We start from the raw sequence: 56,528 nt of genomic DNA on the forward strand, positions 1-56,528 counted from the left end.
GAGGCGTTCCTCAGGCGCCGTGCCCGTGGGCCTCTGCGTCGACCTCCCTGGCCTCGGCATCCTCGGCCAGCACCGGCGGGCCGGCGGCCGCGGGGCCGCGGCGGCGGTACCGGAGGACGCCGATCGCGACCACGATGGCGGCGAGTGCCACCGACAGGATGAGCTCGTCGCGGGTGTCGTCGAGGAAGAGCATCCCCACGAGGAGCGCGACGATCGCCACGATCGAGGCCCAGGTCAGGTAGGGGAAGAGCCACATGCGGATCTCGAGCTTCGTGCCGGCGGCGTCGGCCCGGCGGCGCAGGATCAGCTGGGAGGCGGCGATGACGAGCCACACGAACAGTGCGATCGCGCCCGAGGTGTTGACCAGGAACAGGAAGACCGTGTCCGGCCACAGGTAGTTCAGGCCCACGGTGACGAAGCCGACCACCGTCGAGACGAGCACCGCGCGGACCGGGACGCCCCGGGTGGAGATGCGGGACCACGACGACGGCGCGTCGCCGCGGGTCGAGAGCGAGAAGATCATCCGGCTGGCCGTGTACAGGCCCGAGTTGAGGCACGAGAGGACCGAGGTGAGCACGACGATGTCCATGATGGTGCCCGCGCCGGGGACGCCGAACCGCTCGATCACGGCCACGTACGGGCTCTTGGCCACGGATGCGTCGTCCCAGGGCAGGAGGGTCACGACGATCGCCATCGAGCCGATGTAGAACACGAGGATGCGCCAGACCGTCGAGTTGACGGCCTTGCGGACCGCGGTCACCGGATCGGCGGACTCCCCCGCCGCGATCGTGGCGATCTCGGCGCCGAAGAAGGAGAACACGACGACGAGGATGCCCGCCAGGACCGCGCTGCCGCCGTTGGGCATGAGGCCCCCGTGACCGAGGAGATTGGTGGTGCCGGGCGCGGGGAGGCCGGGGATGAGGCCGAAGATCGCGGCGATGCCGGCGATGAGGAACAGGATGATCGCGGTGACCTTGACCGAGGCGAACCAGAACTCGAACTCACCGTAGGACTTCACGCTCCACACATTGGTGAGCGTGAGCGCGACCATGAGCACGAGCGCCCAGATCCACTGGTCGATGCCGGGGAGCCAGCGGTGCATGATGGCCGCCCCCGCGGTGGCCTCGATGCCGAGGACGATGATCCAGAACCACGCGTAGAGCCAGCCGATGCTGAAGCCGGCCCAGCGGCCGAGCGCCTTGTCCGCGTACGCCGAGAAGGAGCCGGTCTCGGGGTTCGCCGCGGCCATCTCGCCGAGCATGCGCATCACGAGGATGACGACGATGCCGGCGGCCGCATAGGCGAGGATGATCCCGGGGCCGGCCTGCTTGATCGCAGCGCCGGAGCCGACGAAGAGCCCGGCGCCGATGACACCGGCAATGGCGATCATCGACAGGTGTCGGGGCTTGAGGGTCTTGTGGAGTTCCGGTTGGGAAGCCATCAGGCTCACTTCCATCGTTAGGGTCAATGCCGGAATCAATGGTGGACCCATACCCGGAGGGTCTGCGCGGGCGATCGCACAGTCTTTGCTCCCGCGTGCAGGGTATCCGCCCAAAAGAGTTCACCTCTGGTCACCGAATGTTCTCCCAGGAGCTCCCCGAAACATCGTCGCAACGTAGGCGGCGCCACCATGACGGGTGATTCGGGACACGCCGGCGGCCGGAGGCACAGCGGACACACCCTGTCCTCTGGCGCGGGTAGCGTCGCGGGTATGGCTATCGCACGGTTCCCCAACGTTGTCATCGACTGCCCCGAGCCCGGCGCCCTTGCCCAGTTCTACGCGGGGCTCCTGGACTGGACGGTGGAGGAGTCATCCGCCGACTGGGCCCAGATACGGGCCGACTACGGCCAGTGCATCGCCTTCCAGGGCGTCCGGGACTACACGGCCCCGGAGTGGCCGGGCCAGGGGGTGCCGCAGCAGATGCACCTGGACGTCGTGGTCGACGACCTTGACGCCGCCGAGCAGGCCGTCCTCGCGCTGGGTGCCACCAAGCACTCGCACCAGCCGGGGACGTCATTCCGCGTCTTCCTCGACCCGGCCGGACACCCCTTCTGCCTCTGCCTCAGCTGAGCGTCCCGAGGGCGCGCACCGCTTCACGGCGCCGGCTCCCCACGGGCCGGGCCGGGGCGGGGCCCGCGGCGCCGTGCGCCTAGAAGCCGCCGCCCTCGCCGCCGGCGTCGGCGGCCATGTTGGCGAAGCGCGAGTAGTGGCCCTGGAAGGCGACCACGATGTCCTTGGTCGGGCCGTTGCGGTGCTTGGCGACGAGGATGTCCGCCTCGCCGGCGCGCGGCGACTCCTTGTTGTACACGTCCTCGCGGTGGAGCAGGATCACCATGTCCGCGTCCTGCTCGATCGAGCCCGACTCGCGCAGGTCCGAGACCATCGGGCGCTTGTCTGTGCGCTGCTCGGAGCCACGGTTGAGCTGGGACAGGGCGATGACGGGCACGCCGAGCTCTTTGGCCAGGAGCTTGAGGGCACGGGAGAACTCGGAGACCTCCTGCTGGCGGCTCTCGACCTTCTTGCCGCTGGACATGAGCTGGAGGTAGTCGAGGACCACGAGCTTGAGGTCGTGCTGCTGCTTGAGGCGGCGGCACTTGGCCCGGATTTCCATGAGGGACATGTTGGGCGAGTCGTCGATGAACAGCGGCGACTCGTTGAGGGGGCCGAGCACCGAGGCGATCTTGGCCCACTGGTCGTCGCGGAGCGTGCCGCGGCGGAGGTCCTGGAGCTGGATCGAGGCCTCGGCGCTCATGAGGCGCATGGCGATCTCGTTGCGGCCCATTTCGAGCGAGAAGAAGACGGTGGCCATCTTGTGCTTGATCGCGGCGGAGCGGGCGAAGTCGAGCGCGAAGGTCGACTTTCCCACGGCGGGCCGCGCCGCGATCACGATCATCTGGCCGGGGTGGAGCCCATGGGTGAGCTCGTCGAGCTCGTAGAACCCTGTCGGGACGCCGGTCATGCCGCCGCCGCGGTGGCCGGCCGCCTCGATCTCGTCCATGGCGCCCTCCATGACCTGGGAGAGCGGGACGTAGTCCTCGGCTGTGCGGCGCTCGGCCACGGCGTAGACCTCGGCCTGGGCCTGGTTGACGAGGTCCTCGACCTCACCGTCCTGGCCGTAGCCGAGCTGGACGATCTTCGTGCCGGCCCCGACAAGGCGGCGCAGCACGGCGCGTTCGGCGACGATCTCCGCGTAGTAGCCGGCGTTCGCGGCCGTGGGCACGGACTGGATGAGCTCGTGGAGGTACGCGGGGCCACCGACCCGGTTGATCTCGCCGCGCTTGGTCAGCTCATCCGAGACGGTCACGGCGTCCGCGGGCTCGCCGCGACCGTAGAGGTCGATGATGGCCTCGTAGATGGCCTCGTGCGCGGGGCGGTAGAAGTCGATGCCGCGCACCACCTCCACGACGTCCGCGATCGCGTCCTTCGAGAGCATCATCCCGCCGAGCACGGACTGCTCCGCCACGATGTCCTGCGGCGGAGTGCGCGCGGCGTCAGCGTCCCGGAAGGACGGTGCTGAATCGACGTGGGACGTGGACATGGGCAACACCTCGGGCCGCTGGCAATCGTTCCGGAGCCGGCCGTCGAGACCACGCCTCCGGAGGAACGTGCACACCGTATCGGGGCCCACCGACAGTCGTGAAGCTGGGTTTTCACCACCCCTGTGGACAACCTGTGGGAAAAGGACCCACAGGTGTTCACGAACCTGTGGATATCTGTGGACAACTTCTCATCGCTGCCAAAAAATGCCTTCTGACGTGGGAAAACTCTGTCGACAGCTTGTGGAACAAAGAAGTTTGTCCACAGGGACAATCCACAGCAGCACTCGGGGGGCCGGGTCGGCCGCATGCCCGCGCACACATGCATCAGGGCCTTATGTGGCCTGGGCCACATGCATCGGACCATTGGCGCGGGTCTATCCGTCCGGGGGCATGCTCGCGCGTCCTCGCAGCCGGATGACCGCAGGCACTACGCTGGAAGTGCACACTCCGCCACCCGAGAAGCCCGCATGCAAAACCTCCTGCCTCCGCTCCTGATCCTCCTCGTCGTCGCCGCCATCGTCGTCTTCGTGCTCCGTGCCGGCGCACGACGCAGCAGGGAATCCCTCGAGGGTGCCCTCTCCGGAGGGCCGGCCGCCGCGGCGGCGGCCTCCGCGCGACTGAACGAGGCGCAGCATCGGGCCGTCTACTCGCTCATCGCCCGCGGCCTCACGGTCCAGGCGATCGCTGCCTACCGCGAGGCCACGGGCTCCGGGCTCGTGGAGGCCCGCAACGCCGTCATCCTGCTCGACCGCTACCCCCAAGCCTTCCGCGCTGCCGCGCCCTCGCCGGAGGTCCATCCGGCACCTCAGGAGATCGCTGCACCTCGGGACCAGGCTGCGCCCGAGCAGGCGGCGCCGGAGGGGACCGCCGCGCCGGAGCAGCCCCCCGCCGTCGCGCGTCGCACCGCGGCCGAGGCGTCAGGGGAGCCGACGAGGAGCGCCCACGGCGCGCCGTCGGACGGGGGGACGCGCGCCCCAGATCCCGGCGAGAGCCGGCCCGAGCGGTTCCCCTACCGATACCGCGCCATCGTCAGCAACGGCCGGCAGACCCTCGAGGTTGCCTCCAACATGCTCAACGACGAGATCTACAACGAGATCAAGTCCCTGGCACGGATCGGGGACGCCGAGGACGCCGCGCAGATGCTGCACCGCCACTCGGACATCAGCATCGAGGACGCGCGCGCCTTCGTCGCGCTGCTGTGAGCTAGTCCGCGGCCTCCTGCGCGCCCTCGAGCGCGCGCAGCGCGTTCCCCCAGCACAGCGCGTCGAGGTCCTCCTGCGGCCAGCCCCGCTCGGCGAGGGCCGAGAGCACCGGGCCGTAGCCGGCCACGCCGTCCATGCCCCGGGGCAGGTCGGTGGTGCCGTCGAAGTCGCCGCCGAGGCCGAGGTGGCGGGGGCCCACGACGTCGCGGGCATGCTCGAGGTGGCGCACGACGTCGCCGACCGTCGCCTCGGGGGCGGGGTGGGACTCGAGCCACGCCGAGAACTCTGCGGCGGCCTGGGGGTCCTCCTCGGGGGCAACGTCGTGGAAGTCCACCGGCAGGCCGAGGGAGAGCCGCGTCTCCCGCACGGCGAGGGCATGCTCCCGGCAGGGTTCGGAGACGAATTTGGGCACGAAGGTGACCATGAGGACGCCGCCGTTGGCCGGGAGGCGTTCGAGGACGTGGTCGGACACGTTGCGGGGGTGGTCGCAGACGGCGCGGGTCGAAGAGTGGGAGAAGATCACGGGGGCGGCGGTCGCGTCCAGTGCGTCCTCCATGGTCCGCGGTGAGACGTGCGAGAGGTCCACGAGCATGCCGAGCCGGTTCATCTCGGCGACGACCTCGCGCCCGAACGCGGTCAGGCCGGTGTCGTGCCCGGCGGCCATCGCCTCGCCCGTGGCCGAGCAGGCCCAGGGGACGTCGTCGTTGTGCGTGAGGGTCATGTAGCCCACTCCCAGCTGCGCGAGTATCCGCAGCACGGCGAGTGAGCCCGCGATGCTGTGGCCGCCCTCCGCCCCCATGAGGGAGGCGATGCGGCCGCGTCGGGCGGCCTCCCGCACCTGATCGGCGGTGCGCGCCAGCTCGAACACGTCGGGGTGCGCGACGGCGATGCGGTGCACGCAGTCGATCTGCTCGAGGGTGGCGACGACCGATTCCGCCGGGCTCAGGGTCGAGGGGACGAAGACGGACCAGAACTGTGCGCCCACGCCGCCCTCGCGCAGCCGCGGGATGTCGGTGTGGAGCCGGGGCTGGCGCGTCCCGAGGGCGGCCGCGGCGACATCGTAGCCGAAGTCTTGGCGGAGCGCCCAGGGGAGGTCGTTGTGGCCGTCGAAGACCGGCGCGTGGCCGGGGGCTGGCTGCTGCATCCCGCCATCGTACGTCTGGGGGTCACCTCCTGGAGGGCACGTCGGGTGACCCCCAGGAGGTGACCCGGGGGAGATGACCCCTACGAGGTCCCCAGAAGGTGACGCTCAGGAGGTGCGGGGGACGGTGAGGTCGGCGAGGAGCTCCTCGAACGACCTGTCCTCCGGGCGCGTGGCCACCGCCGGGAGCGACCCGGAGCCCTCGGCGGACTTGGACGGCCGGGATGCGGCCACCTCGCGCACGAGCTCGGTGGCGGCGCGCTCGATGCGGGCTGTGAGGCCCGCCCCCTGGGCACCGTCCACGCCGCCCTGGCCCCAGTCGGTCGGGGCAGCGAACACGCCCGTGGGCACCGTCCGGGTGCGCAGGTAGCTGAAGAGCGGGCGCATCGCGAGGTCGAGCACCAGGCTGTGGCGGGCCGTGCCCCCGGTGGCCCCCAGGAGCACCGGCTTGCCCTCGAGGGAGCGCGGCTCGAGGACATCGATGAAGGACTTGAACAGGCCGCTGTAGCTGGCCGAGAAGACGGGGGTGACGGCGATGATGGCGTCGGCGCCCTCCACCGCGGCGATCGCCTCGGCGAGGCCCGGGGCCGCGTAGCCGGTCACGAAGTTGTTGGCGATGTCCACGGCGAGGTCGCGGAGCTCGAAGGTGGTGACCGCGGGCTCCATCCCGGCCGCCCGGCCCAGCCTCTCGGCCGCCGCGGACAGCTGGTCTGCGAGCAGACGGCTCGAGGAGGGGACGCCGAGGCCCGCGGAGATGACGACGATGGAGGTGGTGGCTGCCATGATCCTGCCTTGCTCTCGAAGTACATGCGTTTGCATCTACCCTCGGCAACCGGCTGGGCCCGTCCCGTATTCCCCGGGACCGCTTTCCCGGGCACCCCGCGCATGCGGAAGGCCCCCACCGCGCGAGCGGTGGGGGCCTTCTCAACCCGTCATGCCTGACGGCATGGGCCGGTGCTGCGACTACTTCGCGGCGACGACCTCGAGGTTGACCACGGCGGAGACCTCATCGTGCAGTCGCACGGAGACCTCGTACTTGCCGGTCGACTTGATGTGGCCGGGGATGACCACCTTGCGCTTGTCGATGGCGCCGAGGCCGGCAGCCTCGACAGCACCGGCCACGGCGTCAGGGCGGACGGTCCCGAACAGGCGACCTTCCTTGCCGGCCTTCACCTCGAGGCGCACCGGGGTGCCCGCGAGAGCGGCGGCCTGGGCCTGGGCGGCCTCGAGCGACTTGTGGGCACGGGCCTCGCGGGCAGCGCGGATCTGCTCGACCTGCTTCTCCCCACCCTTCGACCACGTGACCGCGAAGCCGCGCGGCAGCAGGTAGTTGCGCGCGTAGCCGTCCTTGACCTCGACGACGTCACCGGCGGAGCCGAGACCCGTCACCTCGTTCGTCAGAATGAGCTTTGCCATGAGATTGCTTCCCTTCTCAGCCGCGGCCAGCGCCGGAGTAGGGGAGCAGGGCGACCTCGCGGGCGTTCTTGATCGCCTGGGCGATCTTGCGCTGCTCCTGCACGGACACACCGGTCACCCGGCGGGCGCGGATCTTGCCGCGGTCCGAGATGAACTTGCGCAGCAGGGCGACATCCTTGTAGTCGATGACAGTGATGTCAGCGGCCTTCAAGGGGTTGGACTTTGGTTTCGGCTTACGGATTTCAGCCTTGGCCATCGTGGAGCTCCTTAGTCTCTGGAGCCCGTGGCATCAGCCACGGGATGGTTGTGATGTGTGATGTGGAAGGTGAGGGGATCAGAACGGGGGCTCGGAGTCGTTGCCCGTGCCCCAGCCGCCAGAGCTGCTGACGCCCGGGGTTGCCCACGGGTCATCCTGCTGCTGGCCACCGCCGCCGCCACCCCAGCTGCCGCCGGAGCCGCCACCCGGGTTCTGCGAACCCTGATTGCCGCCCCAGTTGCCCCCGGAGGAGCCGCCGCCGAAGTTCCCGCCCTGGCCGCCGCCGAAGTTGCCGCCCTGGCCGCCGGAGCGCTGGGTGCGGTTGACCTTCGCGGAGGCGTAGCGCAGGCTCGGGCCGATCTCGTCGACCTCGAGTTCGATGACGGTGCGCTTCTCGCCTTCCTTGGTTTCGTACGAACGGCTCTTCAGGCGGCCTGAGACGATCACGCGCATGCCCTTGGTGAGGGACTCGGCGACGTTCTCGGCAGCCTCGCGCCAGATCGACGCGCGGAGGAACAGGGTCTCCCCGTCCTTCCACTCGTTGGCCTGGCGGTCGAACGTGCGCGGGGTCGAGGCCACGGTGAAATTGGCCACGGCAGAGCCCGACGGCGTGAACCGCAGCTCGGGATCATTCGTCAGATTGCCGATCACCGTAATGGTGGTCTCGCCTGCCATGCTTCCTCCTGGTTCGTCCGACGCGTGCTGAAGATCGATGTACTTGAGGGAGTCACGCCAAGACTACTTGGCGGAAACCTTCTGGTCCTCGGGGCGGATGATCTTCGTGCGAAGGATCGTCTCGTTGAGGGAGAGCTGGCGGTCCAGCTCCTGGGCCGTGGCCGGCTCAGCGGTGAAGTTGACGACCGCGTAGATCGCCTCGTTCTTCTTCTTGATGTCGTACGCCAGACGGCGACGACCCCAGATGTCCACCTTGTCGATGGAGCCACCGCTGGTGGTGACCACAGAGAGGAACTTATCCAGCGACTGCTGGACCGTGCGCTCGTCGACCTCGGGGTCGATGAGGACCATCAGTTCGTAAGGACGCATGTGTGAACCCACCTCCTTCGGGCTAAGCGGTTGCGGTCTTTCCGCAACAGGAGGTTCATGTGCGCGCCCGTGCCCCGTCCCCCGCAGAGGGCGGGAGGTGGCGCACAGACTGCACAAGTCTACCCGATGCCGGCCCGTCCCCCGAGCCGGCCGGCACCCATCCCGCGATCCACGCTAGCGCCGCCCGCCCGGCGTCATCCGCGCGGCCGCCGCCATGTGGACGACACGCCGGAAGCGCGCCTGTGGAGGGACCGGCGGATTCCCGGACTCGGCTGCGAGGATCGGGCGTATGAAGCCAGATGCCGAGCTCACCCATCGGGCGCGAATTGCCCGCCGCCGCGTCTGGATCATGTTTGCCGCCGGAGCGGCCGTGGCCGTCCTCACCGGCATCTTCAGCTCGTGGTGGCACGCCCCGGCCGCCGGCTGGGGCGCGGCCGCCCTCATCTACGACGTCTGGGTGTGGGTGCGCATCGCCCCCATGAACACCGAGGAGACGCGCATCCACGCGCGCCAGGAGGACCCCCGCCGCAGCGCGCGCGACTTCCTGATCCTCAGTGCCAATGTCGCGGCGATCGTCGCCGTGGTGATCGTCATCGTCTCCGGCAACAACGCGAACGGCCCGGCGAAGGCCGCCCTGGCCTTCCTCGCCCTGACCGTCGTGGCGGCCTCGTGGCTGATGCTGCACACCATCTTCACCCTCCGCTACACGGAGCTGTACTACGCGACCCCCGAGGGCGGCATCGACTTCAACCAGGACGAGCCCCCGCAGTACACGGACATCGCCTACATGGCCTTCAGCCTCGGCATGACCTACCAGGTGTCCGACACGGCCATCAGGACCCGCGCCATCCGCACTGAGGCACTCAAGCACAGCCTCCTGGCCTACGTGTTCGCGACCCTGATCCTCGCGGCGACCATCAACCTCGTGATCGGCCTCGCGAGCTAGTCCCCGCGGGCCTCCCCGGCGGGACTCAGCCGGCGCGGACGAAGAACCGCTCCGCCGCACGGGCCAGCCGCCCCGGGTCCTGCACCCCGGCCAGCTCGCGGGCCGAGTGCATGGACAGCAGCGGGATGCCCACGTCCACCGTGCGGATGCCCAGACGGGTTGCGGTGAGCGGCCCGATCGTCGACCCGCACGGCACATCGTTGTTGGAGACGAACTCCTGGTAGGGCACCTCGGCCTCGCCGCACACCGCGGCCCAGAGCGCCGCGCCGGCGGCATCGGTGGCGTACCGCTGGTTCGCGTTGATCTTCAGCAGCGGCCCTCCATTCAGGAGGGGGTGGTTGGCCGGGTCGTGGCGCTCGGCATAGTTGGGGTGGACGGCGTGGCCGGCGTCGGCGGAGAGGTGCCACGACGCCGCGAACGCACGACGCCGCTCGGTCGCCGTCGCGCCGAGGGCGCCGCCGATGCGGGCCAGGACATCCTCGAGGAACGGGCCGGCCGCGCCCGAGCGGGACGATGACCCGACCTCCTCGTGGTCGAACGCGGCGAGGACGGCGATCGGGCCCTCCTCCCCCTGCTCCGGTCCCGAGGCCTCGGCGGCCTGCACGAGCGCCACGAGGCCCGCGTGCACGGAGGAGAGGTTGTCCAGTCGCGCCGAGGCGAAGAACTCGCCGTGGGCTCCGAAGACCGCCGGCTCCTGCGTGTCCGCGACCACGACGTCGAAGCCGCCCACCTGGTAGGGATCGACGCCGGCGGCCTCGGCGAGCACGCCGAGCAGGTCCTCGGCGGACGGGTCGCCGAGGCCCCAGACGGGGTTCATGTGCTGCTGCTTGCCGAGGGCGAGGCCCTCGTTGACTGCCCGGTCGAGGTGGATCGCGAGCTGGGGGAAGCGCAGGAGCGGGCCGGTCGCCGCGAGGTGCTGCTCGCCGTCGAGCGTCACGAGGCGGCCGGCGAGCCGCAGCTCCCGGTCGAGCCAGGAGTTGAGCAGCGGACCCCCGTACACCTCGACGCCGGCCTGCAGCCAGCCGAGCCGGCCCGTGGTGGGCCGGGGCTTGAGCTTGAAGGACGGCGAGTCGGTGTGCGCGCCGAGGATGCGGAACCCGGTGGTGGGGCCGGCGCCCTCGGGGACGATCCACGCGATGAGCGCACCGTCCCGGATGACGGCGTACTTCCCCGGCCCGGCCGGCCACTCGTCGGCCTCGGCAAGGACCGTGAAGCCCTCCGCGGCGAGCCGCCGCGCGCCCTCGGCGGCGGCATGGAAGCTCGACGGCGAGGCCATGACGAAGCGGCCGAGGTCCAGGGCGTGCGCAAGGGCGGCAGTAGGCATGGTGCGAGTCTAGCCAGCCGGGTTCCCGCGCCCGGCGGGAGCCGGCGGGCTCAGTCCTCCGCGGCGTAGCGGCGGACGAAGTTCGCCAGGATCTTCTGGGGCTCGCTTACCCGGGTGCCGCGGGCGCGCTCCTTGACCTGCTCGGCCTCGTGCGGCGGGAAGTAGCCCGAATGCCGGTACGCGTCGATGCGCCGCTCGAGGCCCGGCACGTCGAGCTCGGGGTGGAATTGGGTCGCGTAGAGGTTGCGGCGGAAGCGGAACATCTGCACCGGGCACGTGTCCGAGCCGGCGAGCAGGGCGGCGTGCGGCGGCAGCGTGCGGACGGCCTCCTTGTGCCCCACGAAGGCGTGGAAGGCCGGGTCGAGCCCAGCGCAGAGGGGATCGCGGAGGCCGACGGCGCTCAGCCTCACCTTGACGGGCCCGACGGGCTCGCCGAAGTGGCGGTCGATGACGGCGCCCATCTGGCTGCCGAGGAGCCCGACCCCGTAGCAGGCGCCGAGGAAGGGGAAGTCCGCCTCGACGATCCGGCGCAGCAGGACGCCGATCTCCTCCTCGACGCGGCGCTGGACCGGGCCCTTCTCCTCCCCCGGGTCCGAGGCGGTGAATGGGCTCCCGCCGAGGATCACCCCCGAGTAGTCGTCGAGCCTGATCTGCGGGAGTGGGCCGGCCTCGGCGCGGACGCGGTGCAGCTGCTCGGGCTCAAGGCCCGCGTAGGCGCAGAAGGCCCGGTACTCGTCGTCCGCCACCTCGTCGTGGTCACGGGATGCCAGCAGAAGAAAGGGCCTCATGACCATATTGTGGGCTCCCCGGGGCCCGCAGCGAAGCGGCGAACCGTGTCGCGGCGGTGAGGGCGAGGACGGTGAGGAGCGCCGCCGCGATGTGCGCGACCACGAGGAGGTGGAAATCCACGGGGGCTCCCTGGAGGGCGCCGGCAGGTGCGGCCGGGGACGAAGCTCCGTGGTGCGCGTGTCCCGTTGCGGGGAAGAGGGGTCCATCGGGCCCGGCAAGCGCCGTGAATGCAAGGTGGAGCGCCTGCTGGAGTGCCCCGCTGCCGATCGCGACCATCCACGGGGCCAGCGGGGCGCGGGCAGCCACGGAGGCGAGCAGGCTGACGAGCGCGACGAGCGCAACGAGTACCACCGCTGGAGGCGCGGCCGCGCCCGAGACGATGTGGGCCGCCAGCCCGAGACCCACCGCCGCCGGGCCGCCCACCAGTGCCGCTGCCGCCGACCTGCGACGTCCGCACAGCGATTCCGTGTCCATGTCCATGCACAGCATTCGGAGCGGGAAGGCCCGGCGGACGGCTTTCCGGCCCGGCCGCGAAGCGGGGCCAGCAGGAATTTACTGGATTGGATACGTAACTGAGAGTTTGCTGGCAATCCGGCCCGCACCCTTGTCGCTGCGCCCCCACGCTGCAAGTCTCGGTCCGTCGGTGTGACGAAACTTGTAAAGCAATGTGAACGCTGTCGTCTATCCGGCGTGACACCACGTTGTCCCCAACAGAAGGGCATGACATGAGGAAGCTCCTCACCGCAGCGGCAGCCGGTCTGCTGCTCGCGGGCGTCGCCGCGGCAGCTCCGGCGTCGGCAACCCCCGGGCCGAACCCGCACTCCGACCGCTCCATCCAGGTCTGCTCCACCCCGCGCGCGGGCGATGCCGCCTGCACTGCGCGCCAGGCCGCAGACCCGAACGGCAAGCCCGTCACGAGCAATGCTGCCCCGCCGGCCACGGCCCTCACCCCCGCCCAGCTCCAGAATGCGTACAAGCTCATGGGCACCTCCTCCGGTGGGCGGACGGTCGCGATCGTGGACGCCTACGGGTACCCGAACCTCGAGCGCGACCTCGGCGTCTACCGTTCCCAGTTCGGCCTTCCCGCCTGCACGTCCGCGAACGGCTGCCTGAGCGTGCGCAACCAGACCGGCGGCACGAGCCTGCCGCGGTTCGACCTCGGCTGGTCCCAGGAGCAGGCGCTCGATGTCGACGCCGTGTCCGCCGCGTGCCCCGACTGCAAGATCGCCGTCTTCCAGGCCAAGTCGGCCAGCTTCGCGGACCTCGGCGCGGCCGTGCAGACGGCGGCCAGGACCCCCGGCGTCGTTGCCATCTCCAACTCCTACGGCGGCTCGGACGCCTCCGACGCCACCTACGGGAAGTACTACAACTTCCCGGGGATCGCGGTCACCGCGAGCACCGGGGACAACGGCTACCAGGGCGGCTCCTACCCGGCCTCCTCGAGCTACGTGACCGCGGTCGGCGGGACGTCCCTGACGGCCGCCTCCACTGCGCGCGGCTGGACGGAGTCCGCGTGGAGCGGCGCCGGCTCCGGCTGCTCGACCTACAACGCCGCGCTCCCCGCGGCCGCACCGTTCAACACCGGATGCGCCAACCGCGCCATGGCCGACGTCTCGGCCGCGGCCGATCCGAACAACGGCGGCCTGGCCGTCTACTACCCGACCTCGAGCAGCGCCTCGACGTGGGGCCAGTTCGGCGGCACGAGCGAGGCCTCGCCGATCATCTCCTCGGTGTACGCCCTCAGCGGCAACACGGGCTCGGCGGCGACGGGCACCTACGCGAACTCGATCCCGTACGGCCACTCCTCGAGCCTGTTCGACGTGACGAGCGGATCGAACGGCACGTGCCCCACGTCGCAGTGGTGCACCGCGGGCGCCGGCTGGGACGGCCCCACGGGCCTCGGCACGCCGAACGGGGTGGGCGGCTTCTGACCGCCCTGCGTTGAGGGGTCACCTCCCTGCGCTGAGAGGTCATGTCCCCGCCGCGATCGGCAGGGACATGACCCCTCACGCTTGGGACATGACCCCTCAGCTGTCAGGGGCCGGACAGCGCAGCCGCTAGGCCGTCGCGGGGACGACGCCGGCCACGCGCCTCGCCGGGTGGTCGGCGGCCAGGCGGGGCCCGGCGCCGAGGACGGTCTCGCGGAACGTCGCGCCCGGGGCTGCCTCGGCCAGGAGCCCGCGGCGGCGCAGCTCGGGCGTGACGAGCCGGGCGAACTCGAGCAGGTCGGCGGGGCGGACGGCCGAGGTCAGGTTGAACCCGTCGACGCCGCCCTCGACGGCGAAGCGCTCGAGAGCGTCCGCGACGGTGGCCGGGGAGCCCACGATCACGGGCCCGCGGCCGCCGATCGAGATGAACTTCGCGACCTCACGAAGGGTCCACGTGCGCTCCGGATCCAGCAGCGTGAACTGGGCCAGCGCGGACTGGTTGGCCTCGCTCCTGATATAGGTCAGCGGAGCGTCGTGGTCGAGCCCGGAGAGGTCCACCCCGGTCCACCCGGCGAACAGCGCGAGCGCCGCGTCGGTGTCCACGTAGGACTCGTAGTCGGCCAGCTTCGCTGCGGCCTCCTCGTCCGTCTCGGCCACGATGACGGTCGCGAGGTTGAACGCCTTCACCGAGTCCGGTGCGCGGCCGGCCGCGACGAGCTCCGCCCGCAGTCCGTCGGTGAACTTCTTCGCCTGCGCGGGCGTCGAGCTCGAGAAGAACACCGCCTCGGCGTGCTTCGCGGCGAACGCCTTCCCGCGGGCCGAGGCCCCGGCCTGGAACAGCAGGGGGGTCCGCTGCGGGGAGGCCCCGACCAAGGCGGGGCCGGGCACCCGGTAGGCGTCGCCGCCGTGCGCGATCCCCCGCACCCCGGCGGGGTTCGTGAAGACGTTCGCCACGGGGTCGGCGACCAGCGCGCCGTCGTCCACCGAGCCCTCCCACAGCTTGTAGGCGACGTCCATGAACTCCTCGGCCCGGTCGTACCGCTCGTCGTGCGGCACCTGCGTGTCGAGGCCGAGGTTCCGCGCCGCCGACTCCTGGTACGAGGTGACGATGTTCCACGCGAGCCGGCCGCCGGTGAGGTGGTCGAGCGTGCCGAACCTGCGGGCCAGCAGGTACGGGTGGTCGTAGGTGACCGAGGCGGTGACGCCGAAGCCGAGCCGCTCGGTCGCCGCCGCCAGCGCGGACACGATCAGCAGCGGGTCGAGGGCCGGGTACTGCACCCCACCGCGCACGGCGGCGTCGGCGCTGCCGCCGTAGACGTCGTACTGCCCGAGCACGTCCGCGAAGAAGATCCCGTGGAAGCCGCCGTCCTCGAGGGCCTTGGCGAGCTGCGTCCAGTAGCCGAGCTCGGCGAAGCGGTGGGCCTGCGAGTCGGGGTGCCGCCACAGGCCCGGCGACTGGTGCACCGGCACGAGCATCTCGAACGCATTCAGGAGCAGGGGCTTGGTCATGGGGTTCCTTCCGGGTTCGGGTGCGGTGGGCCGGGGCGGCGGCCGGCGGGCGGGTCTGCGGACGACGGCGGCCGGCGCCTCAGGCGCCCGCCCCGCCCTCCGCCGTGGCCGGCTGGGCGGCGCGCCGGCCGACCGGGTCCTTGGCGGCGAGTGCGGCCACGGTGGTGAGGACGCCGAGGACGGCGAACCAGCCGCACACAAGCCACGGCGTCCCGCCGCCGGCCTGGAGCAGGGCCGCGGCGACGAGCGGGGTGACGGCCGCGGAGAGCACGGTGCCGACCTGGTAGCCGAAGGACACCCCCGAGTAGCGCAGCTCGGTGGGGAACTGCTCGGCGAACCACGCGGCCTGCGGGCCGTAGATCGCATCGTGCAGGATATTCATCCCCACGAGCAGCACGAGCGGCAGGAAGGTCAGGCTGCCGTGGTCGAGGAACCAGAAGAACGGCCAGATGAGCACCACCACGCCCGCGGACGCAGCGACGGCGATGCGCCGGCGCCCGACGCGGTCCGAGAGCCAGCCCCAGAAGGGCCCCGAGAGCAGGCCGATGGCGGAGACGATGAGGATCGCGGCCAGGCCCGAGGTGGTGTCGTGGCGGCGGTCCTTGAGGTAGCCGAGGATGTACACGGTCATGAGCGTGTAGATGGCGGGCTGGACGAGGCGCATGCCGATGGTCACGAGGATCCCGCGCGGGTGCTCGCGCAGCACGCGCGCCACGGGGCGGGCCACGATGCCCTCGGAGTCCTTGACGGCCGTGAACTCCTCCGCGTCGGTCACGCCCAGGCGGATCCAGAGGCCGATGAGGACGAGGACGCCGGAGAGGAGGAACGGCAGCCGCCAGCCGAATGACTGGAACTGCTCGGGCGTGAGGAAGGCCTGGGTGAGCGCGTACGCGCCGGTGGCCAGGAGCATGCCGGCCGCCGAGCCGACCTGCGTGAACGAGCCGAACAGGCCCTTCCGCCCGGCCGGGGCGTGCTCGACCGAGAGCAGCGCGGAGCCGCCCCACTCGGCGCCGGCAGAGAGGCCCTGGATGAGCCGGAGTACCACGAGTCCCGCCACGGCGAGGATGCCGATGGAGGCATAGTTCGGCAGGACGCCGATGAGGGTGGAGGCGATGCCCATGGTCAGCAGGGAGGCCACGAGTAGGGCCTTGCGGCCGATCCGGTCCCCGAGGTGGCCGGAGATGACGCCGCCGAGGGGCCGCGCGATGAACCCGACCGCGTAGGTGGCGAATGAGGCCAGGACGCCGACGAGCGGGCTCGCGTCGGGGAAGAACTGCTTGTTGAACACGAGGGCCGAGGCCGTGCCGTAGAGGTAGAAGTCGTACCACTCGATGGTGGTGCCGACGAACGCGGAGGCGAGGATGCGGCGCTTGGCGCGCAGGGCGCTGCCGAGTCCCGGCTCGGTTCTCAGGAGGGTGGCCATGGAGGTCCTCTTCGGGTCGCGGCGCGAGGCTCGCTCAGGCGCCATACTTACGACGCCGGGGTCCCCGCGCCGTCGAATCCTCACCTGGGGCACCCCACTACAGCCGGAGGGTTGCCGTCCGGCAAGCCAGGGCTTGTTGCCGGAACTCTTGATTCTTCGCCCAGTCTGCCGGTGGGCTGCCCGCGGGACGAAAACGCGCCCGTCACGGAGGTTCACACAGGCCCCACCCGCCGTCTGGAGTTCAGTAGTCGGGGTTGCTCGGGATGATGAGCCCGGTCTCGTACCCGTAGACCACGGCCTGGACCCGGTCGCGCAGGTGCAGCTTCGTGAGGATCCGGCGCACATGGCTCTTCACAGTCGCCTCGGAGAGGAAGAACCGGTGCGCGATCTCAGCGTTGCTCAGGCCCTCGCAGATCGCCCGCAGGACCTCGAGCTCGCGTGGCGTCAGATCCTTCAGCAGGGGGTCCGGCGCGGTCCCCCCGTTGCCGCGCGCGGGCGCGCCGGCGCTGCGGACGTAGGTCTCGAGGAGGCGCTGGGTCACGCGGGGGCTCACGACGGCGTCCCCGCTCGCCACAAGGCGCACGGCCTGGACGAGTTCAGCCGGGGCCACGTCCTTGAGGAGGAACGCCGAGGCCCCGGCCTGGAGGCCGGAGAAGGCGTACTCATCGAGGTCGAACGTGGTGAGGATGATGACCCGGGCGGCGCTGTGGGCGGCCGCGATGCGGCGGGTTGCCTCGATGCCGTCCATGACGGGCATGCGCACGTCCATGAGCACGACGTCGGGCCGCAGCGATTCGGTGAGCTTTACGGCCTCGGCGCCGTTGCCCGCCTCGCCGACTACCTCGAGGTCCTCCTCGGACTCGAGGACGAGCCGGAAGCCCATCCGCAGGAGGGGCTGGTCGTCGACGAGGAGGAGCCGCAGGGACCCCTCGCCGTGCTGGTGTTCCGTCTCGCTCATGCGTCCCCCTCCGCCCGGTGCTGCTCGTCCCCATGCTGCTCGTCCCAGTGCAGCTCGGTCTCCACGGTCCATCCTCCCCCGGCCCGCGGTCCGGCGCGGAGGGTGCCGCCGTACAGCGCCGCGCGCTCGCGCATCCCCGCGATGCCGCCGCCCGTCCCGAGGCGGGGCTGCGCGCCGTCGGCCGCCGCGCCGTCGTTCTCGACCCGGATCCGCACGGTGCTGCCCTCCCTCGCCAGCCCGACCTCGGCGCGGGAGACACCGCGCCCGTACCGGAGCGCATTGGTCAGGGATTCCTGGACGATCCGGTAGACGGCGAGCTGGAAGGCCGGGTCCTTGGGCGGCGCGGCCCCGGTGAGGGTGAGGACGGCGGTGAGGCCGGCGGTCCGGAAGCCCGCGACGAGCGACTGGAGGCTCTCGGTCCCGGGGGCCGGGGCGAGGCTCGGGCCCGCCGCGGGCTCACGGAGCACCCCGAGGACGCGGCGCATGTCCGCCAGCGCTGTGCGCCCCGTCCGGGACAGCTCGCCGAGCACCTCCTGGGCGCGGTCCGGGTCCTTGGCGGCGATCTTCGCGGCGCCGTCGCTGAGGGCGACCATGACCGTGAGCGAGTGCGCGACGACGTCGTGCATCTCGCGGGCGATCCGGTTGCGCTCCTGGACCGAGGCCAGCTCGGCCCTGCGCATGGCCCACGCTCGGATCTCGGCCTGGTGCTCCCGGGTGCCGCGGACCCACGCCCCGAGACCGGTCGCGAGGACGTCCATCAGCAGCACGGAGACCGCCGCCACCAGGCCCACATAGCGGGCGTTCTCCGACGCCGCGGGCCCGCGGGGGCTGTAGACGAAGGCGTAGTAGGCCGAGGCGGGGACCGAGGCGAGCACGGAGGCGCCGAAGGCGATGAGTGCCGGGGCAGAGGCGGCCACGGCGTAGAGGGCGAAGAAGATCGCCGCGCTCATGACCGAACTGTTCGGGGACTGGTAGAGCAGGGCGGCGTCGATCGCGACGGTCACCACCAGCACGGCCCACGGCGACCGCCGCCGGCCCAGCAGGGCAGCCTGCTGGAGGGCCAGCAGGGCGAACTGCCACCAGTTCCCGTGGAGCGCGTACTCGGCGAAGAGCGGGGCCGCGAGGAACACGGCCGCGGCGACGACGATCCAGTCCATCGCCACCGGACGGTCCGCCAGGTACGCGCGGACGCGGCCCCGCCGTGGCGGGACCGCGAGGGCGAGCGCCTGCGCGCCGGGAGAGTGCACGGTCCTCCTAGACGTCCCGCTGCCTGAGCGTGGTGAAGGCAGCGAAGAGGAGCACCACCACGTAGGCGACGATGACCAGCGTGCCCTGCCAGGGCTCGAGGTACGCCGTGTTGAGCGGGTTGCCCGAGCCGGCCTCCATCATCGCGTTCGCGGCGTTCGTGGGGAGGTACTTGCGCGCCTCCTTGAAGAAGTCGTTCGGGATGAGCTGGAAGATGATCGGCAGGACGAACAGGGCCGCGACAAGGGTCACGATGGCCCCGGCCGAGTTCCGCAGGAGGGCGCCGAGGGAGAGGCCCATGAGGGCCACCGCCGCGACGTACGCTGCGCTCAGGAGCATGATGCGCTGGATGTCCCAGCTCGCCATGTCCAGGTGCAGGCTGTAGTTGCCGAGGATCGGCTGGGCTGCGAGGCCGCCGAGGAAGGCGCCGACGTAGGTGAGGACGAACCCGATGAGGATCGCGTACACGGCTTTGGCGGCGAGCACCGGCCAGCGCTTGGGGACGGCGGCGAAGGTGGCCCGGGACATGCCGGAGGTGAACTCCGCGCTGATGATGAGCACGGCCAGCGATCCGAGGATGAGCTGGGAGAACGAGACGCCGGCGACCGGGAGCTGCGGGAGGAGCGCCGAGACGTCGATGGCCTCTCGCGGGTTGGTCACGGTGCCGTTGTGCTGGGCCTGGGACACCTGGCCGAACCCCCAGGCCTGGAGGGCCGAGAACCCGACCATGAGCACCACGGAGCACAGCAGGAGGATCCGGGTTGACAGCAGCGAGAGGAGCTTGATGCGCTCGGAGTTGAGCACCCGGGGGAAGGTCGGGCCGCTGAGGGCCGGTGCCGCCGAGCGGCGGGCGTGCTGGACTGCGGTGCTCATCGGTTCGCCTCCTGGGTCTGGGCGGGGGTGCCCGCGGCGGTCTGGGCGGGTGCGGCGGGCCTGTGCCCGGCGTCGGGACGGTCGGAGCGGTACTCCACGTCATCCTTGGTGAGCTCGAGGTAGGCCTCCTCCAGGCTCGCCTGCAGCGGCGTGAGCTCGTAGACGAGGACGCCGGCGCCGAGCGCGGTCTGGGCGATCTCGCGCGGCTCGAGCCCGGAGACCTCGAGGAGCTCGCGTTCCTGGGTCTGGATGCTCACGCCCTCGCGGGCGAGGAGCGAGGCCAGCTGCTCGGGGCTGTCGGTGCGGACGCGGGTGCGGGCGCGGCCCTCGCCGTTGAGGATGTCCTGGATCGGGGCGTCCGCGATGATCTTCCCGCGGCCGATCACGATGAGGTGGTCCGCGGTCTGGGACATCTCGCTCATGAGGTGGCTAGAGAGGAAGACGGTGCGTCCCTCCGAGGCCAGGTACTTGACGAGGTTGCGGACCCACAGGACGCCTTCGGGGTCGAGGCCGTTGACGGGTTCGTCGAGCACCACGACCTGAGGGTCGCCGAGCAGCGCGGCGGCGATGCCGAGCCGCTGCCCCATGCCGAGGGAGAAGCCCTTGACCTTCTTGCGGGCCACGGCGCCGAGGCCGGTCATCTCGATGACCTCGCTGACGCGCGAGGTGGGGATGCCGTGCGTGGCCGCGAGGGCCCGCAGGTGGGTGTAGGCGGTGCGGCCGGGGTGCACGGCGCGGGCCTCGAGGAGGGCGCCGATCTCCCGCAGCGGCGCGCGGTGCTTCTCATACGGCTCGCCATTGACGGTCACGGTGCCGCGCGTGGGCGCGTCGAGGCCCATGATCATGCGCATCGTGGTCGACTTGCCGGCACCGTTGGGGCCGAGGAAGCCGGTGACGCGGCCGGGCTGGACGGTGAAGGTGACACCGTCCACTGCCGTCTTGTCGCCGTAGACCTTGGCCAGGTCTTGCGCCTGGATCATGACATTCCCCTTCGTGTTCGCATGGTTCCACGCTAGGGGCCCGCCCGGGCCGCCGCGACGGCCGTGGGGATGAACTCCCGCCCCCTGGCAGGGCCGGCCTCGTCCTCAAGGATGACTCCCGCCGGCGGTTCCTGCGCCTGCCTCCCTCAGTTGGCGGCCCGCGGCGAATACACCGTGAGCGCGCCCCGCTCCACCCGCACGCTCGCGCGCTGGACGCCGGGGATCACCTCGCCGTCCACCGCGAGGACCAGGGGGCGCCCGACAGCCGCGAGCTCGACCTCCTCCGCATCCCACTCGTGCAGGGCAGGGCTCCGCTCGGCGGTCCCGGTGACCAGCGCGGTGAGGAGACGGAGCCGGGCGAAGCGGGGCCGGGCGCTGGCGGCGCGGAGGTCGAGGACGCCGTCGTCCAGGATGGGGCGCTCGAGGGGGGCGATGTCGCGGGGCCAGTAGCGGCCGCGGCCGATGTAGAGCGTCCACACCTTGCGGCGGACACCGTCGATCTCGAGCCGCGTGGGGGTCGAGGCGCCGAACGTGCGCAGGGCGGCGAGGGTCCCGGCGGCGCGCTTGGGCAGCCAGGGCAGTCGGCGGCGCAGGTGGTCGCGCCGCCGGACGAGGTTGGGGTAGACCCCCACGCTCGCCGTGTTGAGCATGACGGCGCGCACCTCCTCCGGAGCCTCGGCGCTCCCCCGCTCGGCCCGCACCCGGCCGAGGTCGCACACGAGCGCCGTCCCGGCGCCGACCGCGTCGGCCACGTCGGCTCCCTCGAGCGCGCCGAGGTCGCGGGCGAAGTGGTTGAAGGTCCCGCCCGGCAGGACCGCAAGAGGCAGGCCGAGGTCGGCGCACACGCCGGCCACGGCGCCGACCGTTCCGTCGCCGCCCCAGACACCGAGCGCGCGCACCCCGGGGGTGGAAGCGAGGGACCGGGCCACGTCCTCGGCGTCGTCGTCCTCGCCGACCTCCTTGACCATCGCGGCCGGGAGGAGCTCCCGCACCCTGGCCGCGGAGTCGGTCCCCGCCGGCCCGCTGGCCGGATTGAGGACGACGGCGAGCCCCTCCCCCCGCTCGAGGGCAGGGGCCGATGCGGGGGTCATCCGCGCGGGCGGCGCGGTCTCGAGGCGCGCCCACCAGGTGCGCGTCACGAATGCGGCGCCGACGCCGCAGGCGGAGCCGAGGACCACGTCGCTGGGCCAGTGGGCGCCCGTATGGACCCGCGAGTAGGCCACGCCTGCGGCCAGCGGCACGAGCACCGCTCCGAGAGGCGGGCTCAGCAGACCCACCCCGGTGGCGAACGCGAAGGCGGAGGCCGAGTGGCCGCTGGGCAGGGACGAGCTCGTGGGCTGGGGGCTGAGGAAGCGGTGCACCGGGAGCGCCTCGGGATGCGGGCGGGTGCGAGGGAGGAGGCGTTTGGCCACGAGGTTCACGCCCGCAGAGGCGAGCGCCACGGCCATCAGCCCGTGCGCGGCGGCGCGCCGCGGCCGCCCTTTCTTCAGGGCCAGCGCCGCAGCGACGCCGATCCACAGCTTCGAGTGCGTGGCGGCCCGGGTGAGCCAGGAGAAGGCCGGGTCCCATGGGCCGCGTGGGAGCCGGGCCACCCGGTCGACGAGGGCGGTGTCCATGCGCTGGACGGCATGGAAGGGAAGGCCGGGAGGCCGGAGGTCACGGAGCCGGCGGGGTCGCCTCATGCGGGCCAGCCTACTGCGCCGCCCCATGCCCGGCCCCCTCCTTCCGGGTGACGCCGGCCAGGGCGAGGGCCACGAGGATGGGCACCAGGATCGCGAGCAGTGCGTGCCGCAGCCCGAGGTGGTCCCCGAGGAAGCCGAGGAACGGAGGCCCCGCGAGGAAGGCGATGTAGCCGATCGTGGACACCACCGACACCCGCGCGGCCGCCCGGCGGGGATCGTCCGCGGCGGCGGACATGCCCATCGGGAACGCGAGCGCTGCGCCGAGTCCCCAGAACACGGCCCCGACCGCGGACAGAAGATATGTACTTGCCAAGGCATATGTGCTCAGGCCGATCAGGGCCGAGACCATGCTGATGCGCAGGGCGGCGACGCGGCCGATCCTGTCGATGATGCGGCCGCCGAACCAGCGGGCCACAGTCATCGCTCCGACGAAGACCGCGAAGAGCGCGGCCCCGGCGGCCTCGCTGGCGTCCAGGCCGTCCACCACGCCCTTCGAGATCCAGTCGTTCCCCGCTCCCTCGGTGAGCGTGGCGCCCAGGACCACCACCCCGATGAGGACGGTGCGGGGATGGCGCCAGGCGTCGAGCACGGTGCCCTTCGGCGCCCGTGCCTCGGCCGCGGGGATCGGGCCCGCGCCGCCGTCCCCCGCTGCCCCAGCCGCGGCACCCTCATGGGGCGACCCGCCGGCGTCGTGCGCGAGGAAGTACCGCGGCACCACGGCGATGATCGCCGCGACGACCACTACGATCGCGAACAGGTGCAGCGAGAGGTCGATCCGGGCGGCGCTCAGGGCTGCCCCGATGAGCGCGCCGAGGACGGCGCCGCCGCTGAACGCGGCGTGGAACTGGGGCATCACGGTGCGGCCGAGCCGGTGCTCGACGTCCGCGCCGCCGATGTTCTGGGCGACGTCCCAGAAGGCGATGCCGCTGCCGAAGAGGACCATGCCCGCGGTGACGACCCACACCGAGTGCGCGAGCAGGCCGATGCCGATGACGGCGCCGGCGGTGATGGCCAGGGAGCCGCCGGAGCGGACGGTGGCCTTGAGGCCGATCCGGTCGACGATCGTCCCGGTCAGCGGCAGCGAGACGAGAGAGCCGAGGGCGCCGACGAGCAGGACGGCGCCCATCTCGCCCGTGCTCAGTCCCAGCGCCTCGGTCACCGACGGGATACGCGCCGCCCAAGAGGCAAAGATGAACCCGTTGGTGCCGAAGATGACGAAGATGGCGATGGCGGCTGCCCGGACGGTGCCAGCCGAGTCGGTGCGGGTGCTCATGGGGCTCCCACCGGCGTCCCCCAATCCGTCGATCGCATGGCCCTACTCAATCACCCCGGGGCTGAGGGCCGCGCGCGCCGCGTCGGAGCGGCCGCGAATCCGCCGCTCTACGGGGTGGCCGAGGGCGAAGCTGTCCCGATGCCGGAGGCGGCACCAGCCGTGACCATGCTGCCGTCGGGTGCGACGAGGTACCAGACGCCCGCCACTCCCTGGCCACTGGCCTTACCGGCCGCGGTGTCCTTGGCGTAGTAGTAGATCGGCAGCCCGTTGAGGGTGACCTGCTTGCCGCCGTCCGCGGCCGGGATACTGCCGACCTGCGCCGTGATGCCCTCCACTGTCGGCTGCTGGGCGCTGGTCACCGCCGGCCACAGGGTCGCGCAGCCGCCGAGGCACACGCTCTTCGACTCGCCGCGCTTGTCCTCGGTGTAGAAGTACACCGGCAGGCCGTCCGCGTCGACGACCACCCGCCGGCCGTCCACCGTCGCCGTCTTCAGGCCGGTGGTCGCCTTCCCGGAAGCCTCAGGGCGTTCGGCTCCCGCGGCGTAGCCGCTCGGGGACGTCATCGGCGCGGTCGACTGCCCCGATGTGGGGCCCGCGCCCCCGCAGGCTGAACAGAGGGCGCCGCAGGTGACGACGGCCGAGGCGAAGATCAGGATCCGTGACCTGTGCTGCATGGCGTGGCCTTCCGACGAATGTGTGTGCTCAGTGGCCTCCTACCCCGTTCCCGTCCCTTGACCCGGCCTGTTTGGCTCAGGGCTGTCGCGGGCACAGGAATGCGTATGAGCGACGACACCGCGACCCTCGGCAGCCCTGACCCCGAGCCCCAGGGAGGGCTGGACCGCGACCCAGGCGACTGGGTGACCGGAGACGAGCCGATGACCGCCGCCCAGCGCAGCTACCTCGACACGCTCGCGAGGGAGGCCGGGGAGGAGCTCCCCGCCGACCTCACCAAGGCGGAGGCCTCGCGACACATCGACAGGCTGCAGAGCAAGAGCGGACGGCTCTCGGAGGATCCCGGCCAGCAGTAGCGGGCGGCCCTCCCGGAGCGCGATCCCCCGCCCGGTGGGGTTCAGGGGCACTCGAAGCCGCTGGTAGGCGTGCCCGGATCGTGGGCGCCCACGATCTCGAGCGCGACGTCCCTGAGCTTGCGGTTCCGGTGGTTGGACGCCTGGACCAGGATCTCCTTCGCCTCCCGCTGCGTGCAGTGGGACTGGCCCATGATGATGCCGAGGGCGAGGTTGATCGCCGTGCGCGAATCGAGCGCCGCCATGAGGTCGCCGGCCAGCTCGTTTCCCGCGGCGAGGCGCAGCGCGATCCTGAGCGCGCCGGAGGCATCGGCGGCCACGGCGGAGAGTTCCTCCCGGTCCGGTGCCGTGAAGGCGTTGCGCCTGACGCTGTAGCAGTTCAGCGCCGCGCTCGCCTCGCTCTGCAGCGGGATCGGCGCGGCCATGAGCGACCGCGGGCCGTAGTCCCTGATATGCGAGACGAAGCCGGCCCATCGCTGCTCGCACCACAGGTCTCCGGAGCTGACTGCCGAGCCGGTTCGAACCGCATCGAGGCAGGGCCCCTCGTCCGCCGCGTACTGGAGTTCATCCCATCGCGAGGCCTCGGGGTCGCTCGAGGCGATCGTGGTGCCTCGGCGGCGCCGCTGCAGGGTCACGCTGCAGTAGTCGGCCCCATGGGGCGCGAGGCGTTCCGCGGCGGCGTCCGTCAGCTGCCCCAAGAAGGCCTTCAGGTCCTCGCTCGCGAGCAGGGCTTCCTGCAGCTGGAGCGCGGTCACCGTCCGTGTCTCAATGTTCTCGCTCGTCACCTTGCCGCCTCCCTCGGCGCCCGTCAGGTGGAAACTCCCCTTCCGTTTCCTCAATCATCCGACTGGTTCTCCGCGAACGCAACGATTGCGAGTGCGCACGGATTGAGGGGTCCCGGTCAGTGGCGGGATACCTCGAGGGCGCGGGCGACGGCGGCCTCGGCGCCCTGCGTCCACGGCTCACCGTGGCCGGGCAGGAGGATCGAGGCCTTCGTCGAGGCGAGGGCGTCCAGGGAGGCCAGCGCGGCGCCGCTGTCCGCGGTCGCCGCCTGGGCCACGATCTGGGGGCCGCGGCCGCCCGTGTAGGGGTCGAGGGTCACGAGGGCGTCGCCGGTGATCACTGCGCCGCGCTCGGGGAACCACAGGGCGACCGAGCCGGCGGTGTGGCCGGGCACCGACAGGAGGGTGGGGGCGCCCGGCAGCGACCGCAGGGCGTCCTGATCGACGGTACGCACGTCGCGGATGCCGGGAACGGCGAACGCCCCGGCGGCCGCCATCCGCCCGAGGGCTGCGAGGGACTTGGGGTAGCGGACCGGATAGAGCAGTGCACTCCGCTCGTGCCGGTAGCGGTAGGGATGGGCAGCGATGTAGTGGTCGGCGGAATGCGCGTACACCGGGATGCCCAGCCTCGCCCTGAGACGGGTGGCGGAACCGATGTGGTCGAAGTGTCCGTGGGTCAGGACGAGCGCCCTGATGTCCTCCGGTCCTCTGCCGAGGGTCCGGACGGCCTGCGCGAGCAAGCGCTCGCTCGAGGGGAATCCGGCGTCCACCAGCATCAGGCTCCCGCCGTCCTCGACCACGTACAGGTTGGTGGCGGCGTGCTCGAGCCGGTGGATCCCGGGGGCCGCGTTCTTGGTGAACATTGCGACCGGTTACCCCGGCGTGCTGGGTCGAAACGGCGGCTCAGCCCGCCTTGACGAGGAAGTTCTTCAGCAGGGGCCCGGAGACTGTCGCGCCGAGGCCGCCCTCCTCGACGAACACCGCGACCGCGAGGTCGCCGTGGGTTCCGATGATCCAGGCGTGGGTCTTGGGCGGGCTGTCGGAGCCGAACTCCGCTGTGCCGGTCTTCGCCCCCACGGGGCCGCCGGGGACATCCGCGAGGAAGCCCGCGTGCCCGCTCGTGACGACCGCCCGCATCATGTCCTTCAGCACCGCCGCCTCGGCCGCCGTGAGCGGTGGGCCGGGCTGGGAGGCGGGGCTCGCCGTCGTGCCCGCGGACGACGGCGCGGGGCCGGCCGAGCCGCTCCCGGTAGCCAGGGCGGCACCCGTGGCAGTGGCGGACGCGCCCGCGGACGGCGACCCGCCCGGCGTCGTGCCCGTCTGGGGGTTCAGCACGAGCTGCGCCGAGACGGGCGAGCCCTTCGCGACCGACCCGGCCATGATCGCGGCCGCGAGCGGGGAGAACAGCACCCTGCCCTGGCCGATCATCGAGGCGGCGTGCTCGGTCGAGCCGGCGTCGCCCGGGACGGATCCGAGGAAGGCCGGCGCCCCGAGCTTGGGGGCGTCGACGGCCACCCCGAGAGAGGTCGCGGCGGACTCGAGCTGAGGCTGCGAGACCTTGTCGCGCTGGGAGATGAAGGCGGTGTTGCACGAGTGGGCGTAGGCGTCGCGCAGGGTGATCTCGCCGAGCGAGGAGGCAGGGTATCCGGTGGCGTTCTGGAAGGTCTTGCCATCCACGGTGAGCGTGGGGGTGCACTGCACCTTCAGGTCCGCGGTGGCGCCCTGGCGAATGAGCGCGAGGGAGTCGATGGTCTTGAAGATCGACCCGGGCGCGTACTGGCCGAACATCGCGGTGTTGTAGCCGTTGCTGCCGGGTCCGGAGGCGGCGGCGAGGACCGCGCCGTCGGAGGGGCGCAGCGCGACGATTGCCGAGGCCGGCCCGATGCCGGCGAGCTCGTCCTCCGCGAGCTGCTGGAGTCGGGGGTCGAGGGTGGTCTTCAGCGGGGTCCCCGGCACCGGCTGCTTCGTGAAGAGCGTGCGCCGCACCCCCGGCTCCGCCTTGAGCTTCTCCGCGGTGAGGTCGGCGGCCTGTGCGTAGACCGTGATGCCGTCCTGGCCGCGGAGCTGGGCGTCGTACTTGGCCTGTAGCCCACTGGCCCCGGTCGTCTCGCCGGGCTGGATCGCCCCGCCCGAATCCTTCACCTGCTCCGCCGTGGCCTGCCCGACCACGCCGAGGACTGGCCGGGCGAAGGTGCGGGTCGGTGCCAGCGGCATGCTGTCCTTGACGGTGATGGCGCCGGGGACGGCCGCGATCTGGCTGTCGGTGGGTGTGCGCCCGGGCTCGTCGCGGAGCGTGATGGCCTCCACGAAGGCCTTCTCGCCGGCGGCCTTGACCTGCTTCGCGAATTCGCCGGGGTCGATCTTGACCAGGGCCGCGAGCTTCGTGGCGGAATCGGCCTGGCGGTCGGCGGCGAGCTGGGACTTGTCGATGCCCACGCGGAGCACGGGCCGCTCGGTCACGAGCTTCGCGTCCCCGGCCCCGAGGATATCCGCGCGGGCCGGTGCGGCGGTGTCGACCGTGAGGACCTCGGCGTCGGCGAGCTGGGGGGCGAGGAGATCGGGCTTCCACTGGGTCAGCCAGCGGTCGCCGTCCCGGGCGAGCTGCGCCGTCGTCTGGTAGGTCCAGTCCTGCCCGGCGAGCTTCCAGTCGTAGGCGAGGACGACGTCGGCCTTGTCGCCGTCCACTTTCGGCTCGCCGGCGGTGACGGCCGGCTTCACGTCGCCGAGGCCCTTGAAGGCGGCGGCGAGCTGCTGCTGGGCAGCCGCCGGGTCCTTGCCCTTCAGGGGCACGCCGCCGACGTCGCGGGCGGCAAGTGCCGAGGCGAGCTTTCCGGCGGCCTGCTTGGCCGCCGTCTGGCGACCGTCGTCGCACGAGGTGAGCGCCGCGCCCATCAGGGCGGCGGCGAGGACGAGCGAGACCACACGGAAGTTCCCCACGCCGACAGCTTAAGCGGTGGCTCCGACAGGACTGGGACCGCCCGGGCCACGCCGTGGATCCGGCGGGGGCGGCGGGTCAGCGCCTGCCGTTGCGGGCCTCGTTCGCCCGCAGCGACCAGGCAGCCAGGAGGGCCAGGGAGAGCGGGTAGGCGAGGGTTCCGACGATGCCCCCGGCGCAGACGAGGACCAGGATCACCGCCAGTGCCGCGGCGGCCGCGACCCGTATCCGGACGCGTCGGGAAACCGGGGTCCTCTGGTGAGAGCTGACAGCCATCGCCCTCGCCTCCTGGTCATGCTGGAAGGCACGTTCTGGCGAGGGCTGCCGAGCCCAAGGTGAAGCCTGTTCCCCCGTGACCTGCTTGTCCACGATGCCCCAGCCCCCTGGATTCAGGGTCGTCCCGCGGCGCGGATCCGGGCCAGAGTCCAACGGCCCGGTCGCCCAGCACTGGGGAGGTCGGGGTGCCCGCCGGCCTATCCGCTCCAGACGTCGCCGGCTTCCAGGCGGCTGATCTGTGCCAGGGCCTGTTCCGTGTCGAGGCCGGCGCGGCGGAGCCCCTCCAGGGTCTGCTCCCGGCGGCGGACCGCTTGGGGGTCGAGGGCAGCCGTCCCGTGGGATGGCAGCTGCGGGCGGACCGGGTCGCGGGGCGGCCGGCTGGAGTCGGCCGGGTCGAAGGGGCCGGGCGAGCGGGTCCGCGCGGCCGCGGGGCGGTCATGGTGACGCGGGGGACGAGCAGGGGCGTTCTTCATCGGACTCCGTTCTGCATCCTGGGACAGCTTCTTCCCAGAGTCCGAGATGGCGGCTCTCATCTGGAGGGCCAAAAGTCCCACATCTTGGCCCTCCCGGACGCGCGCTCCCCGGTCGGGGATGCGGCCGGCGGCTGGACGAGCGTCAGCGGCCTCCCCCCGCGCCCTCCCGGACTGCTGCCCCGTCCGCAGCCGGATCCGATGCGGCCGCCGCGTCCACGGCGGTGAAGAGTTCGGCAGTGCGCACGCTCTTCAGCACGAGCGCGTAGGCCCCCGCGGCCGCGGCGCGGCGGTCGAGCTCCGGGGCCTTCCACGCGGCCAGGAGCACGCACCGGATCGCAGGGACGGCCTCCCGGACGCGGCGGCAGATGTCCACGCCCGCCCCAGTGAGCATCCCGGCGTCGAGCACGCAGACGTCCGGCCGCAGGTTCAGGATCTGCGCGACCGCGGCGTCGGGGTCCCCGCTTGTGCCGACGACGTCGAACCCCTCGTCCTGGAAGAGCTCGCGGAGGCTCTCACGGGCCAGGTCATGGCGGTCATAGATGAACAGCCGGGCCCGAGGGCGCGCGGCAGCAGAGGATGGGTGGGGGCACATGGGCTGGCTCCTTCCAGTTCGATCCAGAAGAGGACACAAGAGGGCATCGTGCCCTCGTTCGGTCCGGAAGGGATCGCCCAGTACCACCATTCTCTCTTTGCCGCGGCCTCTTGGATAGGGCAGGAATCCCCATGTACTTCAAGCAGATCCTCGGGACGGGCTGTTTCCGGCGCGCGCAGGGACGGCCCGCGTCAGAGCCTGAGCTCTAGCAGCACCGTGTCCCGCCAGGTTCCCGCGAGCGGCCCGTGCCCCATGAGGGCGATCCGTTCGCGGCGCCCGACCTCGCGGAAGCCGAACTTCCGGTGGAGCGCCAGGCTCGGGGCGTTCTCGGGGAAGACGGTGGCCTGGACAGTCCAGATCCCGCGGTTCCGCGATTCCTCGAGGAGGGCGCCCATGAGGAACGTCCCCACGCCGCGTCCTCCGACCGCGGGGTCCACGTAGAGCGAGTGCTCCACCACGCCGCGGTAGACCTCGCGGGCGGACACGCGGCCCGCCCCGGCCCAGCCGAGGACCGGAGAGCCGGAGCCCGACTCGCAGGCCACGAGGACGAACTCCTTCCTCGCCGCAAAGGCCTCCCAGGTGGGCGGCGGTGCCGATTCGAAGGTCGCATCGCCCGGCTCGATCCCCGCGGCGTAGATGTCCCGGATCCGCGGCCACTCGGCGGCGGTGGCATCGCGGGCTGTCAGGGCATGCCGGGCCTCGGCGGGATGGGCGTCCATGGGGCGATGGTACGCGCCCGGGACGCCGTCCCGGGGCCTACCGGGCCCGCTCGACGCGCCCCTCGTCCCACACCGGCTCGGCAGCCTCGCGGACGGTGCCGTCCGAGCCGAACACGAGGAACCGGTCAAAGGACTTCGCGAACCAGCGGTCGTGGGTCACGGCCAGGACGGTGCCCTCGAACGCGTCGATGGCCCGCTCGAGCGCCTCGCCCGAGTGGAGGTCGAGGTTGTCGGTGGGCTCGTCGAGGAGCAGCAGCGTTGCCCCGGAGAGCTGGAGGAGGAGGACCTGGAACCGGGCCTGCTGGCCGCCCGAGAGCGACTCGTACTTCTGCTCGGACTGGCCCGCGAGCCCGTAGCCGTCGAGGGCGCCTGCTGCGGCCTCCCGTGCCAGGCCGGAGCGGTGCTCATCGCCGCGGTGCAGGATCTCGAGCAGGGTCCGGCCGGCAAGGTCCGGCCGGGAGTGGGTCTGGGCGAAGTACCCGGGCCGGACCCGGGCGCCGAGCCTGACCGTCCCCTCGTGCGGGACGGGCGCGATGACCACCTCGGAGACCGGCAGGTGCTCGCGCTCCGGATCGGTGCCCCCGAGGGCGAGCAGGCGCAGGAAGTGGCTCTTGCCCGAGCCGTTCGAGCCGAGCACTGCTACCCGGTCCCCGAACCAGATCTCGGTGGAGAACGGCTTCATGAGCCCCGTCAGTTCGAGCTTCTCGGCCACGACCGCGCGCTTGCCGGTGCGCCCGCCGCGCAGCCTCATCCGCACGTTCTGCTCCACGGGCAGCGCCTCGGGCGGCCCGGCGGCGAGGAACTTCTCGAGCCGGGTCTGGGCTGCGTGGTAGCGGTTGGCCATGTCGGAGCGGAACGCGGCCTTGGTCTTGTACATGGTCACGAGCTCCTTGAGCTTCGCGTGCTCCTCGTCCCAGCGCTTGCGCAGTTCCTCGAACCGGGCGTTCCGCTCGGCCCGTGCCTCCACGTAGGAGGCGAACCCGCCGCCGTGGATCCAGGCGCTCGCCCCGTTGATCCCGGGCTCGAGCGTGACGATGCGCTGGGCCGCGTTGTTGAGCAGCTCCCGGTCGTGGCTGATGAAGAACACCGTCTTGCGCGAGGCGTTGAGCTTGGCCTCGAGCCAGCGCTTGCCGGGGACGTCGAGGTAGTTGTCCGGCTCGTCGAGGAGCAGGAGATCGTCGGGGCCGGCGAAGAGGGCCTCGAGGACGAGCCGCTTCTGCTCGCCGCCGGAGAGGGTGGCGGCCGTGCGGTGCTGCGCGCGCTCGTACGGGACGCCGAGCGCCGCCATCGTGACCTCGTCCCAGACGGTCTCCCACTCGTACCCGCCGGCGTCCCCCCACTCGGCGATCGCGTGGGCGTAGGCCATCTGGGTGGCCTCGCCGTCGTCCTCCATCATGGCCAGCTCGGCGGCGTCGAGCGCCCGGCCGGCGGCCGCGACGTCGGCGGGAGCAGCCCCCAGCAGGAGGTCACGCACCGAGGAGTCGTCGCGCACCTGGCCGATGAACTGCCGCATGACGCCCAGGGAGCCCGACCGCCCCACCACGCCCTCGTCGGGTGCGAGGTCGCCCGCGATGATCTTGAACAGGGTCGTCTTGCCGGTGCCGTTCGGGCCGATGAGCGCGGTCTTCGAGCCTTCCGGGACCTTGAAGGTCACGCCGTTCAGGAGCGGGGTGCCGTCCGAGAGGACATAGTCGATGCCGGAGAGGTCGAGGTGGGCCACCCATCAAGCGTAGTGGCTGGCCGCTGGCACCCCGGTGCCGGCCCCTGCGGGCATCTGGACACAACACAGGCCCGGAACGCCCCAAGAACGCCTGAGTTGTGTCCATATGCCCAGCCAGCGCCAGAGGTGCCCGGCCGTCACTCCCCCGCGAGGCGCCGCTTGGTCTTCGCCGTCGCCACCGCGGTCCACGGGTCCTCGGGCCAGGGGTGCTTGGGGTAGCGGCCGCGCATCTCGGCGCGCACCTGCGCGTACGGGCCCGACCAGAAGGAGGCGAGGTCGGCGGTCACGGCCAGCGGCCGTCCCGCCGGGGAGAGGAGATGGAAGAGCACGGGCACGCGCCCGTCCACGAGTCGGGGCGTCTCCGCCCAGCCGAAGCACTCCTGGAGCTTGACCGCCACGATCGGACTCGCACCCGGCGCCGCGGTGCCGTCCGCGCCTGGGAGGTCGTCGACGGGCGGGTACTCGATCCGCACGCGCGACCCGCTGGGCACCTCGAGCCGCTCGGGTGCGAGCTCGGGGAGCCGGGAGGCCTCGGGCCAGGGCAGGAGCCGACGCAGGGGCTCGGCGAGGTCGATCCCGCGGGCCGCGGCGCCCTGCGCGAGCGCATCGACCTCCGGGGCGAGCCAGTCGTCGAGGCGGGCGAGCAGGGCGGAATCGGCCACGTCCGGCCAGGGTGCGCCGAGCTCGCGGTTCAGTAGCGCAAGCCTGCGCCGCAGCGCCTCTGCGCCCTCGGACCAGCCGATGACGCCGAGCCCGTGCGCCGCGAGTGCGCGGATGACCGCGGCGTGGCCCTCCTCCGCGGCGGGACGCACCGGGGTCGAGGCGAGCTGGATGGCGCCCAGGCGCCGCTCGCGCCGCGCCACGACCCGGCCGTCCTCGAACGAGGCCTCGACGCGGTCCGTCAGCAGGTGGGCGGCGGCCGACTCGGCGAGCTCACGGCTGATTGGGGCTGCCGCACGCACGACGGCGCCCGTCCCCGCCGCGTCCCGGCCCGCCGCCCGCGCGGCCTCGGCCACGGCGAGCCATTCGTGTCCCGACAGGGAGCTGCCGGCGGGGAGCCCGGCCCGGGTGCCGGAGGCGAGCAGGTAGGCCTCCGGGCCGCCGGGGACGCGGCGCGCCACCGACCCCGGGAAGGCGAGGGCAACCACGGCCCCCACCTCCGTTGAGGGGTCATGTCCCTGCGTTGAGGGGTCATGTCCCAGCGTTGAGGGGTCATGTCCCTGCGCGGACCCGGCCCCGGCGTCCCGCGCGATCCGCTCGAACCGCCGGACTTCCTCGGCCCAGGCGCGCGCCTGCGGGTCGCGGCCGGAGCGGAGCGCCGAGAGCAGGCGTCCGAGGTCGGCGCCGGGCGGCCGCAGGTCGCGGGCCGCCATCGCGACCGCTTCGGCGGCGGCCCGCGCGCCCACCAGTCGTGTCCCCTCGAGCAGGGCGCGGGCCAGCCGCGGGTCGGCCGGGATCCGCGCGAGCCGGCGCCCCAGAGCGGTCGCATGTCCGGCATCGTCCACGGCGCCGATCGCCGCGAGGGTGGAGACGGCATCGGCCAGCGCCGCGCGCGGCGGCGCGTCCGGGAGGGCGAGCCCCCGGCCGCCGGGCGCTCCCCAGCACGCGAGGATGAGCGCTGCCTCCGTCAGGTCAGCCGCGGCGATCTCGGGGGTCGAGTGGGCCGGTGCCGCGGCATAGGCCCGCTCGTCGTAGCAGCGCACCACGCGGCCGGGCCCCTGGCGGGCGGCACGTCCGGCGCGCTGCTGCGCCGAGGCCCGGGAGCAGGAGACGGTCACGAGGCCGGACATCCCGCGCGAGGCGTCCCGGCGCGGTTCACGCGCCAGGCCGGAGTCGATGACGAGCCGCACCCCGGGGACCGTGAGGGAGGACTCCGCCAGCGCGGTCGAGACGACGATCCGCGGCCGGTCCCCGGGGCCGCGGCCGGACACTGCGCGGTCCTGCTCGGCGGCCGGGACCTGCCCGTGCAGCTCGAGGACCTCGGTGCCCCGCACCCGCGCGCGCAGCCGCTCGGCCACATGCCGGACCTCCCGGGCCCCGGGGACGAAGACGAGGGCGTCGACATCCCTGGCGGCCGCGAGCTCGGCGGCGAGCTCGCGTGCCGCGGTGTCGGCCACGTGGTCGAGGAAGGCGCGGGCCACGCCGCGCTCGTCGATCCTCGGGGCGTCCCACGGTGCCCAGGTGACCTCGAGCGGGTGCAGCGCGGACGGGCAGTCGACCACCGGCGCGGGCCCCTCCTCGTCGCCCAGCAGCCCGGCGAAGCGCGGGGCATCCACGGTGGCGGACATGGCCACGAGCCGGAGGTCGCCGCGGAGCTGGCGGACCTCGGCGAGCATGCCCACGAGCAGGTCAGTCTCGAGCCCGCGTTCGTGGACCTCGTCGAGGACCACGGCGTCCACTCCCTCCAGCCCCGGATCTGCGAGCAGACGGCGCACCAGCACCCCCGGTGTGACGAACTCGACGACGGTGCCCGCACCGGCGGTCCGCTCGCCCCGCACGGTGTAGCCGGTCCGGTGGGCCGCCCGGACGCCGTCCAGTGCGGCGAGCCGGTGGGCGGCGGCCCGCACGGCGACCCGACGCGGCTGGGTGACGACGACGCGCGGCGGGGCGCCGCCGTCGTGCGCCTCGGCGAGGGCGAGGTTCGCCACGAGCGGCGGGACGAGGGTGGTCTTGCCCGTTCCCGGCGGCGCCTGCACGACCGCGGCGTCTCCCGGGCCGGCGAGGGCAGCCCCGAGCTCCGCGAGCGAGCCGGCGAACGTGAGGCCGGCGCCGATGCGGGCCAGGTCGAACGGCTGTGCGGGCGGGCGGGTGGTCATCGGTCCATTGTGCCCGGGGGAAGAGCGCTACTCGGTGTCGCGGAGCAGTGCGCGGAGCAGGCGGATGAGGTCGGCGCGCTCGGCGGGGCTGACCGCATCGAGCATCGCCTCGTCGACGCGGCGGACGGCGGGGAGCCAGCTCTCAAGGAGCTCGGCGCCCTGATCCGTGAGGGCCACGTAGCGGCGCCGGCGATCCCGGGCATCGACCGTGCGCTCGAGGAGCCCGCGCTTCTCGAGCCGGCCGAGGAGCTCGGCGAGGGTGGCCTTGCCGGTGGCAGCGGCGACTCCGAGCCTCGCCTGCTCGATGCCGGGGTGCTCTGCGACGGCACGCATGACGGCGTACTGCGCCTTGGTCAGCTCAGGCACCGCCGCCTGCCAGGCGGTCGCGTGGTCCTGCATGAGGCGCCGCATGAGGTGGAACACCTCCCCGTTGAGCTCGTCCGCCATCCGCCCCTGCCCGAGTCCGATATCACGACGCACGCGGCCGTCCCGCGGTCACAGGCAAGTATAGACTGGAATTGTTTGTATACGAATGTTCTTATGCGGATGTCCATCCCACGACTGAGAAGAGGAAGCCGCCCGGTGAAGGAGCACGCCCGCCAGTTCTTCCGCATGCCCCCGGGAGACGGCCACCGCCTCCCGGCCCTGCGCGTCGCCCTCGGCATCGCGGTACCGCTCGTGGCCCTCGTGCTCGCGGGCCGGCTCGACCTCACGGTCTACGCCATGTTCGGCGCACTGACGGGGGTCTACGGGCGGGTGGAGCCCCACTGGCTGCGGCTCAGGCACCAGGCCGAGGCGGGGGCGATGATGACCCTGTGCGTGCTCCTGGGCGTCGCGGCCAACCGAGCCGGGGCGGGGGTGTGGCTCGTCGCGTTCCTCACGGTGGTCCTCGCCGGCGTCCTCTCGGTCGTCTCCGACGTGCTGCGCCTGCGCCCGATGGGCCCGTTCTTCCCCCTGTTCGCCTTCACGGGCAGCGCGGCCGTGCCCTTCTCCCGCGCGCCCTGGGAGGCCGGGGCCGCCGCCGCCAGCGTCGCCGTGGTCCTCGTCCTCGGGGTCGCCGGGCGCGCCTGGGCCCGCCGCCGCACGCCCGAGCGCGGCCTCGTGGAGCCGCCCCGCCCTGGCCTGCGCCGCACGGTGCGCCACGCCGGCCGCTACCTCGCGGCGACCGGCCTCTCCGGACTCATCGCCACGTCGGCGGAGCTCGGCCACAGCTATTGGGCGATGGTGGCGGCCTGCGCGCCGATCGCCGCGGCGGATGCCAGCAGCGCGCTCGTCCGCGCCGTCCACCGCGCGGTGGGGACCCTCGGCGGCGTCGTCCTCACGGGGGCGCTGCTCTCGGTGCACTGGTCCCCGCTCCAGCTCGCCGTGGGCCTCGCGGCCCTCCAGTTCGTCGGAGAGGTCTACGTGGTGCGGCACTACAGCGTCGCCCTCGTGTTCATGACGCCGGTCGCGCTGCTGATGGGGCAGTTCGTCAGCGCGGTGCCCGGGGAGGTCCTCACCCGTGACCGTGCCGTGGAGACCCTCATCGGGGCGGCGGTCGCCTTCGGGGTCATCCTGGCCACGACCGTCGAGCAGCGCCGGGCCGAGCGCCTACGCCCGAATGATGCGGCGACGCCGGGCCTCGGCGATCGCCGCCGTCCGGCTCTCCACGCCGAGCTTCGCGTAGATGTGCACGAGGTGCGTCTTCACCGTGGCCTCGGAGATGAAGAGCGACTTCGCAAGCTGCCGGTTGCTCGCGCCGCCCGCCAGCAGGGCGAGCAGCTCGAGCTCACGGTCCGAGAGCGCGCCCTCTAGCCGGCTGCGCTCAATCCGCGCCTCGAGGCCGGGAGCCAGCACCCGCGCTCCGGCGGCGGCGTCGAGCATGGCCCGGCGGATCTGTTCCGGCGGGGCGTCCTTGAGCATGTAGCCGGAGGCGCCGGCATCGAGGGCGGCCCGGATGTCCGCGTCGGTGTCATAGGTCGTGAGGACGAGCACGAGCGGCGGATCCACGAGCTCGCGGAGCCGGGCCGTGGCCGTGACCCCGTCCATGCCGGCCATCTGCAGGTCCATGAGCACCACGTCGACCGTCTCCCCGAGCGCCCGGGCCCGGGTGAGCTCGGTGAGCGCCGCGGCGCCGTCGGAGGCCTCGGCCGCGACCTCCACCCCCTCGAAGCCGGCGAGCATCGCACGGAGTCCTCCGCGGACCACCGGATGGTCGTCGACGAGCAGGACGCGGATCACGGCTCCCCCGCGTGCGCGCCCTCGGGCAGCCGGACGGCCACCACGGTGCCCTCGCCGGGCGCGGACTCGAGGGCGAGCGCCCCGCCGGCCTCCTCGACCCGGTGCCGAAGGCCGCGCAGCCCGTACCCGGTCCCGTCCGGCCGCGGCCCGTGGGGCAGCGCGGCGGGGTCGAACCCCACCCCGTCGTCGAAGACGTCGACCGTGACCTCCCCGTCGAGGTAGGCAAGGCTCACGACGGCGGCACTCGCCCGCGCGTGCGCCCAGACGTTCGCGAGGCTCGCCTGGGCTGCGCGCAGGAGGACCTCCTCCGCGCCGGTGCCGAGCGGGCGCGGCTCGCCGTCGGCCTCGAACCGGCACGTGAACCCGGCACCGCGGGCCGCGGCCTCGGCAGCCGTCTTCTCGCACAGCCTGCGGAGCGCGTCGGCGAGCGGGGGGGCGGACAGCACCTCCCCTCCCGCAGGCTCTGCGCCGCCCCCCTCCACCCGCTCGGGGCCGAGCGCCGGCGAGCCGAGCCCGCGCACGAAGGCGCGCGCCTCGGCGAGGGACTCGGCGGCCGTGGCCTGCACGATGCCGAGCCTCTCGCGCGCGGCGGCGGAGTCGCCGTCGTCCAGCGCGGCGGCAGCCGAGCGCCCCATGAGCACCACCGAGGAGAACCCCTGCGCGAGGGTGTCATGGATCTCCCGGGCGAGCCGCTCGCGCTCGGCAAGGACGCCCGCGCGGTGCTGGCTCTCGGCGAGCTGGGCACGGGTGCGGCGCAGCTCGTCGGCGGCGGCGCGCTGGGCCTCCGCCTCCGCATACAGGGCGCGGTAGGCGAACGCCGTGACCACGGCGAACGCCGCCCCGAAGAGCGGGCCGAGGACCATCGCCGCGGACAGGCCGCCGGCGTGCCACCCCAGGCCCAGGACCACGAGGGTGGCCGTGGCGGCGACGCCCCCCACGCCCCACCACCGCGGCAGCAGGTGCAGCTGGAGGAAGAAGAGGGCGAACGCGACCCACGCGAACTCCCCGCTGACCGCCACGAGCACGAGCCACAGCCCGCACACCACCCCGAGCCACGGCACGGAGTACCGGGCCGGGTCGGGTGCGGCCCCCTGGAAGTGCCGCTTCTCGAGCACGGTCCCGGCGAGGTAGACGAGCGCGAGCAGCACGGCGAGGGGAAGGACGACGCCGGCCGGCGCCTTCGCGGGGGCGCCCGCCTCGGCCGCGGTGAGGGGCAGGAGCGAGCGCACGGTCCCCACCAGCAGGAGCGCGGCGAAGCCTACGTGCAGCGCCACGCGGAGCCAGCGCAGCACCCGCTCGGTCCGGGCCGCGGGCGCAGGGGCCCCGGGCGCAGGGGCCGGCGGCGTCCGGAGGGCCGGCGCCGGGGCACTCGGCGCGGCCGCCTCAGGCATCGACGGCCTGCCTCCGCGCGGCCACCCGGCGCGCGAGCGAGCGCACGGTGAGGGCATCAGGTGCGCGGTCGAACTCTCCCCCCTGTGGGTCGTCCTGGCGGCTGCGGCGGACGGGGTCGCCGCCCGGATCGTAGATGTCCATGAGCACCCGCACGCAGAGATAGGCGACCGCGCCCATGTGGGCCAGGACGGCTCCGACGTAGTAGGGCGAGTCGATGTTGTTGGTGGCCGGGCCGCCGCCCGTGATCGCGCCGAGGTACATCCACACGGCCCACCAGTGGAGGGCCTCGACGGCCATCCAGATCAGGAAGTCGCGCCAGCGTGGCCGCGCGAGCGCGAGCAGGGGAATGAGCCACAGGACGTACTGCGGAGAGTAGACCTTGTTGGTGAGGATGAAGGCGGCGACCAGCAGGAACATGACCTGGGCGAGGCGGGGGCGGCGCGGGGCGTGGAGCGCCGCGAAGGCGATGAGCAGGCACGCGAGCACGAAGGAGACGGCCGCGATCGCGGTGACGGCCGGCGCGTCGAGTGCGGCCCAGCGCAGGCGGCCGGCAACGAGGTTCCAGGCGTAGTACGCCGAGGAGAATCCGGCCTGCCGGTCCCGCGTGAAGTCGAAGAAGTACTGCCAGCCGCGAGGGTCCAGGATCATGAACGGCAGGTTGGCCGCGAGCCACGTGGCCGCGGCCCCGCCGAGCGCGAGCCACAGCGGCCGGTACCGGCCGGTGCGGACGGCCAGGATGAGGATGGCGCCGATGGCGAGGACGGGGTAGAGCTTCGTGGCCGTGCCGAGGCCGATGAACACCCCGGCCCAGAGCGGCTGGCGGCGGGTGAACGCGTAGGTGCCGAGGGCCAGCAGCGCCACGGGCCACATGTCCCAGTTGATGAACCCGGCGAGGACCGCCCCCGGGGCAACGGCGAGCATGGCGGCGTCCCAGGGGCGCCGGGTGTTCGAGCGGGCAGTCGCGACGACGGCGACGATCCACATCACGGCCACGAGCACGGCGTTGATGTCGAAGTAGCCGAGGGCCCGCGCCGCGGTGTTCCCGGTTCCCGGGACGAGGAGGGCGGTGAGGCCGGCGATGAGGCTCGTGAGCACCGGGTACTCGAACGGGGTGTTGGCGTTGAGGAAGGGCAGGACACCGTCGGCGAGCCCGCGCTCCTTGAACAGCACCGGGAAGTCGGAGTAGCACGTGGCGTAGAAGTGCTGCGGGCTGGTCCAGCCGTTGACCCGGCAATAGCCCTTCAGGAGGACGCCGAGCATCGCCGCGACCACGGTCAGGATCACGAGGACCCGCTCGGGGGTCCAGAACCCGCTGCGGATGATCCCGGGCGCTGCATGCTCGCCGAGGGGTCCGCCCACGGCCTCGGAGAGCGTGTGGAGCAGGGGGTCGTTGCGGGTCGGCGAGATGACCGCCTGCCGTGCTTCGGGCTTCTCGTCGGGGCGCACCACCATGGCGTCGAGCCTACCGGCTGGCAGGACGGCCCGCCCCGGGCATCGGGGCGGGCCGTCGGGGTGCGCGGGATCAGGCGGCCGCGGTCACGCCCGTCACGCCGAATCCGGCGAGCCAGGCCTGGGCCGCCGGGATGTCGACGCGCTGGTACCCGTCGATGTACCGGCAGTTGGCCGTGAGGCCGTAGCTCGTGACGCCCACGATCGCGCCCTGGTAGAGCACCGGGCCGCCGGAGTCGCCGAAGCACGTGCCGCCGGTGCCCTTGGTGTCGTTGGGGTTGCCGTTGGCCTGGAACACCTGCGGCCCGACCTTCTGCAGCGGCATGTCGACATACCGGCGCAGGAACGGGTAGCTCATGGGGGTCGGCTTCTGCGGCCCCGAGTCAGGCTTGCGCACTTCGGTGCCGTAGCCCACCGCGGTGACGAGGGTCTTGGGCACGTCGCCGGGCCGGATCGCGTCGAGCGTGCCGGCCGCGGCGACCGGATAGGTCGGCACGCCCGCCGGCGCCGGAGCATCCAGCACCACGACGCCCACGTCGTTCCAGTTCTTCAGGTCGGTGAAGTCCGAGTAGCCGGGATGCGTGTGGGCGGTGCCCGAGACCTTCCCCGCAAGGTCCGCGGCCGTGTACCCGACGCTCGGATCCGCGGCGGCCGGCAGGACTCCGGCCGCCGGCTGCTCGGCGATCACCGAGCGGAAGTCCACGTAGACCCTGCCGACGGTGCCGGACGTGCAGTGCGCGGCGGTCAGCAGCACGGTCGGCGAGACGAGCGCCGCCGAGCAGCGGTACCGGCCGGTGCCGTCGTAGAAGGCGATCATCACGACGCCCGGGTGGGTGTCGCCGTCGGCGGTGCCGCCGGTGCTCGCCTGGGCGGGCGCCGCGATGAAGGCCACACTGAAGGCCGTGGTCAGAGCCGCCACGAGGGCGGCAAGTTTCCTGTGCATGGTTCCCCTTTCACGTGCGCGGGTGCAGCGCACGTGAAAGGGATTCTTCAGGATGGCCGCTGGCCTGGGAAGGGTGCCGTCAGAGGATCGGCCGGGAGAGGACGAGCTCGCGCTGGACGGCGTCGCGGTGCGCGTCGATGCGCTCCGCGTCGATCCGGGCCAGGGTGAGGGCGCTCAGGGCGCGGCGGATGCGGTGGGCCACAGGTGTCACCTCCTCGTGGGGGATGTGGGGCGGCAGGGACACGGGCGCGGACGACGGCGTGCTGGCCGCCGTGCGCTCGGCGGGCTGCGGTTCGGCGTCGGTCAGGGGCGGGGTGCGCGAGGGTATGGGAGCTCCAGGGCAGGGGGCAGCGCAGGAGGGCGCGGCACGGGCGGTCCATCGCGGCGGGCGATGAAAAAGCATGCATTATCGCCGAGGGGGAATAACGCATCGAATTCCGCAGCCCAATTTCACCCGCGGCAAATGCAGGGAAAGGGGCGGTACCGGAATGGCCCGCGGAATATCAAGGGTCCGCAGGACGTGCCGCCGCCACGGGGCCCACGGGGGGCGTCAGGGACGGCGGGGGAAGGGAAGCGTGGCGGTTGGTCCGGACGGCCGTTCGGGCTCGTCGGGGGTGCTGATCACTCCGCGGCAGGCCTCCGGCACACCCAGCCCGGACGGGCCACCTGTCAGGTGGCGCTCACAGGCGCGGGGGGCGTAGAGGACCGCTGGCCGGTGGATCAGGCGCCGAGGGCGCCAAAGACCGGCAGGAGGCCGCGGCGACCGCCCGTCGCAAACGCAGTCCAACCACGGTTGAGAACCTTGGTAATCGTCATCGGTCCAGCCTCCTTCTTCTCCAGTAGGTCCTTGGGCAACTGCTTCGGGAACGGCGCAAAAGGCCGCGCAGAATTAAAGTACCCGGTCGCGGCGATAAACCGCAAGCGGAAAATCAGGGTTCTTTGAAAGAATTCCCAGCTGCCGGCGCGCGGCAGGCTTCAGAGGCCCCAGGCCTCGATGGCCGGGGTCCTCTTGTCCCAGCCCAGGCGGCAGGCCTTCGCGGTGCCGAGCACAAAGTGACGCCCCGCGGAAGCGGGCAGTCCGAGCCACCGGGCGGCGAGGATCCGGCAGAAGTGGCCGTGGGCCACCACGAGGGCGTTCTCGACGCCGGCGGTCCGCACGCGCTCGACGATCCTGTCGGCGCGCTCTCCGACGTGCTCGAGCGTCTCGCCGTGGGGCACGCCGTCCTTCCAGATGAGGTAGTCCGGGTTCTCGGCGCGGACGTCGGCCGACCGGACGCCCTCGTAGTCGCCGTAGTCCCATTCGACGGCGTTGGACTCCGGCTGCGCGTCGGGGAAGCCTGCGAGTTCTGCCGTGCGGCGCGCCCGCACGAGCGGCGACGTCAGCACGAGGCCGAAGCGGATGCCGTCGAGCGCCCGGCGGGCTGCGCGGGCCTGGTCCTCGCCGATCGGCGTCAGCGGCAGGTCGGTCAGTCCGGTGTACTGCCCGCTCCTGGACCATTCGGTCTCGCCGTGGCGCAGGAGCCACAGCCGCGTGAGACCGAAGTCCTCCATGCCCGGAAGGCCCATCCCGTCCACTAGTGCTCCCTGCTCTCGACGTTCTCTGCTGCCGCTGATGCCGACTCCGGCTGCTCCGCCCACCACTCGAGCAGGCGTCCGCGCGCCTCGTCCTCGGACGCGGGGCCGTGCTCCATGCGCTCCTCGAGCAGGTACCTGTACGCGCGGCCCACCAGCGGGCCGGGACGGACGCCCAGGATGGCCATGATCTGCTGCCCGTCGAGGTCGGGGCGGATCGAGGCGAGCTCCTCCTGCTCGGCCAGCTCCGCGATGCGCCGCTCGAGGTCGTCGTAGGCGAAGGCGAGGCGGTCCGCCTTGCGCTGGTTGCGGGTCGTGACGTCGGAGCGGGTGAGCCGGTGAAGCCGTTCGAGGAGGGGGCCGGCGTCGGTCACGTAGCGGCGCACGGCCGAGTCGCTCCACCCGGCCTCTCCGTACCCATAGAAGCGCATGTGGAGTTCGACGAGCCGCGCCACGGCCTTGATCGTGTCATTGTCGAAGCGCAGGGCCTTCATGCGCTTCTTCACGAGCTTCGACCCGACGACGTCGTGGTGGCGGAAGGTGACCCCGCCGCCGGGCTCGAAGCGCCGCGTGGCCGGCTTGCCGACGTCGTGCATCAGCGCCGCGAACCGCAGCACGAAGTCCGGGCCGGGCACGGGGCCGTCCGGGCCGGTCTCGAGGCCGGCGGCCTGCTCGAGGACCTTGAGCGAGTGGTGGTACACGTCCTTGTGGCGGTGGTGCTCGTCCACCTCGAGGCGGAGCGCCGGGACCTCCGGGATCACGTGCTCGGCGAGCCCCGTCTCCACGAGCAGGTCGATCCCGGTCCGGGGCTCCGCGCCGTTGACGAGCTTCACGAGCTCGTCGCGGACCCGCTCGGCCGAGACGATGGCGACCCGCTCCGCCATGTCCGCCATCGCCGCCCGCACCTCGGGGGCCACCCCGACGTGCAGCTGGGAGGCGAAGCGGGCGGCGCGCATCATGCGGAGCGGGTCGTCCGAGAAGGACAGCTCGGGCGCGCCCGGCGTCCTGAGGATCCCGGCGCGCAGGTCCGCCAGGCCGCCGAACGGGTCGACCAGGGTCAGCGAGGGCAGGCGCAGGGCCATGGCATTCATGCTGAAGTCGCGCCGGCCGAGGTCCGCCTCGAGGCTCGTCCCGAAGGCCACCTCGGGCTTGCGCGAGGCGGAGTCGTAAGCCTCGGCCCGATAGGTCGTGACCTCGATCTGGTGCCTGCCCTTGCGCAGCCCGATCGTGCCGAACTCGCGGCCGATGTCCCAGTGGGCGTCCGCCCACCCCTTCACCACGGCGAGCGTCTCGTCCGGCGTCGCATCGGTCGTGAAGTCCAGGTCCGGGGAGGTGCGGCCCAGGAAGAGGTCGCGGACGGGGCCGCCCACGAGGGAGAGTTCGAACCCCGCCCCGGCGAACCTCCGCCCGAGCTCCAGGACCACCGGGTCCACCTCGAACTGGGGCCCCTGCACTGCCGTGTCATCTGCTGCCATAGTCCTTAAAGCTTGGCAGATCCCGGCGCGTGCGCGTTCCGCGCCCCCAGTGCCCTGCGGGCCGGGGCTCGTTGGTTAGAGTGGACTGCATGGTCATCCCGTTGCCGAGCGATCCTCAGAAGAGGAGGAGTGCGCCCCTGCCGTCGGCCGTCGGACCGCACATCGCCCCGGCCGGGCACGCCTATCCGTCGTCGCTCCCCACGGTCGAGGAAGTCTCGGCCGGAGGTGTCGTCGTCGACACGGCGGACCCCAACCTGCCGGTGGCGATCATCGCCCGGCTCAACCGCGGCGGCCGCCTCGAGTGGTGCCTGCCCAAGGGCCACCCCGAGGGCCGCGAGTCGAACGAGCGGGCGGCGATCCGCGAGATCAGCGAGGAGACGGGCATCTCCGGCGAGATCCTTGCCCCGCTGGGCAGCATCGACTACTGGTTCACCGTGACGGGCCACCGTGTCCACAAGACGGTGCACCACTATCTCCTGCGGGCCGTCGGCGGGAGCCTGACCATCGAGAACGATCCCGACCACGAGGCGGTCGACGTCGCGTGGATCCCCATCTCGGAGCTCACCCGGCGCCTGTCCTTCCCGAATGAGCGCCGCATCGCGGACCTGGCCCGCGAGGTGCTTCCCGAGCACCTCCTCTCGTGAGGCAGGCTGTGGCGTCACCCAAGTCCGCACCCGCCTCCGAGGCCCGCTCGAGCGCGATCATGGCCGCCGGCACCCTGGTCTCGAGGGCGCTCGGCTTCATCCGCTCGTGGATGCTCATCCTCGCTCTCGGCCTGGGCTCGACGGTGGCGGACACGTTCGTCAACGCGAACAACCTGCCGAACCTGATCTTCCTGCTCGTGGCCGGCGGCGTGTTCAACTCCGTCCTGGTCCCGCAGATCATCAAGGCCAGCAAGGCGGCGGACGGAGGAGCTGACTACATCAGCCGCCTCCTCACGCTCGGCGTGATCGTCATGCTGGTCCTCACGGCCGCGGTCACCGTGGCCGCTCCGTGGGTCATGCGGCTGACAACCTCGGGGTACAGCCCGCAGCAGCTGGCCCTCGCGACCGTGTTCGCCTACTGGTGTCTCCCGCAGATCTTCTTCTACGGCCTCTACGCCCTCCTGACCCAGGTGCTCAATGCGCACGGGGCCTTCGGGCCCGCGATGTGGGCGCCGATCGTGAACAACATCGTCGCGATCAGTGGCCTGGGCATGTTCGTGTGGATCTTCGGGGCCAACCGGAGCAATCCCCACAGCCTCGACAACTGGACCGGCGCCCACACCTTCTTCATCGCAGCGGTGTCCACGATCGGCGTCGCGATCCAGACGGCCCTGCTGTTCATCCCTGTCCTCAAGCTCAGGCTCGGCCTGAGGCCCCGCTTCGGCTGGCGGGGCGTGGGCCTCGGGGCAGCGGCCAGGCTGGGGACCTGGACGCTCGCGACCACCGCCGTGGGCCAGCTGACCTTCCTCTACGTCATGAGGGTCGCCTCGCAGCCGGGCGCCGAGCGCGAACGGCTCCAGGAGGCGGGCAACCCGCTGTGGCAGCAGGTCCCCGGCAACACCGTCCTCGAGATCGCTTCGCAGCTGTACCTCCTGCCGCACTCGATCATCGCGCTGTCCCTCGCGACGGTGCTCTTCAACCGGATGACCGAGGCGTCCCAGGCCGGCAACCGCGCCGGCGTCCGGGAGGCGCTCTCCCACGGCCTGCGCACCATGGCCGTCGCGACGGTCTTCGCGGCCCTCGCCCTGTTCGCCCTGGCCGCCCCGCTGGGCATGTTCTTCTCCGGCGGCCGCGCGTCCGACGGCGTCATGCTCGCCCAGACCCTGAGCATCCTGGCGCTCAGCACGCCGTTCATGAGCGCGAACTTCATGATGGCCCGCGTCTTCTACGCGAAGGAGGACGCCCGGACCCCGTTCAAGATCCAGCTGTGGCTCGCCATCCTCAACGTGGTGGGCGCCTTCGCGATCCAGTTCCTGCCGCCGCGGTACATCATCTTCTCGATCGCCGGGCTGTACATGGTGGGGAACATCCTCTCCGTCGTCCTCAGCAGCCACTACCTCCGCCGCCAGCTCGGCCACCTCGACGGGCCCACGGTGGCCCGCTCCTACGTCCGGATGGGCTACGCGGCGACGGGCTCGGCCGTGGTGGGGGCCCTCGCCGTCGGACTGCTCGGGGGCTACAACCCGAGCGGCTTCATCTGGAGCTCAAACTGGGCGGCGCTCGCGGCGATCGTGATCATCGCGGTCCCCATGCTCGTGGTCTACTTCGTGCTGCTGCGGCTCTTCCGCGTCACCGAGGTGCAGGACCTTCTCGGTCCGATCCTCGGCCGGCTCGGCGGCCGGTTCGCCCGAGGAGGCGCCACGCCGTCGTCCGCCCCCGCGCACGACGACGCTGCTGCCGCCGGCTCCCGCCCGGAGCCCGCCGAGGCTCCCATCACCGCGGCGCTGAGCACGATCTCGGACGACACCGGCATCATCCCGCGCATCTCGGGCCAGTTCGACCCCGTCATGTACCGGGCCAGGCCGGCCACCGCGCCGGTCGAGAAGATCCCGGGCCGGCACACCTTCCAGGGCCCGCCCGGGGAGAATCCGCACTTCCCGGAGGATTCCGACCACCACCGCCCCGAGGCTTGACAGCCCCTTCCGCTAGGATCACTAGCAGCACAAGCGCGGCCACCGGTCGTGCCCGCGCCAGCGACCAGGAGGTATCCGTGGCCCAGTCCATCGACGTCGGCACCGTACTCGGGGGGCGGTACAAAGTCACGTCTTCGATCGTGACGTCCCACGAGAGCGACCTCGTCCTCGACGGCGTGGACCAAGTCCTGAACCGGCCCGTGAGCATTCTCGTGGCTGGCCCCTCGAATGCCGACCAGCTCGCCCAGAGCGCCCGCGAGGTGGCCATGGGCGAGCGGCACGGTTCCGTCCAGGTGCTGGACCTCGGGATCAGCCACGGGTCCACATACCTCATCACGAACCACACGTCGCCGGCGGACCTGCTCGACCTGATCGTCCCGCAGGAGACGCCCTACGTCGAGCCGTTCTTCACGGACACCCTCGGCAGCGAGATCTTCGGCGAATCCCGGTCGCGGGAGCCGGAGACGTACGACGGCATGGTGGACCCCGGACGCCCCGACCAGTACATCCGCTACGACGACTACGGGCAGCCGGAGCATCACGAGGGCGAGGACGCCCACGGCGGTGCTGCCGGCGCTGCAGCTGCTGGCGGCGCCGCTGGTGCCGCTGCGGGCGCCGCCGCGGCTGCAGCAGCACGGCGGCAGCACCAGCAGTACGAACAGGGCGGTTTCCCTCCCCCGCAGGCCCGGCCTGCGCAGCAGCCTCCGCGCACGGCGCAGGGGCCGGCCGCAGCTCCCGGATCCGTCCCGCCGCCGCCGCAGGCGCCCCCTCGCTCGGCCGGTGATCCGTCGTCCTCCGCTGACGCCGCCACGCAGTCCTTCCGTTCGGCGGCCGCTCCCGGAGCCGCTGCTGCGGGTGCGGCTGCTGCGGGTGCTGGTGCCGAGCCCGCGTCCGAGGCCGCGTCCCCGAAGGTCACCCCTTGGTCACCCGGGAACCGGGATGCCTCGGCTGGCACCGCGACGGCGCCTGCGCCTCAGCAGAAGCCCGCCCCGCAGCCGCAGCAGCGCCACCATGAGCCGTCGGCCGGCGCGGCGCCCTTCCTGCCGGCGGCGGTCAGGCCGTCGTCATCCGCCCCTCGCGACACCGACTACGAGGACGACGACGAGGCGACGCGCCCGCGTTCGATGCCCTGGCTCGTCGGCGGGGTACTCGCCGTGGTGCTCATCGCCGCGCTCATCTTCGCCTTCACCACCCTCGGCGGACTGTTCCAGCCGCAGCAGGGAGGCACGGCCAACAGCACGAGCCAGCCCAGCCAGCAGCCGACGGCCAGCCAGGAGACCACGGCGTCCGCGTCGGCCGCGCCTACGGCCCCCACGGCGCCGCCCGCCATTGATTCGGTCACCCGGCTCAACCCCGAGGACCTCTCCTTCGCGAACTCGTTCGACAGCAGGCTGCCGCTGACCTTCGACGGGAACACCGCCACGTACTGGTCCGACATGGAGTTCGCACGCGAGGACTGGGGCGGATTCACCAAGAGCGTCGCCCTCTCGGTCAAGCTCGCGAACCCCGCCCAGGTCAAGCAGGTCACGCTCATCCAGTCCGGGGGGTCCGGCGGAAATCTGAGCATCTACACCAACAGCCAGCCGAGCCTCAGCGGTGCCACCCTGGCGGGAACCACGTCCTTCACCGGACCGCAGGTGTCGGTGCCCGTCAGCGGGACTCCCACCGCACAGTACGTGATCATCCAGATCAACGCGCTCCCGCGGCTCTCCGCGCCCAAGACGCAGTACCCGTACGGACTCCGACTCGCAGAGATCAAGGTCGAGTAGCGCCGAGTCCGCACGGCGGCAACGCGAGGGCCCCGGGGTGATCCCCGGGGCCCTCTGCCGTGTCCCAGCACGTATGACCCGCGCTTGGGATTGAGCACGGGCCCATGGGTACCCTTGGACCAGACAGCGTCCCGGAATATCGGCCTTCATCGGCGTGTTGTGGATGCTGACGCCAACCATTGATTGCCAAGGAAGAGGTACGCACTCCGTGAGCACTGCAGAGACGAGCGCAGAGATCCGCGACGTCATCGTCGTCGGTTCTGGACCCGCGGGGTATACCGCTGGCATCTATACCGCGCGAGCCAACCTGAATCCGTTGATCTTTGCGGGTTCCGTAACCGCCGGCGGCGAGCTCATGAACACCACTGAGGTGGAGAACTTCCCGGGCTTCCCTGAGGGGATCCAGGGACCCGAGCTCATGGACAAGTTCGAGCAGCAGGCCTCGAAGTTCGGTGCCCAGATCGAATTCGAGGACGTCGAGTCGCTCGAGCTCGAGGGCGACATCAAGACGGTGACCCTCGCTGGTGGTGAGAGCTACAGGGCACGCACGGTGATCATCGCGACCGGATCCGCGTACCGCGAACTCGGCCTCCCGAATGAGAAGCGCCTGTCGGGCCACGGCGTCAGCTGGTGCGCGACCTGCGATGGCTTCTTCTTCAAGGACCAGGACATCGCCGTCATCGGCGGCGGCGACTCGGCGATGGAGGAGGCGCTCTTCCTCACCAAGTTCGCTCGCTCGGTCACCGTGGTGCACCGGCGCGAATCGCTGCGAGCCTCCAAGATCATGGCCGATCGTGCGCTCGCCCACGAGAAGATCACCTTCGTGTGGAACTCCGAGGTCGCAGACGTGGTCGGCGGCGACAAGGTGACGGGTCTCAAGCTCCGCAACATCGTCGACGGAAGCGAGTCCGAGATCGCCGTGACCGGCGTCTTCGTGGCTATCGGCAACGATCCCCGCACGAGCCTCGTCAAGGACGTTCTCGCGCTCACCCCGGAAGGGACGATCGCCGTCGAGGGCCGATCCTCCAAGACGAGCATCCCGGGCGTCTTTGCCGCCGGCGACGTCGTGGACCCCACGTACCGGCAGGCAATCACTGCAGCCGGTTCGGGTTGCGTCGCCGCCCTGGACGTCGAGCACTATCTCGCGGACGTCGAAGCTCGCTCCCTCGCCGCACAGTCCTGAGAACCCCCTAGAGATCGGATCAGAAGAGATGAGCAACGCCAAGAACGTCACCGATGCTGAGTTCACCGACAAGGTTCTTATGTCCGAAAAGCCTGTCATCGTGGACTTCTGGGCCGAATGGTGCGGGCCGTGCCGCAAGCTCGGCCCCATCCTTGACGACATTTCCGTCGAGTACGCCGACAAGGTTGACGTGGTGAAGGTCGATGTCGACAACAACCCGAACATCGCTGCCGAGTACGGCATTACTTCCATTCCCGCCGTCTACCTCTTCGAGAAGGGCAAGGTGACCGGAACGGTCATCGGTGCACGGCCCAAGCAGTACTTCGAGAAGGAGTGGAACGAGGTCCTCGCGAAGTAGGTGCTTCCGAGAGCCGCTCGATCCAGTGGAGGACGCGCTACGCGCGTCCTCCTCTTTTTCTATGTCCGGTTCTTTGGGCAGCGGCCTGCTAGGTCGAAAGGCACTTTCCAAGGGGGCCTCTTCACGTGTCGTTCACGTGAAACGAGCGAGCTCCGCACCACCAGGGACGGTCTGACTGAGGCTCTAAAGACTTATAGCGCGATGCCGGGACCGAGGCGGCCTTTCCGTCATTGCCGGAGCGATTCTCCGTTCGAAGCTATGCAAACAGCGTCTAACCGTTCGGCCAATGCGGCGGAAGCCTATGTTATTGCGCATCGGTCAGATTGGTGTCATTCCGTTTCACGTGAAACGAGGCGTTCCGCTGATGGCAACCAAAGATGTCCCACCGGGACGCCGCGGACTTCCAGCCCACAACCTGCATTCGGCAACCGCTACATTTTCGAACGCGTTCCCGAAGAGTCGGCACAAACGGGGAGGTCGCGCTATGACAGGCGCAGCTTCCTATGCGGAGAAACGCTCACCCAGCACCATGGGTAAGGCTGCCGTGCAAACCAATTGAGCGACACCGCCGGGGGCTCCGCAAACTTCAGTTGCTCAGGACAGCTTTGGGTCGCTCCAGTGACTGATGAGATCACGGATTTCGTACGGGGGCACGTCGTTCGCTATCGATGGCAGACCTCCTGTAACCCAGGTGCCTGAAACACGCGAGTTGCTGGGGATCGCCACGAGACGCGTCGTTCCGGGGGTCGGCCTTGTTTCACGTGAAACGGGGCGCCGTGTTCACTGGATCTCCGGCTGACGGCGTCGGGCGTCCAGGGTATCGTCTTCCCTTCAGAGACGTTGCTGACACATCGAGGCATCCACGCTTGTCGCGGAGGACTGCGCATTCATTGTGCGGGAACCAGTGGTCAGCGCTCCCCTGAGGAGCCGGCACCTAGCCGTACACCCGCGGGCGGGCCGCCAGCCGCGATTAAAGCAGGCCGTCTATCCCGCCGCGCCTGGTCGGGCGTGCGTCTCCCGACACTATGCTCGGCGCATCCCGACACTACGCACGCCGATCGACCCATGGAACGCGCCTGGGCCGATACCCAGGGACGACACCACAAGTTTGCGACCCAGAAAGCCTGTCGTACACACACCGCCAAGCAACCCTACCGACTGGCGAGAACGGGTCCACGCGATCGTGCGGATCCACGCAATCATGCGAGTCAGCCGAACACCGCGCCTTCCGATAGAGACCACATCGAGCCTCCCTCCAGCCCGGCAGTAGCATCCCCGCACTTCCATCGGTGTGAACAAAGGAGCCGTCGGGTCGGTCCACTCCGATCCCGACCGACTGTCGCTGAGCCTATATCCCGTCGAGATCGGACGGAACGTAGAGTGCTCGAGACACCTCCACCTCTGGGGGGACCATGCGGTCGTCGTTCCAGACAACGGGCCAGAACCGAGCAGGGATCACCGGGCGGCCTCTTCCCTCCATGTCGCTCGCCGGACCCTACGACAGTCTGACTCAGGGGTGGACTGCCACTTCTCAGCATTTTGCCTCGCACGACTGAAGCGATATGTCTACATCACCGCCAGACCATCCACCCGCCCACCACGTACCTGTGCCCCTTTCGGGCACCGCGTCAATCACGGCAGATGATGCCCCCGCCGCCGAGGGCGCCTCTCTACCCGCATGGTGCGAGGGGCATGACGCCTCCCGCCTGCTCCGTCGACCAATCATACGAACGGCTAAAACTGCTGAGCCTATGGTCTCCAGCCCGCTGGCCATCAGGTCAGAGAAGTGCGACTAACCGGCCGCACTGACACGCGGCACCCCCTTGCCGCACGGTTTCACGTGAAACAAGCAGTCTAGACAGTGCCCTGGGCGGCGCTTCGACGCCCACAGGGAACGACACATCCACCGTGTTATCCACATTTGGACTCAACCGCATCCCGGTTCTCCACAGGGATATCCACAGCCGCTATCCACAGACGCGTGTCCGAACTCACGGGCCCCACCAGCACTTGAGGCCTGACACAGCCACTTCGCCGCGACGGATCCCGTTTCCCCCGCACAATGCCCGCCACTCCTAGCGGGCCTGCGGGCGGCATAATCCGCTCCGCAGAGCAATTCGTGCGGCCGCCGCCCGCGGAATTCGGCCGTTTCCGGTCTACTTTCGGTGCAGCACTCTCACCCGACAAGTTCGCAGGTCCACGGCGGGAACAGATCGGAGCGCCCCAGTGCAGGGGTGCTGCCGCGGCGATGCGATCGAGGGGGCAGGACGATGTGCAGGAACCGTCCTACGAGGGTCAGATAGTGGAGCGCGTCGTCGCTATCCCCAGCTGGTATCCACAGCTTTATCCACAGCAGCCCACCGCCAAGTTCTCCAGTGACCACAGGGATATCCACAGCAGCAGCACGGAGTATCTGTGGTCACGTCAGCAACGGGCCCGCCCCTCGCAGCTAGCGGCAGCGTGCGTCGCGCGCCCCGAGTCGGCACATACGCCCGATATAAAACGCCACCGCTGCCCGACGCTGCGCAATAGGCAAAAGTGGGAGAGGTTCCGAATCGTCAGACCCCATGTTGTACTCGACCTCTGTCTGTGAGCGCCGGCGATCACTCATATGTGCCTAGTCAGGCCGTGTCGAGCCACCCCTGCTACAAATTGGTTTAGCCACCTCCGTGCCATGGTACTGGCCGCCAATTCGTCACATCCCTGAGAAGGCCCTGACCTGGAGCGGGCCAGCTGGCCGCCAGTGCGCTGTTGACGTAGGCGGTCTTGCGCGAGCTCTCGCAGAGGGCCGCCTCTTCCACACGACAGCTCCTAAGCCGCGCGATGGGCCCCGGAGCACAAAGACCAATTGGGTTTTTTCGGCGACCTGAGCCGTCGCGCCCGCGGCCGCCCATGCGCCTGGCAATGCGGTCAGGGACCCTGATGTTTCACGTGAAACGCAAGCGCCCATCGTTTACCGGCCTACGTAGCGTCCTGGCAACACCGCGAGTACCTAGAACTCGCTCAAACTGTCCGGGCGAGGTCCGCCCCAAAATTGCCGGGACCGGGCCGTGGCTACACTGCTGACGGCCATACGCAATGTCAACGAGGTCGCGTGAGCCGGCGACTCAGCTTGCTACCGTGAAGGAAAGTGGGACCCGGCCCACCCGTGGAATCGCTGTCCGCCTCCCATAGCGGATGCCCCTCCGGGGAACATCCGCACGGTCGTACCCTTCGCTACCCGGCAGCGCGGCGGAAACCGTTTCACGTGAAACATAGGATCAATTTGCGGCTGGGAAGCGGAAGGTTGGGGGGTGGAGACGCCCATTGCTGCCCCCGACAGAACGGCCACGTTCAGGGCACAGCGACAATTTGGGTGCTCTGGAAGGACACTTAGACTCCCGCAAGCGCCCCCAAAAACGCAACCCCAGTGCATCTTCGTGCTGCGATCTGGCGCCATCTTGGATCAGGAGCCGAGCCAAATAGTGCGACCGTCGCGGCAATCGCCTACCGCAATCCTGGCACCGGTCCCCCGCGAAGGGCACTCTTGCTGCTGGTCGAACGCAAAGACATTCGAGCCGGTACATGAAATGGCTTTCACCCGCCCCGTCAGCCCGGTACCACTTTAATCCATGCAGGCGCTCTACAGCTCGAACCGCCACGCGCGCAGTCGCCAGCCGGCATGATTGCGGACCACCGTGCGGAACGCCTAAGAGAGCGGCCATAGGGATGCAACGTGAGCGATCTGATCTAGCGACCAGCCAAGCCTCTCAGCGACTCATGCTCGCGGCGTGCGGAGGGGTGCGCTCCCCATTATCGACAGCAGTCGGCACCGCAACCGTGGTCCGAGGGTGTCAGCGGTAGTCGCACCGCGTCAAGAACGTGCTCTACCGGCGACCGGTGGCAGCGCAAGATTCGCCCCATCGACTTTTAGGTCCGCTAAGGCGAGTGCAGCACGGGCGATGAATCGATCTTTGAGTGATGTGTTCCGCCCACAGAACCGCATAACACCCGGCCACACGCGATCGATACGTCCCCCAACACAGCGACGTCTCCGCACCGGCAGAAAGCGCACGGACCGAGCTCGCGCCAGTCCAAAAACAAGGCCCGTTTCACGTGAAACGGGCCTTGTGGGACATCAGCGAGCAGAAGGACTACTCCTCTTCGGGGCTGATCAGCGTCATGATGCGGTTGAGATCCTCCACGGAGGCAAACTCGATGCTGACCTTGCCCTTCCGGGCACCAAGGGTGATCTTCACGTTGGTATCGAGACGATCCGCCAGATTGGACGCCAGGAAGTCGAGGCGCTCGTGCCGGGCGTTGTTCCGCGTCGATGCGCGCCGCGCCTCCTGAGGCTCCTGATACAGGGCCACCGCCTCCTCGGTGGCGCGCACCGACAGGCCTTCGGCCACGATCTTCTGCGCGACCCGCTCCATTGCAGCATCGTCAGGCAGGGACAGGAGCGCCCTCGCATGGCCGGCGCTGAGCACGCCCGCGGCCACCCGGCGCTGGACGAGCGGCGGAAGGCGAAGCAGCCGGATGGTGTTGGAGACCTGGGGTCGCGAGCGGCCGAGGCGGTCCGCGAGCTCCTCGTGGGTGGTTCCGAAGTCCTGGAGGAGCTGCTGGTAGGCAGCTGCCTCTTCAAGGGGGTTCAGCTGGCTCCGGTGGAGGTTCTCGAGGAGCGCGTCGCGGAGCAGGGCGTCGTCGCCCGTCTCGCGGACGATCGCCGGGATTGCGGTCAGTCCTGCGGCCTTCGCCGCACGCCAGCGTCGCTCGCCCATGACGAGTTCATAGCTTTCGCTACCGGATTCGGTTGACTTCCGAACCACGATCGGCTGCAGGATCCCGATCTCGCGCACCGAGTGCACGAGCTCCGCCATGTCTTCCTCATCGAAGACCGAACGGGGCTGCTTCCGGTTCGGATGGATGTCGTCCACACCGACTTCGGCAAACTGTGCTCCTGGAACCTCGACGAGGTCGAGCTCGTCCTCCGCCGGTGCGCGCTTTGCGCGGGAACGGCCCGCGCGTGGCTCAGGCTGCCCGAGGGCCGATGAGTCGACCGCAGGGCCGTCCTCCCCCGGCTCGGCGTCAGCGTCGACAGAGGAGGGCCTGGAGGCAGGTGCATCCACAGACGACGCGGAGGACCTCGCAGCACCCTGACCGTCACGCTCACCGGCCGAGGCCTGCGCGGCATCCATGGTCTCGGCATCAGGAGCCTCTGCCTGCTCCTGCGACCCCTGAGCGGTCCGGCGCCCCGTGTCAGGGAAGAACAGGTCGACGGGGCGCGACGGCGTCGCCGAGCCGCTAGCCGGGGCCGTGCTCGGGATGAGGGCTCCCAGGCCCCGGCCGAGTCCTCGGCGCTTCTCGCTCATAGCGGTTTCCTCCCTTGAGCCCGATCGCCCGGGCACTGGCTGTTCACAGGTGGTGCGAGACGGATGACCCGCCAACGAGCTAGCGTTCCGCGATCTCGGCCGCGGCCTCGAGGTAGGACAGTGCACCCGTCGACGTCGGATCGTAGGTCAGCACCGTCTGCTGGTAGCTGGGGGCTTCGGAGATCCGCACGGAACGAGGCACCACGGCTTCCAGGACCTGCTCGGGGAAATGCTCGCGCACCTCGGCCGCGACTTGGGCAGCGAGGTTAGTCCGACCGTCGTACATCGTCAGGAGGATCGTCGAGACGCGCAGGTCGGCGTTGAGGTGCTTCTGGATCATCTCGATGTTCTTGAGCAGCTGGCTCAGACCCTCGAGGGCGTAGTACTCGCACTGGATCGGGATCAGGACCTCGGTCGCAGCACAGAATGCATTGACGGTGAGGAGGCCGAGGCTCGGCGGGCAGTCGATGAAGATGTAGTCGAGGCGTTCCAGCCCCGCCTTCTCACGCTCTGCAGCGTAGTTGTCGATGGCGCGGCGCAGACGCTGCTCGCGCGCCACCAGCGAGACCAGCTCGATCTCGGCCCCTGCCAGATGGATGGTCGCCGGCGCGCAGACCAGGTTCTCCACGTCGGGGCATGGGGCGACGACGTCCTTCAGCGGGGCATCGTTGATGAGGACGTCGTAGATGCTCTCGACTTCTGAGTGGTGCTCGATGCCGAGCGCTGTCGACGCGTTCCCCTGGGGGTCGATGTCGATCACGAGGACCTGCATCCCCGCGGAGGCGAGCGCCGCGGCGATGTTCACCGTCGTGGTGGTCTTCCCGACCCCGCCCTTCTGGTTGGACACGGTGAAGACGCGAGTGTGGTCTGGGCGGCGGAGCGTGCGCCCGCTGAGCCTCTCACGGCGGCGCGCCTCACTCGCAAGCTGGCTCGCGATCGGGCTGCCCTCGTCCAGATTCTGGAGGAAGGACTGGGCATCGCCCCTCGGCGCGGCCAGGAGCTCTGTCGGAGCTGACGGTGGCTGAGGACCCGCTTCCGTGGCTCCGCTGGCCGTGGCGCGCGCAGACCCCAGCGTCAAAAAGGGAGGTATGCGCTGGGCCGACGTCTCGCCACTGGTCACTGTCAACTCACTCTCGATTCGCGTCGATTGCCTCTCCCTAGACTAGCCGCTCAACCCGTCGTCCCGCGGGAGTTCAGGCCTCGCCGACGTCGATCCTCACAACGGTGGTCGGCACTTCCAGCAGGCTCTCGCCCACGGTGTGCACGTCTACGGAATGGCCCTTGAACTTCCGGATGGCCTTGGCGGCCTTCTCCACTTCCTCCGCCGCGCTG

50 protein-coding genes, 1 pseudogene and 1 riboswitch (1 of these 52 running past the window's edge) are annotated in these 56,528 nt (G+C 71.1%); of the genes and pseudogenes, 11 read left to right on the plus strand and 40 right to left on the minus strand.

The annotated features are described in order from the left end of the window. Positions 1-10 precede the first annotated feature (10 nt). Positions 11-1,441 carry an amino acid permease gene (locus tag ACYVKZ_RS13455; RefSeq protein ID WP_460992761.1) on the minus strand — a complete coding sequence of 477 codons (1,431 nt, stop codon included), beginning with the start codon at positions 1,439-1,441 and terminating at the stop codon, positions 11-13. Positions 1,442-1,711: 270 nt separating this feature from the next. On the opposite strand from ACYVKZ_RS13455, the gene ACYVKZ_RS13460 reads away from it, so the two are divergent. Beyond that, a complete protein-coding gene (locus tag ACYVKZ_RS13460) occupies positions 1,712-2,071 on the plus strand; it encodes a VOC family protein (protein ID WP_460992762.1) in 360 nt (119 codons plus the stop codon). Positions 2,072-2,150: 79 nt separating this feature from the next. Here the strand turns inward: ACYVKZ_RS13460 and dnaB are convergent, their stop codons facing one another. Continuing rightward, on the minus strand, positions 2,151-3,539 hold the full coding sequence (dnaB, locus tag ACYVKZ_RS13465; protein ID WP_066501646.1) for a replicative DNA helicase: 1,389 nt from the start codon (positions 3,537-3,539) through the stop codon (positions 2,151-2,153). Positions 3,540-4,007: 468 nt separating this feature from the next. Here dnaB and ACYVKZ_RS13470 point away from each other — a divergent pair, with 468 nt between their 5' ends. Further along, a complete protein-coding gene (locus ACYVKZ_RS13470) occupies positions 4,008-4,742 on the plus strand; it encodes a hypothetical protein (RefSeq protein ID WP_460992763.1) in 735 nt (244 codons plus the stop codon). 1 nt (position 4,743) lies between these two features. On the opposite strand, the gene ACYVKZ_RS13475 is transcribed toward ACYVKZ_RS13470, so the two are convergent. The 6 genes from ACYVKZ_RS13475 to rpsF form a co-directional block, all read right to left on the minus strand. Next, complete coding sequence (locus ACYVKZ_RS13475) at positions 4,744-5,886, minus strand: dipeptidase (protein ID WP_460992764.1); 1,143 nt, start codon at positions 5,884-5,886, stop codon at positions 4,744-4,746. A gap of 105 nt (positions 5,887-5,991) precedes the next feature. Further along, positions 5,992-6,666, minus strand: a complete 675-nt coding sequence (locus ACYVKZ_RS13480; RefSeq protein WP_460992765.1) for an FMN reductase — start codon at positions 6,664-6,666, stop codon at positions 5,992-5,994. A gap of 180 nt (positions 6,667-6,846) precedes the next feature. Further along, positions 6,847-7,299: a 50S ribosomal protein L9 gene (gene rplI, locus ACYVKZ_RS13485; protein ID WP_066501660.1), complete on the minus strand. Its 453-nt coding sequence runs from the start codon at positions 7,297-7,299 to the stop codon at positions 6,847-6,849. Positions 7,300-7,315: 16 nt separating this feature from the next. Further along, positions 7,316-7,555 (minus strand): 30S ribosomal protein S18, encoded by a 240-nt coding sequence (rpsR, locus tag ACYVKZ_RS13490; protein ID WP_026820365.1) that lies wholly within the window; start codon positions 7,553-7,555, stop codon positions 7,316-7,318. A gap of 78 nt (positions 7,556-7,633) precedes the next feature. Next, positions 7,634-8,230 (minus strand): single-stranded DNA-binding protein, encoded by a 597-nt coding sequence (locus tag ACYVKZ_RS13495; RefSeq protein WP_460992766.1) that lies wholly within the window; start codon positions 8,228-8,230, stop codon positions 7,634-7,636. 63 nt (positions 8,231-8,293) lie between these two features. After that, positions 8,294-8,599, minus strand: a complete 306-nt coding sequence (gene rpsF, locus ACYVKZ_RS13500) for a 30S ribosomal protein S6 (RefSeq protein WP_066501662.1) — start codon at positions 8,597-8,599, stop codon at positions 8,294-8,296. Between the two features lie 289 nt (positions 8,600-8,888). Here rpsF and ACYVKZ_RS13505 point away from each other — a divergent pair, with 289 nt between their 5' ends. Next, a complete protein-coding gene (locus tag ACYVKZ_RS13505; RefSeq protein WP_460992767.1) occupies positions 8,889-9,545 on the plus strand; it encodes a DUF1345 domain-containing protein in 657 nt (218 codons plus the stop codon). Positions 9,546-9,570: 25 nt separating this feature from the next. On the opposite strand, the gene ACYVKZ_RS13510 is transcribed toward ACYVKZ_RS13505, so the two are convergent. Genes ACYVKZ_RS13510 through ACYVKZ_RS13520 form a run of 3 tightly spaced genes read right to left on the minus strand, consistent with a single transcriptional unit; the run spans position 9,571 to position 12,138 of the window. Beyond that, positions 9,571-10,869: a M18 family aminopeptidase gene (locus ACYVKZ_RS13510; RefSeq protein ID WP_460992768.1), complete on the minus strand. Its 1,299-nt coding sequence runs from the start codon at positions 10,867-10,869 to the stop codon at positions 9,571-9,573. A gap of 50 nt (positions 10,870-10,919) precedes the next feature. Then, on the minus strand, positions 10,920-11,657 hold the full coding sequence (locus ACYVKZ_RS13515) for a glutamine amidotransferase (protein WP_460992769.1): 738 nt from the start codon (positions 11,655-11,657) through the stop codon (positions 10,920-10,922). Then, a complete protein-coding gene (locus tag ACYVKZ_RS13520) occupies positions 11,626-12,138 on the minus strand; it encodes a hypothetical protein (protein ID WP_460992770.1) in 513 nt (170 codons plus the stop codon). The genes ACYVKZ_RS13515 and ACYVKZ_RS13520 overlap by 32 nt, the downstream gene beginning before the upstream one ends. A 245-nt stretch (positions 12,139-12,383) precedes the next feature. Here ACYVKZ_RS13520 and ACYVKZ_RS13525 point away from each other — a divergent pair, with 245 nt between their 5' ends. Further along, entirely contained in the window at positions 12,384-13,589 is a 1,206-nt protein-coding gene (locus ACYVKZ_RS13525) for a S53 family peptidase (RefSeq protein ID WP_460992771.1), read from the plus strand. Between the two features lie 126 nt (positions 13,590-13,715). Here ACYVKZ_RS13525 and ACYVKZ_RS13530 read toward each other — a convergent pair whose 3' ends face one another. The 9 genes from ACYVKZ_RS13530 to ACYVKZ_RS13570 all read right to left on the minus strand — a co-directional run bounded on the left by ACYVKZ_RS13530 (position 13,716) and on the right by ACYVKZ_RS13570 (position 24,203). Further along, complete coding sequence (locus ACYVKZ_RS13530) at positions 13,716-15,095, minus strand: LLM class flavin-dependent oxidoreductase (protein ID WP_460992772.1); 1,380 nt, start codon at positions 15,093-15,095, stop codon at positions 13,716-13,718. A gap of 79 nt (positions 15,096-15,174) precedes the next feature. Continuing rightward, entirely contained in the window at positions 15,175-16,518 is a 1,344-nt protein-coding gene (locus ACYVKZ_RS13535; protein ID WP_460992773.1) for an MFS transporter, read from the minus strand. A gap of 38 nt (positions 16,519-16,556) precedes the next feature. After that, positions 16,557-16,672, minus strand: a riboswitch (SAM riboswitch). An 87-nt stretch (positions 16,673-16,759) separates the two neighbouring features. Beyond that, on the minus strand, positions 16,760-17,476 hold the full coding sequence (locus ACYVKZ_RS13540; protein ID WP_460992774.1) for a response regulator: 717 nt from the start codon (positions 17,474-17,476) through the stop codon (positions 16,760-16,762). Continuing rightward, a complete protein-coding gene (locus tag ACYVKZ_RS13545) occupies positions 17,473-18,723 on the minus strand; it encodes a sensor histidine kinase (protein ID WP_460992775.1) in 1,251 nt (416 codons plus the stop codon). The genes ACYVKZ_RS13540 and ACYVKZ_RS13545 overlap by 4 nt, the downstream gene beginning before the upstream one ends. A 7-nt stretch (positions 18,724-18,730) precedes the next feature. Beyond that, positions 18,731-19,594: an ABC-2 transporter permease gene (locus ACYVKZ_RS13550; RefSeq protein WP_460992776.1), complete on the minus strand. Its 864-nt coding sequence runs from the start codon at positions 19,592-19,594 to the stop codon at positions 18,731-18,733. Continuing rightward, a complete protein-coding gene (locus tag ACYVKZ_RS13555) occupies positions 19,591-20,574 on the minus strand; it encodes an ABC transporter ATP-binding protein (RefSeq protein ID WP_460992777.1) in 984 nt (327 codons plus the stop codon). Before ACYVKZ_RS13555 ends, ACYVKZ_RS13550 begins: the two co-directional genes overlap by 4 nt. Before the next feature lie 146 nt (positions 20,575-20,720). Then, positions 20,721-22,256, minus strand: coding sequence for a phosphatase PAP2 family protein (locus tag ACYVKZ_RS13560; protein WP_460992778.1), 1,536 nt, complete (start codon positions 22,254-22,256; stop codon positions 20,721-20,723). Positions 22,257-22,266: 10 nt separating this feature from the next. Next, on the minus strand, positions 22,267-23,529 hold the full coding sequence (locus ACYVKZ_RS13565) for an MFS transporter (RefSeq protein ID WP_460992779.1): 1,263 nt from the start codon (positions 23,527-23,529) through the stop codon (positions 22,267-22,269). 107 nt (positions 23,530-23,636) lie between these two features. Then, positions 23,637-24,203 carry a COG4315 family predicted lipoprotein gene (locus ACYVKZ_RS13570; RefSeq protein ID WP_460992780.1) on the minus strand — a complete coding sequence of 189 codons (567 nt, stop codon included), beginning with the start codon at positions 24,201-24,203 and terminating at the stop codon, positions 23,637-23,639. 105 nt (positions 24,204-24,308) lie between these two features. Between ACYVKZ_RS13570 and ACYVKZ_RS13575 the strand changes: the two genes are divergently transcribed. Further along, entirely contained in the window at positions 24,309-24,557 is a 249-nt protein-coding gene (locus ACYVKZ_RS13575) for a DUF3072 domain-containing protein (RefSeq protein ID WP_460992781.1), read from the plus strand. A 41-nt stretch (positions 24,558-24,598) separates the two neighbouring features. Here the strand turns inward: ACYVKZ_RS13575 and ACYVKZ_RS13580 are convergent, their stop codons facing one another. The 10 genes from ACYVKZ_RS13580 to ACYVKZ_RS13625 form a co-directional block, all read right to left on the minus strand. Continuing rightward, a complete protein-coding gene (locus ACYVKZ_RS13580) occupies positions 24,599-25,339 on the minus strand; it encodes a GAF and ANTAR domain-containing protein (RefSeq protein WP_460992782.1) in 741 nt (246 codons plus the stop codon). A gap of 116 nt (positions 25,340-25,455) precedes the next feature. After that, positions 25,456-26,199: an MBL fold metallo-hydrolase gene (locus ACYVKZ_RS13585; protein WP_460992783.1), complete on the minus strand. Its 744-nt coding sequence runs from the start codon at positions 26,197-26,199 to the stop codon at positions 25,456-25,458. A 40-nt stretch (positions 26,200-26,239) separates the two neighbouring features. Next, entirely contained in the window at positions 26,240-28,273 is a 2,034-nt protein-coding gene (locus ACYVKZ_RS13590; protein ID WP_460992784.1) for a penicillin-binding transpeptidase domain-containing protein, read from the minus strand. A gap of 76 nt (positions 28,274-28,349) precedes the next feature. Then, positions 28,350-28,547, minus strand: coding sequence for a hypothetical protein (locus ACYVKZ_RS13595; RefSeq protein WP_460992785.1), 198 nt, complete (start codon positions 28,545-28,547; stop codon positions 28,350-28,352). A 197-nt stretch (positions 28,548-28,744) separates the two neighbouring features. Beyond that, on the minus strand, positions 28,745-29,020 hold the full coding sequence (locus ACYVKZ_RS13600) for a hypothetical protein (protein ID WP_460992786.1): 276 nt from the start codon (positions 29,018-29,020) through the stop codon (positions 28,745-28,747). 142 nt (positions 29,021-29,162) lie between these two features. Further along, entirely contained in the window at positions 29,163-29,612 is a 450-nt protein-coding gene (locus ACYVKZ_RS13605) for a response regulator (protein WP_460992787.1), read from the minus strand. Positions 29,613-29,803: 191 nt separating this feature from the next. After that, complete coding sequence (locus ACYVKZ_RS13610; RefSeq protein WP_460992788.1) at positions 29,804-30,331, minus strand: GNAT family N-acetyltransferase; 528 nt, start codon at positions 30,329-30,331, stop codon at positions 29,804-29,806. A 37-nt stretch (positions 30,332-30,368) separates the two neighbouring features. Continuing rightward, positions 30,369-32,051 (minus strand): ABC-F family ATP-binding cassette domain-containing protein, encoded by a 1,683-nt coding sequence (locus ACYVKZ_RS13615; protein WP_460992789.1) that lies wholly within the window; start codon positions 32,049-32,051, stop codon positions 30,369-30,371. A gap of 137 nt (positions 32,052-32,188) precedes the next feature. Beyond that, complete coding sequence (hrpB, locus tag ACYVKZ_RS13620; RefSeq protein ID WP_460992790.1) at positions 32,189-34,867, minus strand: ATP-dependent helicase HrpB; 2,679 nt, start codon at positions 34,865-34,867, stop codon at positions 32,189-32,191. 27 nt (positions 34,868-34,894) lie between these two features. Then, positions 34,895-35,347, minus strand: a complete 453-nt coding sequence (locus ACYVKZ_RS13625; RefSeq protein ID WP_460992791.1) for a MarR family winged helix-turn-helix transcriptional regulator — start codon at positions 35,345-35,347, stop codon at positions 34,895-34,897. Between the two features lie 456 nt (positions 35,348-35,803). Between ACYVKZ_RS13625 and ACYVKZ_RS13630 the strand changes: the two are divergent. Further along, positions 35,804-36,400: pseudogene (locus ACYVKZ_RS13630) on the plus strand (FUSC family protein); the annotation flags it as partial. A 57-nt stretch (positions 36,401-36,457) separates the two neighbouring features. Here ACYVKZ_RS13630 and ACYVKZ_RS13635 read toward each other — a convergent pair. The 7 genes from ACYVKZ_RS13635 to ACYVKZ_RS13665 form a co-directional block, all read right to left on the minus strand. Further along, complete coding sequence (locus tag ACYVKZ_RS13635; RefSeq protein WP_460992792.1) at positions 36,458-37,087, minus strand: response regulator; 630 nt, start codon at positions 37,085-37,087, stop codon at positions 36,458-36,460. After that, positions 37,084-38,478: a sensor histidine kinase gene (locus ACYVKZ_RS13640; protein WP_460992793.1), complete on the minus strand. Its 1,395-nt coding sequence runs from the start codon at positions 38,476-38,478 to the stop codon at positions 37,084-37,086. The genes ACYVKZ_RS13635 and ACYVKZ_RS13640 overlap by 4 nt, the downstream gene beginning before the upstream one ends. Beyond that, entirely contained in the window at positions 38,471-39,931 is a 1,461-nt protein-coding gene (locus tag ACYVKZ_RS13645; protein WP_460992794.1) for a glycosyltransferase family 87 protein, read from the minus strand. The genes ACYVKZ_RS13640 and ACYVKZ_RS13645 overlap by 8 nt, the downstream gene beginning before the upstream one ends. A gap of 70 nt (positions 39,932-40,001) precedes the next feature. After that, the gene (locus ACYVKZ_RS13650) at positions 40,002-40,871 is read right to left on the minus strand and encodes a trypsin-like serine protease (RefSeq protein WP_460992795.1); all 870 of its coding nucleotides are present in this window, start codon (positions 40,869-40,871) and stop codon (positions 40,002-40,004) included. A 79-nt stretch (positions 40,872-40,950) separates the two neighbouring features. Further along, positions 40,951-41,073, minus strand: coding sequence for a hypothetical protein (locus tag ACYVKZ_RS13655; protein WP_460992796.1), 123 nt, complete (start codon positions 41,071-41,073; stop codon positions 40,951-40,953). Between the two features lie 773 nt (positions 41,074-41,846). Continuing rightward, entirely contained in the window at positions 41,847-42,437 is a 591-nt protein-coding gene (locus tag ACYVKZ_RS13660) for a histidine phosphatase family protein (protein WP_460993177.1), read from the minus strand. An 8-nt stretch (positions 42,438-42,445) separates the two neighbouring features. Further along, positions 42,446-43,918: a CCA tRNA nucleotidyltransferase gene (locus ACYVKZ_RS13665; RefSeq protein WP_460992798.1), complete on the minus strand. Its 1,473-nt coding sequence runs from the start codon at positions 43,916-43,918 to the stop codon at positions 42,446-42,448. Between the two features lie 137 nt (positions 43,919-44,055). Here ACYVKZ_RS13665 and ACYVKZ_RS13670 point away from each other — a divergent pair, with 137 nt between their 5' ends. From ACYVKZ_RS13670 to trxA, 5 genes are all read left to right on the plus strand, one after another. Further along, complete coding sequence (locus tag ACYVKZ_RS13670; protein WP_307007254.1) at positions 44,056-44,562, plus strand: NUDIX hydrolase; 507 nt, start codon at positions 44,056-44,058, stop codon at positions 44,560-44,562. An 8-nt stretch (positions 44,563-44,570) separates the two neighbouring features. Next, entirely contained in the window at positions 44,571-46,535 is a 1,965-nt protein-coding gene (murJ, locus tag ACYVKZ_RS13675) for a murein biosynthesis integral membrane protein MurJ (protein ID WP_460992799.1), read from the plus strand. Between the two features lie 77 nt (positions 46,536-46,612). Further along, positions 46,613-48,304: an ABC transporter substrate-binding protein gene (locus ACYVKZ_RS13680; RefSeq protein ID WP_460992800.1), complete on the plus strand. Its 1,692-nt coding sequence runs from the start codon at positions 46,613-46,615 to the stop codon at positions 48,302-48,304. A 208-nt stretch (positions 48,305-48,512) separates the two neighbouring features. After that, positions 48,513-49,487, plus strand: a complete 975-nt coding sequence (gene trxB / locus ACYVKZ_RS13685; protein WP_460992801.1) for a thioredoxin-disulfide reductase — start codon at positions 48,513-48,515, stop codon at positions 49,485-49,487. Positions 49,488-49,515: 28 nt separating this feature from the next. Then, entirely contained in the window at positions 49,516-49,845 is a 330-nt protein-coding gene (trxA, locus tag ACYVKZ_RS13690) for a thioredoxin (protein ID WP_066501726.1), read from the plus strand. Between the two features lie 4,133 nt (positions 49,846-53,978). Here the strand turns inward: trxA and ACYVKZ_RS13695 are convergent. The 3 genes from ACYVKZ_RS13695 to rsmG all read right to left on the minus strand — a co-directional run. Beyond that, positions 53,979-55,196 carry a ParB/RepB/Spo0J family partition protein gene (locus tag ACYVKZ_RS13695; protein WP_460992802.1) on the minus strand — a complete coding sequence of 406 codons (1,218 nt, stop codon included), beginning with the start codon at positions 55,194-55,196 and terminating at the stop codon, positions 53,979-53,981. Positions 55,197-55,275: 79 nt separating this feature from the next. Then, on the minus strand, positions 55,276-56,151 hold the full coding sequence (locus ACYVKZ_RS13700) for a ParA family protein (RefSeq protein ID WP_460993178.1): 876 nt from the start codon (positions 56,149-56,151) through the stop codon (positions 55,276-55,278). A gap of 238 nt (positions 56,152-56,389) precedes the next feature. Next, a protein-coding gene (gene rsmG, locus ACYVKZ_RS13705) for a 16S rRNA (guanine(527)-N(7))-methyltransferase RsmG (RefSeq protein ID WP_460993179.1) crosses the window boundary here: on the minus strand, positions 56,390-56,528 show its final stretch. The gene runs 500 nt beyond the window's last position; the window shows 139 of its 639 coding nt (coding positions 501-639); its start codon lies off the right edge, out of view; the stop codon is at positions 56,390-56,392.

The organism is Sinomonas soli (genome assembly GCF_054782415.1).

Excerpts from the sequence above, each read along its gene's own strand:
- ACYVKZ_RS13455 (WP_460992761.1), bottom strand. The coding sequence starts at position 1,441 with ATGGCTTCCCAACCGGAACTCCACAAGACCCTCAAGCCCCGACACCTG.
- ACYVKZ_RS13460 (WP_460992762.1), top strand. The coding sequence starts at position 1,712 with ATGGCTATCGCACGGTTCCCCAACGTTGTCATCGACTGCCCCGAGCCC.
- dnaB (WP_066501646.1), bottom strand. The coding sequence starts at position 3,539 with ATGTCCACGTCCCACGTCGATTCAGCACCGTCCTTCCGGGACGCTGAC.
- ACYVKZ_RS13470 (WP_460992763.1), top strand. The coding sequence starts at position 4,008 with ATGCAAAACCTCCTGCCTCCGCTCCTGATCCTCCTCGTCGTCGCCGCC.
- ACYVKZ_RS13475 (WP_460992764.1), bottom strand. The coding sequence starts at position 5,886 with ATGCAGCAGCCAGCCCCCGGCCACGCGCCGGTCTTCGACGGCCACAAC.
- ACYVKZ_RS13480 (WP_460992765.1), bottom strand. The coding sequence starts at position 6,666 with ATGGCAGCCACCACCTCCATCGTCGTCATCTCCGCGGGCCTCGGCGTC.
- rplI (WP_066501660.1), bottom strand. The coding sequence starts at position 7,299 with ATGGCAAAGCTCATTCTGACGAACGAGGTGACGGGTCTCGGCTCCGCC.
- rpsR (WP_026820365.1), bottom strand. The coding sequence starts at position 7,555 with ATGGCCAAGGCTGAAATCCGTAAGCCGAAACCAAAGTCCAACCCCTTG.
- ACYVKZ_RS13495 (WP_460992766.1), bottom strand. The coding sequence starts at position 8,230 with ATGGCAGGCGAGACCACCATTACGGTGATCGGCAATCTGACGAATGAT.
- rpsF (WP_066501662.1), bottom strand. The coding sequence starts at position 8,599 with ATGCGTCCTTACGAACTGATGGTCCTCATCGACCCCGAGGTCGACGAG.
- ACYVKZ_RS13505 (WP_460992767.1), top strand. The coding sequence starts at position 8,889 with ATGAAGCCAGATGCCGAGCTCACCCATCGGGCGCGAATTGCCCGCCGC.
- ACYVKZ_RS13510 (WP_460992768.1), bottom strand. The coding sequence starts at position 10,869 with ATGCCTACTGCCGCCCTTGCGCACGCCCTGGACCTCGGCCGCTTCGTC.
- ACYVKZ_RS13515 (WP_460992769.1), bottom strand. The coding sequence starts at position 11,657 with ATGAGGCCCTTTCTTCTGCTGGCATCCCGTGACCACGACGAGGTGGCG.
- ACYVKZ_RS13520 (WP_460992770.1), bottom strand. The coding sequence starts at position 12,138 with ATGGACATGGACACGGAATCGCTGTGCGGACGTCGCAGGTCGGCGGCA.
- ACYVKZ_RS13525 (WP_460992771.1), top strand. The coding sequence starts at position 12,384 with ATGAGGAAGCTCCTCACCGCAGCGGCAGCCGGTCTGCTGCTCGCGGGC.
- ACYVKZ_RS13530 (WP_460992772.1), bottom strand. The coding sequence starts at position 15,095 with ATGACCAAGCCCCTGCTCCTGAATGCGTTCGAGATGCTCGTGCCGGTG.
- ACYVKZ_RS13535 (WP_460992773.1), bottom strand. The coding sequence starts at position 16,518 with ATGGCCACCCTCCTGAGAACCGAGCCGGGACTCGGCAGCGCCCTGCGC.
- ACYVKZ_RS13540 (WP_460992774.1), bottom strand. The coding sequence starts at position 17,476 with ATGAGCGAGACGGAACACCAGCACGGCGAGGGGTCCCTGCGGCTCCTC.
- ACYVKZ_RS13550 (WP_460992776.1), bottom strand. The coding sequence starts at position 19,594 with ATGAGCACCGCAGTCCAGCACGCCCGCCGCTCGGCGGCACCGGCCCTC.
- ACYVKZ_RS13555 (WP_460992777.1), bottom strand. The coding sequence starts at position 20,574 with ATGATCCAGGCGCAAGACCTGGCCAAGGTCTACGGCGACAAGACGGCA.
- ACYVKZ_RS13560 (WP_460992778.1), bottom strand. The coding sequence starts at position 22,256 with ATGAGGCGACCCCGCCGGCTCCGTGACCTCCGGCCTCCCGGCCTTCCC.
- ACYVKZ_RS13565 (WP_460992779.1), bottom strand. The coding sequence starts at position 23,529 with ATGAGCACCCGCACCGACTCGGCTGGCACCGTCCGGGCAGCCGCCATC.
- ACYVKZ_RS13570 (WP_460992780.1), bottom strand. The coding sequence starts at position 24,203 with ATGCAGCACAGGTCACGGATCCTGATCTTCGCCTCGGCCGTCGTCACC.
- ACYVKZ_RS13575 (WP_460992781.1), top strand. The coding sequence starts at position 24,309 with ATGAGCGACGACACCGCGACCCTCGGCAGCCCTGACCCCGAGCCCCAG.
- ACYVKZ_RS13585 (WP_460992783.1), bottom strand. The coding sequence starts at position 26,199 with ATGTTCACCAAGAACGCGGCCCCCGGGATCCACCGGCTCGAGCACGCC.
- ACYVKZ_RS13595 (WP_460992785.1), bottom strand. The coding sequence starts at position 28,547 with ATGGCTGTCAGCTCTCACCAGAGGACCCCGGTTTCCCGACGCGTCCGG.
- ACYVKZ_RS13600 (WP_460992786.1), bottom strand. The coding sequence starts at position 29,020 with ATGAAGAACGCCCCTGCTCGTCCCCCGCGTCACCATGACCGCCCCGCG.
- ACYVKZ_RS13605 (WP_460992787.1), bottom strand. The coding sequence starts at position 29,612 with ATGTGCCCCCACCCATCCTCTGCTGCCGCGCGCCCTCGGGCCCGGCTG.
- ACYVKZ_RS13610 (WP_460992788.1), bottom strand. The coding sequence starts at position 30,331 with ATGGACGCCCATCCCGCCGAGGCCCGGCATGCCCTGACAGCCCGCGAT.
- hrpB (WP_460992790.1), bottom strand. The coding sequence starts at position 34,867 with ATGACCACCCGCCCGCCCGCACAGCCGTTCGACCTGGCCCGCATCGGC.
- ACYVKZ_RS13640 (WP_460992793.1), bottom strand. The coding sequence starts at position 38,478 with ATGCCTGAGGCGGCCGCGCCGAGTGCCCCGGCGCCGGCCCTCCGGACG.
- ACYVKZ_RS13645 (WP_460992794.1), bottom strand. The coding sequence starts at position 39,931 with ATGGTGGTGCGCCCCGACGAGAAGCCCGAAGCACGGCAGGCGGTCATC.
- ACYVKZ_RS13650 (WP_460992795.1), bottom strand. The coding sequence starts at position 40,871 with ATGCACAGGAAACTTGCCGCCCTCGTGGCGGCTCTGACCACGGCCTTC.
- ACYVKZ_RS13660 (WP_460993177.1), bottom strand. The coding sequence starts at position 42,437 with ATGGGCCTTCCGGGCATGGAGGACTTCGGTCTCACGCGGCTGTGGCTC.
- ACYVKZ_RS13665 (WP_460992798.1), bottom strand. The coding sequence starts at position 43,918 with ATGGCAGCAGATGACACGGCAGTGCAGGGGCCCCAGTTCGAGGTGGAC.
- trxA (WP_066501726.1), top strand. The coding sequence starts at position 49,516 with ATGAGCAACGCCAAGAACGTCACCGATGCTGAGTTCACCGACAAGGTT.
- ACYVKZ_RS13695 (WP_460992802.1), bottom strand. The coding sequence starts at position 55,196 with ATGAGCGAGAAGCGCCGAGGACTCGGCCGGGGCCTGGGAGCCCTCATC.